The sequence below is a fragment of the Mycobacterium sp. genome (genome assembly GCF_025965855.1).
In the GTDB taxonomy this organism is placed as follows: domain Bacteria; phylum Actinomycetota; class Actinomycetes; order Mycobacteriales; family Mycobacteriaceae; genus Mycobacterium.
Window position 1 is genome coordinate 1 of sequence record NZ_JAOPWB010000039.1, and the last position, 56,480, is coordinate 56,480.

Annotated in this window: 52 protein-coding genes, 3 pseudogenes and 1 riboswitch; of the genes and pseudogenes, 30 read left to right on the forward strand and 25 right to left on the reverse strand. The window is 67.3% G+C overall.

Translation table 11 applies throughout. The features are described 5' to 3' along the window. The 4 genes from JWP83_RS02890 to JWP83_RS02905 form a co-directional block, all read right to left on the reverse strand. Window positions 1-543, reverse strand: a 543-nt coding sequence (locus JWP83_RS02890; RefSeq protein WP_297725597.1) for a transglycosylase family protein, incomplete at its 3' end; no start/stop codon positions are given. Between the two features lie 13 nt (window positions 544-556). Further along, a riboswitch (cyclic di-AMP (ydaO/yuaA leader) is annotated at window positions 557-770 on the reverse strand. 204 nt (window positions 771-974) lie between these two features. Beyond that, window positions 975-1,253: a MoaD/ThiS family protein gene (locus tag JWP83_RS02895; protein ID WP_297725688.1), complete on the reverse strand. Its 279-nt coding sequence runs from the start codon at window positions 1,251-1,253 to the stop codon at window positions 975-977. Window positions 1,254-1,257: 4 nt separating this feature from the next. After that, on the reverse strand, window positions 1,258-2,337 hold the full coding sequence (moaA, locus tag JWP83_RS02900) for a GTP 3',8-cyclase MoaA (protein ID WP_297725599.1): 1,080 nt from the start codon (window positions 2,335-2,337) through the stop codon (window positions 1,258-1,260). Beyond that, window positions 2,334-2,732 carry a YccF domain-containing protein gene (locus JWP83_RS02905; RefSeq protein WP_297725601.1) on the reverse strand — a complete coding sequence of 133 codons (399 nt, stop codon included), beginning with the start codon at window positions 2,730-2,732 and terminating at the stop codon, window positions 2,334-2,336. Before JWP83_RS02905 ends, moaA begins: the two co-directional genes overlap by 4 nt. A 160-nt stretch (window positions 2,733-2,892) precedes the next feature. Here JWP83_RS02905 and JWP83_RS02910 point away from each other — a divergent pair, with 160 nt between their 5' ends. The 3 genes from JWP83_RS02910 (at window position 2,893) to JWP83_RS02920 (ending at window position 6,433) form a co-directional block, all read left to right on the forward strand. Further along, window positions 2,893-3,303 (forward strand): cold-shock protein, encoded by a 411-nt coding sequence (locus tag JWP83_RS02910; RefSeq protein ID WP_297725603.1) that lies wholly within the window; start codon window positions 2,893-2,895, stop codon window positions 3,301-3,303. A gap of 142 nt (window positions 3,304-3,445) precedes the next feature. Next, entirely contained in the window at window positions 3,446-5,398 is a 1,953-nt protein-coding gene (locus tag JWP83_RS02915) for an acyl-CoA dehydrogenase family protein (RefSeq protein ID WP_297725605.1), read from the forward strand. Between the two features lie 30 nt (window positions 5,399-5,428). Then, a complete protein-coding gene (locus JWP83_RS02920) occupies window positions 5,429-6,433 on the forward strand; it encodes a glutathione S-transferase C-terminal domain-containing protein (RefSeq protein WP_297725607.1) in 1,005 nt (334 codons plus the stop codon). Window positions 6,434-6,528: 95 nt separating this feature from the next. Here JWP83_RS02920 and JWP83_RS02925 read toward each other — a convergent pair whose 3' ends face one another. The 3 genes from JWP83_RS02925 to JWP83_RS02935 all read right to left on the reverse strand — a co-directional run bounded on the left by JWP83_RS02925 (window position 6,529) and on the right by JWP83_RS02935 (window position 9,666). Continuing rightward, the gene (locus JWP83_RS02925) at window positions 6,529-7,395 is read right to left on the reverse strand and encodes a DUF559 domain-containing protein (protein ID WP_297725609.1); all 867 of its coding nucleotides are present in this window, start codon (window positions 7,393-7,395) and stop codon (window positions 6,529-6,531) included. A gap of 103 nt (window positions 7,396-7,498) precedes the next feature. Continuing rightward, window positions 7,499-8,002 (reverse strand): DUF2771 domain-containing protein, encoded by a 504-nt coding sequence (locus JWP83_RS02930; RefSeq protein WP_297725611.1) that lies wholly within the window; start codon window positions 8,000-8,002, stop codon window positions 7,499-7,501. Then, window positions 7,999-9,666, reverse strand: a complete 1,668-nt coding sequence (locus JWP83_RS02935) for an MFS transporter (RefSeq protein ID WP_297725690.1) — start codon at window positions 9,664-9,666, stop codon at window positions 7,999-8,001. The genes JWP83_RS02930 and JWP83_RS02935 overlap by 4 nt, the downstream gene beginning before the upstream one ends. Before the next feature lie 118 nt (window positions 9,667-9,784). Here JWP83_RS02935 and JWP83_RS02940 point away from each other — a divergent pair, with 118 nt between their 5' ends. Continuing rightward, window positions 9,785-10,642 (forward strand): DUF3027 domain-containing protein, encoded by an 858-nt coding sequence (locus JWP83_RS02940; protein WP_297725613.1) that lies wholly within the window; start codon window positions 9,785-9,787, stop codon window positions 10,640-10,642. Here the strand turns inward: JWP83_RS02940 and JWP83_RS02945 are convergent. Continuing rightward, window positions 10,639-11,094 (reverse strand): SRPBCC family protein, encoded by a 456-nt coding sequence (locus JWP83_RS02945; protein ID WP_297725615.1) that lies wholly within the window; start codon window positions 11,092-11,094, stop codon window positions 10,639-10,641. The two genes, JWP83_RS02940 and JWP83_RS02945, sit on opposite strands and share 4 nt — an antisense overlap. A gap of 23 nt (window positions 11,095-11,117) precedes the next feature. Next, window positions 11,118-11,393 carry a DUF2530 domain-containing protein gene (locus tag JWP83_RS02950; RefSeq protein WP_297725617.1) on the reverse strand — a complete coding sequence of 92 codons (276 nt, stop codon included), beginning with the start codon at window positions 11,391-11,393 and terminating at the stop codon, window positions 11,118-11,120. Window positions 11,394-11,515: 122 nt separating this feature from the next. Here JWP83_RS02950 and JWP83_RS02955 point away from each other — a divergent pair, with 122 nt between their 5' ends. Genes JWP83_RS02955 through JWP83_RS02965 form a run of 3 tightly spaced genes read left to right on the forward strand, consistent with a single transcriptional unit; the run spans window position 11,516 to window position 13,043 of the window. Further along, a complete protein-coding gene (locus JWP83_RS02955; protein ID WP_297725619.1) occupies window positions 11,516-11,947 on the forward strand; it encodes a MarR family transcriptional regulator in 432 nt (143 codons plus the stop codon). Beyond that, a complete protein-coding gene (locus JWP83_RS02960; RefSeq protein ID WP_297725621.1) occupies window positions 11,944-12,768 on the forward strand; it encodes an RNA methyltransferase in 825 nt (274 codons plus the stop codon). Before JWP83_RS02955 ends, JWP83_RS02960 begins: the two co-directional genes overlap by 4 nt. Beyond that, window positions 12,765-13,043: a DUF2537 domain-containing protein gene (locus tag JWP83_RS02965; RefSeq protein ID WP_297725623.1), complete on the forward strand. Its 279-nt coding sequence runs from the start codon at window positions 12,765-12,767 to the stop codon at window positions 13,041-13,043. The genes JWP83_RS02960 and JWP83_RS02965 overlap by 4 nt, the downstream gene beginning before the upstream one ends. Here the strand turns inward: JWP83_RS02965 and sepH are convergent. Together sepH and serC are read right to left on the reverse strand one after the other, a co-directional pair. Beyond that, window positions 13,040-13,795 carry a septation protein SepH gene (sepH, locus tag JWP83_RS02970; RefSeq protein WP_297725625.1) on the reverse strand — a complete coding sequence of 252 codons (756 nt, stop codon included), beginning with the start codon at window positions 13,793-13,795 and terminating at the stop codon, window positions 13,040-13,042. The genes JWP83_RS02965 and sepH overlap by 4 nt on opposite strands. A gap of 121 nt (window positions 13,796-13,916) precedes the next feature. Further along, on the reverse strand, window positions 13,917-15,035 hold the full coding sequence (gene serC, locus JWP83_RS02975; RefSeq protein ID WP_297725627.1) for a phosphoserine transaminase: 1,119 nt from the start codon (window positions 15,033-15,035) through the stop codon (window positions 13,917-13,919). Window positions 15,036-15,234: 199 nt separating this feature from the next. Between serC and JWP83_RS02980 the strand changes: the two genes are divergently transcribed. Both JWP83_RS02980 and JWP83_RS02985 read left to right on the forward strand, forming a co-directional pair. Continuing rightward, window positions 15,235-16,260: a diiron oxygenase gene (locus tag JWP83_RS02980; protein ID WP_297725629.1), complete on the forward strand. Its 1,026-nt coding sequence runs from the start codon at window positions 15,235-15,237 to the stop codon at window positions 16,258-16,260. An 18-nt stretch (window positions 16,261-16,278) separates the two neighbouring features. After that, window positions 16,279-17,970 (forward strand): FAD-dependent oxidoreductase, encoded by a 1,692-nt coding sequence (locus tag JWP83_RS02985; RefSeq protein WP_297725630.1) that lies wholly within the window; start codon window positions 16,279-16,281, stop codon window positions 17,968-17,970. On the opposite strand, the gene JWP83_RS02990 is transcribed toward JWP83_RS02985, so the two are convergent. Together JWP83_RS02990 and JWP83_RS02995 are read right to left on the reverse strand one after the other, a co-directional pair. Further along, window positions 17,967-18,422, reverse strand: a complete 456-nt coding sequence (locus tag JWP83_RS02990) for a VOC family protein (protein WP_297725632.1) — start codon at window positions 18,420-18,422, stop codon at window positions 17,967-17,969. The two genes, JWP83_RS02985 and JWP83_RS02990, sit on opposite strands and share 4 nt — an antisense overlap. A 241-nt stretch (window positions 18,423-18,663) precedes the next feature. Beyond that, entirely contained in the window at window positions 18,664-19,785 is a 1,122-nt protein-coding gene (locus JWP83_RS02995) for a citrate synthase 2 (RefSeq protein ID WP_297725634.1), read from the reverse strand. Between the two features lie 71 nt (window positions 19,786-19,856). On the opposite strand from JWP83_RS02995, the gene pdxH reads away from it, so the two are divergent. After that, window positions 19,857-20,516, forward strand: a complete 660-nt coding sequence (gene pdxH, locus JWP83_RS03000) for a pyridoxamine 5'-phosphate oxidase (protein WP_297725636.1) — start codon at window positions 19,857-19,859, stop codon at window positions 20,514-20,516. 227 nt (window positions 20,517-20,743) lie between these two features. Then, window positions 20,744-22,039 carry a citrate synthase gene (locus tag JWP83_RS03005; RefSeq protein WP_297725638.1) on the forward strand — a complete coding sequence of 432 codons (1,296 nt, stop codon included), beginning with the start codon at window positions 20,744-20,746 and terminating at the stop codon, window positions 22,037-22,039. Window positions 22,040-22,068: 29 nt separating this feature from the next. On the opposite strand, the gene JWP83_RS03010 is transcribed toward JWP83_RS03005, so the two are convergent. Together JWP83_RS03010 and JWP83_RS03015 are read right to left on the reverse strand one after the other, a co-directional pair. Beyond that, the gene (locus tag JWP83_RS03010) at window positions 22,069-23,649 is read right to left on the reverse strand and encodes an NAD(P)/FAD-dependent oxidoreductase (protein ID WP_297725692.1); all 1,581 of its coding nucleotides are present in this window, start codon (window positions 23,647-23,649) and stop codon (window positions 22,069-22,071) included. Window positions 23,650-23,675: 26 nt separating this feature from the next. Then, window positions 23,676-23,939 carry a DUF2630 family protein gene (locus JWP83_RS03015; protein WP_297725640.1) on the reverse strand — a complete coding sequence of 88 codons (264 nt, stop codon included), beginning with the start codon at window positions 23,937-23,939 and terminating at the stop codon, window positions 23,676-23,678. Between the two features lie 107 nt (window positions 23,940-24,046). Between JWP83_RS03015 and JWP83_RS03020 the strand changes: the two genes are divergently transcribed. The 3 genes and pseudogenes from JWP83_RS03020 to JWP83_RS31130 form a co-directional block, all read left to right on the forward strand. Then, window positions 24,047-25,030: an OmpA family protein gene (locus tag JWP83_RS03020; protein ID WP_297725642.1), complete on the forward strand. Its 984-nt coding sequence runs from the start codon at window positions 24,047-24,049 to the stop codon at window positions 25,028-25,030. Window positions 25,031-25,041: 11 nt separating this feature from the next. Then, a complete protein-coding gene (locus JWP83_RS03025; protein WP_297725644.1) occupies window positions 25,042-25,194 on the forward strand; it encodes a hypothetical protein in 153 nt (50 codons plus the stop codon). A gap of 1,013 nt (window positions 25,195-26,207) precedes the next feature. Further along, window positions 26,208-26,537, forward strand: a pseudogene (locus tag JWP83_RS31130) (hypothetical protein); the annotation flags it as partial. Window positions 26,538-26,635: 98 nt separating this feature from the next. Here JWP83_RS31130 and JWP83_RS03035 read toward each other — a convergent pair. The 3 genes from JWP83_RS03035 to JWP83_RS03045 form a co-directional block, all read right to left on the reverse strand. Further along, window positions 26,636-27,976, reverse strand: coding sequence for a HAMP domain-containing sensor histidine kinase (locus tag JWP83_RS03035; RefSeq protein ID WP_297725648.1), 1,341 nt, complete (start codon window positions 27,974-27,976; stop codon window positions 26,636-26,638). Window positions 27,977-28,002: 26 nt separating this feature from the next. After that, on the reverse strand, window positions 28,003-28,713 hold the full coding sequence (gene prrA / locus JWP83_RS03040; protein WP_297725650.1) for a two-component system response regulator PrrA: 711 nt from the start codon (window positions 28,711-28,713) through the stop codon (window positions 28,003-28,005). 100 nt (window positions 28,714-28,813) lie between these two features. Further along, a complete protein-coding gene (locus tag JWP83_RS03045) occupies window positions 28,814-29,953 on the reverse strand; it encodes an FAD-dependent monooxygenase (protein WP_297725652.1) in 1,140 nt (379 codons plus the stop codon). Window positions 29,954-30,054: 101 nt separating this feature from the next. Between JWP83_RS03045 and JWP83_RS03050 the strand changes: the two genes are divergently transcribed. After that, window positions 30,055-30,621 (forward strand): TetR/AcrR family transcriptional regulator, encoded by a 567-nt coding sequence (locus JWP83_RS03050; RefSeq protein ID WP_297725654.1) that lies wholly within the window; start codon window positions 30,055-30,057, stop codon window positions 30,619-30,621. Between the two features lie 62 nt (window positions 30,622-30,683). Here the strand turns inward: JWP83_RS03050 and JWP83_RS03055 are convergent, their stop codons facing one another. Next, window positions 30,684-32,156: a carboxyl transferase domain-containing protein gene (locus JWP83_RS03055; protein ID WP_297725656.1), complete on the reverse strand. Its 1,473-nt coding sequence runs from the start codon at window positions 32,154-32,156 to the stop codon at window positions 30,684-30,686. A 26-nt stretch (window positions 32,157-32,182) separates the two neighbouring features. On the opposite strand from JWP83_RS03055, the gene JWP83_RS03060 reads away from it, so the two are divergent. Together JWP83_RS03060 and JWP83_RS03065 are read left to right on the forward strand one after the other, a co-directional pair. Further along, a complete protein-coding gene (locus JWP83_RS03060; RefSeq protein WP_297725658.1) occupies window positions 32,183-32,917 on the forward strand; it encodes an enoyl-CoA hydratase in 735 nt (244 codons plus the stop codon). Window positions 32,918-32,922: 5 nt separating this feature from the next. Next, a complete protein-coding gene (locus JWP83_RS03065; protein ID WP_297725660.1) occupies window positions 32,923-34,041 on the forward strand; it encodes an MBL fold metallo-hydrolase in 1,119 nt (372 codons plus the stop codon). Between the two features lie 36 nt (window positions 34,042-34,077). Here the strand turns inward: JWP83_RS03065 and JWP83_RS03070 are convergent, their stop codons facing one another. Next, window positions 34,078-34,569 (reverse strand): hypothetical protein, encoded by a 492-nt coding sequence (locus JWP83_RS03070; RefSeq protein ID WP_297725662.1) that lies wholly within the window; start codon window positions 34,567-34,569, stop codon window positions 34,078-34,080. 247 nt (window positions 34,570-34,816) lie between these two features. On the opposite strand from JWP83_RS03070, the gene JWP83_RS03075 reads away from it, so the two are divergent. The 6 genes and pseudogenes from JWP83_RS03075 (at window position 34,817) to JWP83_RS03100 (ending at window position 40,860) form a co-directional block, all read left to right on the forward strand. Then, window positions 34,817-36,397 carry a serine hydrolase gene (locus tag JWP83_RS03075; protein ID WP_297725664.1) on the forward strand — a complete coding sequence of 527 codons (1,581 nt, stop codon included), beginning with the start codon at window positions 34,817-34,819 and terminating at the stop codon, window positions 36,395-36,397. After that, window positions 36,394-38,792: pseudogene (locus tag JWP83_RS03080) on the forward strand (cation-translocating P-type ATPase). Before JWP83_RS03075 ends, JWP83_RS03080 begins: the two are co-directional and overlap by 4 nt. Before the next feature lie 32 nt (window positions 38,793-38,824). Next, complete coding sequence (locus JWP83_RS03085) at window positions 38,825-39,022, forward strand: antitoxin (RefSeq protein ID WP_297725666.1); 198 nt, start codon at window positions 38,825-38,827, stop codon at window positions 39,020-39,022. Between the two features lie 4 nt (window positions 39,023-39,026). Further along, the gene (locus tag JWP83_RS03090) at window positions 39,027-39,500 is read left to right on the forward strand and encodes an SRPBCC family protein (RefSeq protein ID WP_297725668.1); all 474 of its coding nucleotides are present in this window, start codon (window positions 39,027-39,029) and stop codon (window positions 39,498-39,500) included. Window positions 39,501-39,596: 96 nt separating this feature from the next. Further along, window positions 39,597-40,370: a VOC family protein gene (locus JWP83_RS03095; RefSeq protein WP_297725670.1), complete on the forward strand. Its 774-nt coding sequence runs from the start codon at window positions 39,597-39,599 to the stop codon at window positions 40,368-40,370. A gap of 55 nt (window positions 40,371-40,425) precedes the next feature. Beyond that, window positions 40,426-40,860 carry a hypothetical protein gene (locus JWP83_RS03100; RefSeq protein ID WP_297725672.1) on the forward strand — a complete coding sequence of 145 codons (435 nt, stop codon included), beginning with the start codon at window positions 40,426-40,428 and terminating at the stop codon, window positions 40,858-40,860. A gap of 5 nt (window positions 40,861-40,865) precedes the next feature. Here the strand turns inward: JWP83_RS03100 and JWP83_RS03105 are convergent, their stop codons facing one another. The 4 genes from JWP83_RS03105 to JWP83_RS03120 all read right to left on the reverse strand — a co-directional run bounded on the left by JWP83_RS03105 (window position 40,866) and on the right by JWP83_RS03120 (window position 45,690). Next, window positions 40,866-41,348 carry a VOC family protein gene (locus JWP83_RS03105; RefSeq protein ID WP_297725694.1) on the reverse strand — a complete coding sequence of 161 codons (483 nt, stop codon included), beginning with the start codon at window positions 41,346-41,348 and terminating at the stop codon, window positions 40,866-40,868. A gap of 2 nt (window positions 41,349-41,350) precedes the next feature. Beyond that, window positions 41,351-42,865 carry a carotenoid oxygenase family protein gene (locus JWP83_RS03110; RefSeq protein WP_297725697.1) on the reverse strand — a complete coding sequence of 505 codons (1,515 nt, stop codon included), beginning with the start codon at window positions 42,863-42,865 and terminating at the stop codon, window positions 41,351-41,353. A 2-nt stretch (window positions 42,866-42,867) separates the two neighbouring features. Further along, window positions 42,868-44,103 carry an acetyl-CoA acetyltransferase gene (locus JWP83_RS03115; RefSeq protein ID WP_297725674.1) on the reverse strand — a complete coding sequence of 412 codons (1,236 nt, stop codon included), beginning with the start codon at window positions 44,101-44,103 and terminating at the stop codon, window positions 42,868-42,870. A 240-nt stretch (window positions 44,104-44,343) separates the two neighbouring features. Next, entirely contained in the window at window positions 44,344-45,690 is a 1,347-nt protein-coding gene (locus tag JWP83_RS03120; protein ID WP_367185574.1) for an MFS transporter, read from the reverse strand. 509 nt (window positions 45,691-46,199) lie between these two features. On the opposite strand from JWP83_RS03120, the gene JWP83_RS03125 reads away from it, so the two are divergent. Beyond that, a complete protein-coding gene (locus JWP83_RS03125; RefSeq protein ID WP_297725700.1) occupies window positions 46,200-47,675 on the forward strand; it encodes a DUF4185 domain-containing protein in 1,476 nt (491 codons plus the stop codon). 67 nt (window positions 47,676-47,742) lie between these two features. Further along, window positions 47,743-48,534, forward strand: coding sequence for a DUF732 domain-containing protein (locus JWP83_RS03130; RefSeq protein WP_297725676.1), 792 nt, complete (start codon window positions 47,743-47,745; stop codon window positions 48,532-48,534). 321 nt (window positions 48,535-48,855) lie between these two features. On the opposite strand, the gene JWP83_RS03135 is transcribed toward JWP83_RS03130, so the two are convergent. Continuing rightward, window positions 48,856-50,481: an FAD-dependent monooxygenase gene (locus tag JWP83_RS03135; protein WP_297725678.1), complete on the reverse strand. Its 1,626-nt coding sequence runs from the start codon at window positions 50,479-50,481 to the stop codon at window positions 48,856-48,858. A 106-nt stretch (window positions 50,482-50,587) separates the two neighbouring features. On the opposite strand from JWP83_RS03135, the gene JWP83_RS03140 reads away from it, so the two are divergent. From JWP83_RS03140 to JWP83_RS03155, 5 genes and pseudogenes are all read left to right on the forward strand, one after another. Continuing rightward, window positions 50,588-51,277, forward strand: coding sequence for a TetR/AcrR family transcriptional regulator (locus JWP83_RS03140; protein WP_297725680.1), 690 nt, complete (start codon window positions 50,588-50,590; stop codon window positions 51,275-51,277). A gap of 797 nt (window positions 51,278-52,074) precedes the next feature. Beyond that, window positions 52,075-53,367, forward strand: a complete 1,293-nt coding sequence (locus JWP83_RS03145) for a hypothetical protein (RefSeq protein WP_297725682.1) — start codon at window positions 52,075-52,077, stop codon at window positions 53,365-53,367. After that, window positions 53,364-54,782, forward strand: a pseudogene (locus JWP83_RS31135) (ThiF family adenylyltransferase); the annotation flags it as partial. The gene JWP83_RS03145 and the pseudogene JWP83_RS31135, both read left to right, overlap by 4 nt. Window positions 54,783-55,333: 551 nt before the next feature. After that, window positions 55,334-55,846 carry a Mov34/MPN/PAD-1 family protein gene (locus JWP83_RS31140; protein WP_367185575.1) on the forward strand — a complete coding sequence of 171 codons (513 nt, stop codon included), beginning with the start codon at window positions 55,334-55,336 and terminating at the stop codon, window positions 55,844-55,846. Then, window positions 55,843-56,480 (forward strand): patatin-like phospholipase family protein (locus JWP83_RS03155; RefSeq protein WP_367185573.1); only part of this gene is annotated, 638 nt, incomplete at its 3' end. The genes JWP83_RS31140 and JWP83_RS03155, both read left to right, overlap by 4 nt.

Sequence of the window (56,480 nt, forward strand, 5' to 3'; positions counted from 1 at the left end):
CGACGTCAGCGTCACCGGCGGGGCCGGATCAGCGGGCGGTGCGGGAGGCGGCGGAGGAGCGTCCGGCGGCGGCGCGTCCGCCGCCGGGGGTGCCAGCGGCGGCGGCATCCCGTTGAGCCAGGGCGCATCCAGCGGGGCGTCCATACCCGCCGGTACGGGCGCCGGAGCCTCGCGCGGCGTGGCGCCCGATAGCGGACCGCCACACACGGGCCAGGCGCCACGCCCCTGGGTCGCCAGCACGCGCTCGGCGACCGCGATCTGCTGGTCTTTGGTAGCAAGTTCGGCCGACGGGGCGTACTGGCCACCGCCGTGCGACGCCCAGGTACTCGCGGTGAACTGCACACCGCCGTGGTAGCCGTTGCCGGTGTTGATTCCCCAGTTGCCGCCGGATTCGCAATGGGCTACCTGATCCCATTCGCCGTCGGTGGCCGCGGCCGCCTGGCCGGCCATGGCGATGCTGCCGCCACCAAGTACCGCCCCCGTGAAGGCGATTTTGGCGACGCTAATGCTGGATGTTGTGGGCTTACGGTGACGTCCACTCATACGCGCCGGAATATTCCTCTCTCGTGACGCGCCTACGAGGTCAGCTGTCGGGTTCGGGTTGGAGAGGCTACCCGGCCAATACCGCACTCCACATGGGAGCCGGCGTCGGCTTCACCCCAAGGAGCCGCAAGCGGCTCCAGTCCGATCACGGTGGACCGGTGGGTCCCCCGCCTCCATCCACTTGTCGGTGACCCCGCCTATTGGATGGAGCTCGGCGCGATAGGAGGGGAGGAACGCCGTTCGGTCGATTGACGAACCCTCGGAGACGCTAGCGCGTTCCGTTGGTCTCGTCACGTTGGGAGACACCCGGCGTTTCCCCCACGGCAATCCGCGAAAAGCCCAGGAGCGCCAGGGATTTGCGCAGGTCACAACTCCGATATCGGAGCGTGATTGCGTCGTTATCGTTCCGTTACGTGAGCTATCTCACAGTTTCAGCCGCCGGCGAAGGGAGGCAGAACGTCGATCGTGTCACCGGTCTGTAACGGCGTGGTTTCGTCGCGAACCGCGATGCCGTCGCACAGGTAGGAGCATCGGCTCATCACGGTGGCGAGGCGAGATCCCCGAACGCCGAGGCGCTCGACCAATTCGGCCACCGTGGTGCCCGGACGCACCACCAGCGTCTCCGATTCGGCGCCCGCCGCCGCGCGCGCGGCGGCGAAGTAGCGGACCGTCACCTGGAGTCCCTCCGCTTCGACCGGGGTCTGCCCCATGGGGCTAGCCACCGATCGCGCTCATCGGGCGCGCGGGCTGGATGAAGTCGGGATCGTTGATGCCATGGCCGGCGGGTTTGCCCCACATCGCGGCACGCCACGCCGCCTCGATCGCGTCGTCGCCGGCCCCGCCGCGTAGCAGGCCCCGAAGGTCGGTCTCCTCGGCCGAGAACAGGCAGCTGCGAATTTGGCCATCGGCCGTCAGCCGGGTGCGGTCGCAGGTCGAGCAGAAGGCGTGCGACACCGACGCGATGACACCGAACTTTGCGCTGGGCGTGTCCGGGCCCGTGTCGACCAGCCAGAGCTCGGCCGGGGCCGAACCGCGCGGCGCCGGGTCCGGGCGCAGCCGGAAGTGCGGGCGCAGCACCGCCAGCACTTGGTCCGCGGTCAGCGCGGCGCCGCGGCGCCACCGATGCCCGGCGTCCAGCGGCATCTGCTCGATGACCCGCAATTGATAGCCATGCTCGAGGCAGAACCGCAACAGGCCGACGACATCCTCACGCCCGGTCGCGGGGGCGAGCACGGCGTTGACTTTGACCGGTGTCAGGCCGGCCTGTTTGGCGGCCGCCAAGCCGTCGAGCACGTCGGCGAGCCGGTCCCGGCGGGTGATGGCCGCAAAGTGGTCTGGGTCCACGCTGTCCATCGACACGTTGACCCGATCCAGGCCTGCCTCCGCGAGCGCGGCGGCCCGCCGCGCCAGCCCCACCCCGTTGGTGGTCACCGAGATCTCGGGGCGGGGCCGTAGACCGGCGGCGACGGCGACCACCTCTTCGAGGTGGCGGGACAACAGGGGCTCGCCACCGGTGAACCGCACGCTGGTGACGCCGAGCCGGGTGACGGCGATGTGCATCAGCCTGGCCAGCTCGTCGGGGCGCAGCAATTGCTCCCCGGGGAGCCAGTCGAGGCCCTCGGCCGGCATGCAATAGCTGCAACGCAGATTGCAGCGATCGGTCAGCGACACCCGCAGATCGGTGGCGGCCCGTCCATAGGTGTCCAGCAGCGGGCCGCTGCCGGGAACGTCGCGGGCGACGTCGCCGTCGGTGCGGCTTCGCACCGTCGGTAAGCCCAAGGCGGTCAGGGTCATAAGGTCGCCGGTGCGGGAGCGGAATCGATCGCAACGATGTCTTTACCCAGCGGCATCAGCGACACCGGGATCAACTTGAGGTTGGCCAGCGCCAGCGGAATGCCGATGATCGTGATCGCCATCGCCGCCGCGGTCACCAGATGACCGATCGCCAGCCACAACCCAAATAGCACCACCCAGATGACATTCCCGATCAGGGCGCCGGTCCCGGCGGTCGGCTTGTCGACGATCGTCCGGCCGAACGGCCATAACGCGTAGGAGGCGATGCGCAACGACGCGAAGCCGAAGGGAATGGTGACGATGAGCAGGAAACTGATGAGCGCCGCCAGCAGGTATCCGGCGGCCATCCAGAGGCCGCCGAACACAAGCCAGATGACGTTCAGGATCAGGCGCATGTCTCCTCCAGCGGTAATGCCAGACTACCGAGTGACGGTAACGGGGGTGCTCGTCAGGCGGGCATCCGAGTAGGATCAGAACTCAACATGCGTCCTGCGCAGGCGGGACGCTTCTTGCGTTGCCCATCCTAGTGATCCGTCAGACAAGCAGGTGAGACCAGTGCCGACCGGCAAGGTTAAGTGGTACGACGCCGAAAAGGGGTTTGGCTTCCTGTCGCAGGAGGACGGCGAGGACGTCTACGTCCGCTCGTCCGCGTTGCCCGCCGGGGTCGAGGGGCTCAAAGCGGGACAGCGAGTGGAATTCGGCGTCGCATCCGGCCGGCGCGGACCGCAGGCGTTAAGTCTCAAGCTGATCGATCCGCCGCCCAGCCTTGCCAAGACGCGCCGTGAGGCGGCGCCGGTCGAGCACAAGCACAGCCCCGACGAGCTGCACGGGATGGTCGAGGACATGATCACGCTGCTGGAAAGCGCCGTGCAGCCCGAGTTGCGCAAGGGTCGATACCCGGACCGCAAGACCGCCCGTCGGGTGTCCGAGGTGGTCAAGGCCGTGGCCCAGGAGCTCGACTCCTAGCTGCGTCTAGGTTCTCCACCCGCTTCCGGCCTCTTCCGGCGAGACCGGCGACTACTGGTCACTTTTGTCACGATTCGCCGTAGTATGCGGTCAGAGACTGGGTACCCAAGCCTCGATGTGAGTCGTTAGCGAGGAGGCGGCGATGGCACAGCAAGCGCAGGTCACCGAGGAACAAGCGAGGGCCCTCGCCGAGGAATCCCGCGAAAGCGGTTGGGACAAACCGTCGTTCGCCAAGGGACTGTTTCTCGGTCACTTTCCGTTAGAGCTCATCCACCCGTTTCCGAAGCCATCCGATGCCGACGAGGCGCGCACCCGCGCCTTCCTGGGCAGGCTGCGGGAGTTCCTTGACACCGTCGAGGGCAGCGTCATCGAGCGCGACGCGCAGATCCCCGACGAATACGTGAAGGGCTTGGCCGAACTGGGCTGCTTCGGCATGAAGATACCCACTGAATACGGCGGCCTGGGCATGTCGCAAGTCGCCTACAACCGGGCACTCGTGATGATTTCGTCGGTTCATCCCAGCCTCGGCGCACTATTGTCGGCCCACCAGTCGATCGGCGTACCCGAGCCGCTCAAACTCGCCGGGACCCCCGAACAGAAGCGGAAGTTCTTGCCGCGCTGCGCCGCTGGCGGCGTATCGGCGTTTCTGCTCACCGAACCGGACGTGGGATCGGACCCGGCGCGGCTGGCGTCGACGGCTACACCGGTCGAGGACGGGAAGGCATACGAACTCGAGGGCGTGAAGTTGTGGACCACCAACGGCGTGGTCGCCGAACTGCTGGTGGTCATGGCCCGGGTGCCCAAGGGCGACGGGCACCGCGGCGGGATCAGCGCGTTCGTCGTCGAGGCCGATTCCCCCGGGATCACCGTGGAGCGGCGCAACAAGTTCATGGGGTTGCGCGGCATCGAGAACGGCGTCACCAGGCTGCACCGGGTGCGGGTGCCCGCCGAAAACCTGATCGGCCGGGAAGGCGACGGCCTGAAGATCGCGCTGACCACGCTGAACGCCGGGCGGCTGTCGATTCCCGCGAGCGCGACGGGATCGTCGAAGTGGGCGCTGAAGATTGCCCGCGAATGGTCCGGCGAGCGCGTGCAATGGGGCAAGCCGCTCGCCAAACACGAAGCGGTGGCGAGCAAGATCTCGTTCATCGCCGCGACCACGTACGCGCTTGACGCGGTGCTCGAGCTGTCCGCTCAGATGGCCGACGAAGGCCGCAACGACATCCGGATAGAGGCGGCGCTGGCCAAGTTGTGGTCCAGCGAGATGTCCTGCCTGATCGCCGACGAGCTCTTGCAGATCCGCGGCGGGCGTGGCTATGAGAGCGCGGAGTCGCTGGCCGCGCGCGGGGAGCGCGCGGTGCCGGCCGAGCAGGTGGTGCGCGACCTGCGGATCAACCGCATCTTCGAGGGATCCAGCGAGATCATGCGGCTGCTCATCGCGCGGGAGGCCGTCGACGCCCACCTGAGCGCGGCCGGTGACCTCGCCAAACCCGACACGGGGTTGCGGCAGAAGGCCGCCGCGGCCGTCGGAGCGAGCGGCTTCTACGCAAAGTGGTTGCCACAGTTGGTATTCGGCGAAGGGCAGCGGCCCACCGCGTACAGCGAGTTCGGCCCGTTGGCGTCCCACCTGCGGTTCGTCGAACGCTCCACCCGCAAGCTGGCCCGCAACACCTTCTACGGTATGGCGCGCTGGCAGGCCAGGCTCGAGCAAAGGCAGGGATTCCTGGGGCGCATCGTCGACATCGGCGCGGAGCTGTTCGCGATGTCGGCGGCCTGCGTGCGCGCCGAGGGTCAGCGGGCAGCGGACCCGGCCGTCGGCCGGCAGGCGTACGAGCTGGCCGACACGTTCTGTCAGCAAGCGACCCTGCGGGTCGAGGCCCTGTTCCAGGCGTTGTGGACCAACACCGACAGCAGCGACGTCCGGCTGACCCACGACGTGCTGGAAGGCCGGTACACCTGGCTCGAGGACGGGATCCTCGATCAGTCGGAGGGCACCGGACCGTGGATAGCGCATTGGGAACCGGGGGAGTCGACCGAGACCAACCTGGCCCGCCGGTTCCTGACCGCGGCCCCCTCGACGGAGGCCACACTCTAGGCGCCGACCGCTGGGGGCAGACTTGTCACCATGGCCTCCTATGTCGCCCCTGCGGGCGAATTCACCCGCGACACCAACTACATCAACACCCGCATCACCGCCGACGGACGCGACGGCTACCCGGTAGAGCCCGGCCGGTATCGGCTCATCGTGGCCCGCGCCTGCCCGTGGGCCAACCGCGCGATCATCGTCCGGCGGTTGCTGGGCCTGGAAGGCGCTCTGTCCATTGGGTTTTGCGGACCCACCCACGACAAGCGCAGCTGGACTTTCGACCTGGACCCGGGCGGCGTCGACCCGGTGCTGAAGATCCCGCGGCTGCAGGACGCCTACTTCAAACGCTTCCCCGACTACCCCAAAGGCATCACGGTCCCGGCAATCGTCGACGTACCGACCGGTGCGGTGGTCACCAACGATTTCGCGCAGATGACGCTGGGTCTCTCCACCGAGTGGACCGCCTACCACCGCGACGGCGCTCCCCAGCTATACCCGGAGCCGCTGCGCGCCGAGATCGACGAGGTGAGCAAGAGGGTCTACACCGAGATCAACAACGGCGTCTACCGCTGCGGCTTCGCCGGCTCGCAGCAGGCCTACGAAGCGGCCTACAACCGGCTGTTCACCGCGTTGGATTGGGTGAGCGATCGCCTGGCCAACAAGCGATACCTGGTGGGCGACACCATCACCGAGGCGGACGTGCGGCTGTTCACCACCCTGGCCCGCTTCGACCCCGTCTACCAGGGGCACTTCAAGTGCAATCGAAGCAAACTGTCCGAGATGCCGGTGTTGTGGGCCTATGCGCGTGACCTGTTCCAGACGCCGGGTTTCGGCGATACCGTCGACTTCGTCCAGATCAAGCAGCACTACTACATCGTGCACGCCGACATCAACCCAACCCGCATCGTGCCCAAGGGCCCGGACCTTTCCGGCTGGCTGACCCCACACGGGCGGGAAACCTTGGGCGGCAGGCCTTTCGGGGACGGAAGCCCCCCCGGACCCCCTGTCGAGGGCGAACGAGTGCCGGCCGGCCACGGCGCGTAACGGGCCCACCACAGAACGTCACGGGCCCACCGCCGAACGTCGACTTGATTGCGCGCATCGTGTCGTTTTCGCGCATCAACTCCACGTTCGGGGTGTCATAGCGGGCAACCGGCCGCCAGCAGCGCACTTCGGGTGCGCGCAACCACGACATGGGGTCGGTATCGGAGCAGGTCGGCGCTGACCCGAATGATCCTCCAGCCCCAGGCATCGAGCTCGGCCAATCGATCGATGTCCCGGGTGCGCCGCGCAGGATCGGTCCAATGTTGCGCGCCGTCGAATTCGACGCCGACCTTCCATTCCTCCCAGCCCATATCGATCCGCGCGACGACCGCAGCCCACCCGTCGAGCACCTCTATCTGCGTCTGGGGTCGCGGCAATCCACCGCCGACGAGGACCAGGCGGGTCTTGGTTTCGTACGGCGATTCGGCGCCCGCGTCGGCCAAATGCAGAACCCGCCGCAGCTGAACCAACCCGCGCGCGCCACGATGGCGGTCGGCAATCAGCTCGACGTCGGCTGCCTTCAGCTCGCTTGCATGCATGAGCGCGTCCAGCCGAATCACCGCCGCAGTCAAGCCTTTTCGCCTGCCCAGGTCGAATGCCGTGCGGGCGGGCGTCGTTATGCGAATCCGGTCGCGCACACAGGTCTCGTCGTCGTCCAGGCTGTCGCTGTGCAGAATGATGCCGTGCACCTTGTCGCGGCTGGGCCGGTTCAGCTCGGCCGGCAGCCAGTCGTCGATCCATGCCGCGCGGTGCAACGCCGCAGCCGATAGGCCCGCCACCGTCGCGGTCCGCTCGGACCACAGCCAGGCGGCCACCGCCCGGGTTACGGGCGTCAACCTCTGGCCGCGGCGGATGTAGACGTTGCGATGGACCATCTCGAAATCGGTCCGCAACCGATGCCGGGTGACGGCTTTGGCGGCGAGCGCGTCGGTGCCTCTGAATGGCCAGTCCAGGATCTCCATGGACACACGGTGCAGGTCCGCACTGACATGTTCGGCCCAACGTCGAGTTGTGGTGCAAAATCGTCCCGTTTGACGCAACGACTCGACGCTCGGCGTTGCGAGGTTAAGAGGTCAGGCGCACTGACCATTCCGCGTGCGGAACGGCGCGAATGGTGCTGATGTCGTTGACCTGTCCGTCGTCGACCACCAACGTCAGCAACTGCACGACTATCCCGGTCAGCCGGCCGCGCTGCGGGTCGACCGAGGGAATGGTGACCGCGAGCCGCGAGCCCGGTCGAAACATGGTCGTGGCGGTGTCGGCGGGATCCTCATACACCTGCAGCAGCCGCCAGGGCGCCCGCGCGATGGCCGCGGGGACCGAAAGTTGCACCGGGCAATGCTCGTTGAACGGTAGCTCGCCCTGGGTCTGCGGCGTCTGGCAGTCGTTGAGGTTGAGCACATCGCAGTACAGGTACGGCCCCACCCGGGTCAGGTGCCCGTGCGAGTACGCGCTGATCTCGGGTTGCTGCGGGCCGGTGCGGCGTACGAGCAGCCAGGTTCCGACCCCAGCCCCAACGCACGCCAATACCACCAAGGTCGCGGCGAGCGCGACCACGCCGCGTTTCACTCCGGCACCGCCGCCGGCCTACCGGCGCCACGGCGCATCCCCTCCTGCTCGACCATGACGGGCCGATTGCCGCCCAGGCCGGGGATCAACGAGTCGCCGCGGAAGCTGACCAGGGTCTGGGCCAGGCCGAGGATGAGCAGGGCGCTGACCGCGGTGAAGCCGATCCACAATTCCGTGTACACCAGGACGCCTAGCGCCCCACCCAGCACCCACGCCAGCTGCAGCGTCGATTCCGATCGCCCGAATCCCGATGCCCGCGACTCCTCGGGCAGATCGTGTTGCAAGGAGGCGTCGAGAGAGGCCTTCGCGATCGCGCTGGCCCCCGAGGTGACCAGGGTGGCAATCACGGCCACCATCAGGGTTCCCGCCACGGCGGCCGCCAAGGCGACGGCGCACACCGCCACCGCGCAGCGCACCACCAGCACTGCGGGCCTGCCCAGTTGCAGGCGTGCGCTGGTGAAGTTTCCGGCAAAGTTGCCGATCGCGGCCGCGGCGCCGATCATCCCCAGCATTGCCAGTTGAGCCCACCCGTTGGCTTGATGCGCCTTGGCGACAAACGCCGGGTACAAGAACAGGAAGCCGACCATCACCTTGATGGTGCAATTACCCCATAGCGAGGTGATGATGTTGCGGCCGAACGGTTGTCGAAGCGTTCCGCCGACCTTTTTGACCTCACCGGGCCAGCTTCGCTGCGGTTGGCCGCTGTCGCGTCGGTAGCTCAGGGTGGCCGGGACTTCGCCCGCGGTCACCTCGACCCAGCGCGGGATCCGCATCGACAGCAAAGCACCGGCGATCGTGACGGCGACGACGACGATCAACGCGCCGGGGAGCTTGAAGAGGTGGGTGCAGACGAACTCGACGCCGCCCGCGATGGCCCCGCCGGCGATGGTCCCGCCGAGTAGTCCGAATACCGTGAGCCGGGAATTGACCCGCACCAGGTCGATGGTCGGCGGCATCACCCTCGGTGTCACCGCGCTCCGCAACACGCTGAACGACTTCGACAGCACCATCATCGCCAGCGCGCACGGATAGAGCACCATCGACGGGAAGCTGCCGGCGGCGCCGTCGTAGTTCATGATCAGCAGCACCGCCAGCACGGTGCGCAGCGCGAACGACAGCGCCAGCGCGACGCGCCGGCCGTGCTGGAGCCGGTCCAGCGCCGGGCCGATGAGCGGCGCGATCACCGCGAACGGCGCGATCGTAATCAACAGGTACAGAGCCACTTTGGACTTGCTCTCCCCGCTGGCCGCGGCGAAGAACAAGGTGTTGGCCAGTGCGACGGCCATTGCCGAGTCGACCGCGAAGTTGGCGACCACCGGCCACGTCAGCGCGGTCAGGCCCGACTTGTCGGCGCCGTCGGCGGTGGCGGCCCGCTGCACCATCCAGTACATGCGGGAACCCATTTCACGGCTTCGCAGTGCCGCTGCGCGGGTAACGGTGATGCGTTCGCTGGCGGCGGGACCGCGTGGGGGCGCGGCGCTATTGCGGTCGGGCTCTGGCTGCTCACCCAGTGGCGGGAGATAACGGTTCGCGCTCGGCGACGGCGGCCGACGGCGCGACCGGCGATAGTCGGAGTCGTCGGCCGGGTAGTTGGCCATGCCGGGATGCTGGTTGGCCGAGCCTTTGAGGCCCGAGCGGGTCCGGCGGCCCGGGTTAGAGGCCACCCGGACCCGATCATCACGCCGCCGTCCAGACACAACTCAATTCTGTCCTATGCCGGCAAGCAAACGTGGTGTGGCTCGCCAACCTAGTATTGGAGGCGCATTGCAGAGAGGGGACAGCGTGACCGGACCCACCGAGGAACCCGCCGCGACGACCGTGGCCGAGTGGCCCGACGAGTTGGGAACGCTGCTCACGGGTGCGGCCGACCAGGCCAGGGCCGCCGTGGAGGAGTTCGCCGGCCCGGAGGCCGTCGGTGACTACCTGGGCGTCAACTACGAGGACCCGACCGCCGCGACCCACCGGTTCCTGGCACATTTGCCCGGCTACCAGGGATGGCAGTGGGCAGCCGTCGTCGCCGCCTACCCCGGCGCGGACCACGCCACGATCAGCGAAGTCGTGCTGATCCCCGGTCCGACGGCGTTGCTGGCGCCGGAATGGGTGCCCTGGGAGGAGCGGGTGCGACCGGGGGATCTGGGCCCCGGCGACCTGCTGGCGCCGGCGGTGGAGGACCCTCGACTGGTCCCGAGCTACGCCGCCAGCGGTGACCCGCAGGTCGACGAGACCGCCGCCGAGATCGGGTTGGGCCGGCGCTGGGTGATGGGCGCCTTGGGCCGCTCCGAGGCGGCCGAGCGATGGCACACCGGTGACTACGGTCCCGATACGGCGATGGCTCGCTCGACCAAGCGCGTGTGCCGCGATTGCGGCTTTTTCCTGCCGCTGGCCGGGGCGCTGGGCGCGATGTTCGGGGTGTGCGGCAACGAGCTGTCCGCCGACGGGCATGTCGTCGACAAGCGGTACGGCTGCGGCGCTCATTCGGACACTCCGGCCCCGGCGGGCACGGGCTCGCCCATGTATGACCCCTACGACGACGGCGTTTTCGACGTCGCGGAGAACCCGTCGGCGGCCCAGGCCGAGCCAGCGGAGTCGCCGCCGGAAGCGCCGGAGTCTGCGCCTGACCCCACCGAACCGGGGGACTAACCCGTCTCGGCGGCGGCTTTGATCCTCGCCAGCGAGGTGTTCATGCCCTCGAGCAGCTCGCTCTCGAAGCTCGCGGTCCCACCGAAGAGCGCGTTCACCGACAGGTTCGAGAACGCGGTGACGCCGTTCTCGGCGTGGCGGCTCTCGACCACCCGCGTGCCCTGGCCGTTGGGCTCGAGCTCGTAGCTCCACACGGTGTGGTTGGTGTTCACCCGGAACGCCAGCTTCTTCTCCGGGACGACCTCGACCACCGTGCACGTGGTGGTCCAGAACATGCGCTTGCGGCGGTTGAGGTTAAGGGTGCGGGTGCCCGCGCGAAGCGGGCCCAGGGGCCTCATCCAACGACACTGCGGGCTCCACTGGGGCATCCGCCGGAAATCGGAGATCAGCGCCCACACCTCGGCGGCCGGTGCGTCGATGTCGACTTGCGCTTGCAGTAGCGGGGCGACCATGTGCTTCTCCCGGGTCGGCGAATCTATTTGCGGTCGAGGTAGGTTTCGAGGCCGGTCTGCGCGCCACGCGCGCCGCGGCGGGCGGCGGCGAGCTGCAACACGAAGATGCTCGTGCCGACCAGGCCGACCCCCAGCCCGCCCAGCGTCACCGGGCGCCAACTTTGCAGGGCGGGCACGAGGAACGCGAGGGCCGCGGCGATCAGCCAGCCCAGGAAGCCGACCGCGATGACGGGCCACACCTCGAGCAGTGAGGCCGGCAGCGGCGGCGCCTCGCGGCCCTGGCCGGGTTCGACAGTCATCGCGATCAACATAGCCCCGCGACGAGGAGCATCGGAAGGTGTCCGAGCGCGGGCGATGGACCAAAGTCCGTCGTTGGCCGTTTTGTATCCCGAGTTTCTCGCGTTGCGTGTACCCTCGCGCCATGCCTGACACCGAGGCGCGGCTGGCCAGCGACTTGTCGCTTGCGGTCATGCGGCTGGCCCGCCAACTGCGGTTCCGCAACCCGTCATCGCCGGTGTCGCTGTCCCAGCTGTCGGCGCTGGCCACGCTGGCCAACGAGGGGGCGATGACCCCCGGCGCGCTGGCAATCCGCGAGCGCGTGCGACCGCCGTCGATGACCCGGGTGATCGCCTCGCTGGCCGAGATGGGCCTGGTCGACCGCACCCCGCACCCCGTCGACGGCCGGCAGGTGCTGGTCTCGGTGTCCGCGTCCGGCGCCGAGCTGGTCAAGGCGAACCGTCGCGCTCGCCAGGAGTGGCTGGCCAAGCGGCTGGCGACGCTGGACGGCGACCAACGTGACACCCTGCGCGAGGCCGCCGATCTGATGGTGGTTCTGGTCGATGAAAGCCCGTGACCGACGGCTTGGATGTTCAGGACGTCACCGATCCCGACGACTCCCGCCTCGACGATTTCCGCGACCTCAATAGCGTCGATCGCCGTCCCGATCTGCCGACCGGCAAAGGGCTGGTGATCGCCGAAGGCGTGCTGGTCGTGCAGCGCATGCTGGCGTCCCGTTTCAGCCCGCACGCCCTGCTGGGCACCGACCGCAGGCTGGCCGAACTCAAGGACGATCTGGCCGGCGCCGCGGCGCCGTTCTACCGAACCTCGCCCGAGGTGATGGCGGCGGTGGTCGGCTTCCACCTGAATCGCGGTGTGCTGGCGGCCGCCCGGAGGGTGCCGGAAGCCAGCGTCGTGGAGGTGGTCGAAAGCGCCCGCACGGTCGCGGCGCTGGAGGGTGTCAACGACCACGAGAACCTGGGCTCGATCTTTCGCAACGCGGCGGGGCTGGGGGTGGACGCCGTGGTGTTGGGCGGCGGGTGCGCGGACCCGCTGTACCGCCGCGCCGTGCGGGTGTCCATGGGCCACGCCTTGCTGGTGCCGTACGCGCGGGCATCCGACTGGCCCAACGACCTTATGTTGTTGAAGGAGAGCGGATTTCGGCTCCTGGCGATGACCCCGCAGCGCGAGGCGTCCGCGCTGGCCGAGGCGATGGCCGCGGCGGTGGACGAACGCGTCGCGGTGGTGGTGGGCGCCGAGGGCCCCGGGCTGACGAGGGCCACCCTGCGGCTAAGCGATGTGTGGGTGCGCGTTCCGATGTCACGAGGTACCGACTCGCTCAACGTCGCGACGGCGGCGGCCCTGGCGTTCTACGAGCGGGCTAGGCTCGCGTGGTGAGCGACGAGTCCGTCCCCTGGGCAACGGGTTTGACGGTCTCCGCGTTTGTCGCCGCGGTGACCGGGGTCGCCGTCGTCGTGCTCAGTCTGGGGCTGATCCGGGTGCATCCGCTGTTGGCGGTCGGCCTCAACAGCGTGGCGGCGGGCGGGCTGGCGCCGACGCTGTGGGGTTGGCGGCGCACCTTGGTGCTGCGCTGGTTCGTGCTGGGTGCGGCCGTGGGTGTGGCGGGCGCGTGGGTGACGCTGCTGGCGCTGACGGCGTCGGGCGATGCCTAGCGGTGCGCGCCTGAGCGCACACCGAGCAGCACATCTTCCCAAGCCGGAATGACCGGCTTGCCGCGCCGGGTGTGCACCGGCTGTTCGGGCGGCGTGGGGGGCGCCGGCTTCGCCTCTTCTTCGAATTCGAGGCGGGCGACCCGCGCCAGCGGCCGCAGCGGACGCTCGAAGTTGGGGTCGATCAGCTCACTGGCCGCGTCGTCGATCGCCGTGACCGTTCCGCCGTGGGCGCCGGGAGCGAAGAAGAAGTGCGCGATGTTGTCGGTACGGCCGGCCTTCCAGGCAAGCTGCACGGTCCAGCGGCTGTCCTCGTTGCGCCAGGCGTCCCAGCTGAGCCGGTCGGGTTCGAGGCCGCGCGCCACCAACGCGGCGCTGACGGTCTCCAGCAGGGTCAGCACCGCGGGGCCGTCGGCGAGTATCGGATGCGCCGCCGTTGCCAGCTCCGCGGCGCGAGCGCGTTCCAGCAACACCGGGTGGGCGAACCGGCGGATCCGCACGATATCGGAGCCGGACGCGGCGGCCACCTGCTCGACGGACGCGCCGGCGCGGATTCTGGCCTGAATTTCCTTGGGGCTCAACATGTTGGTGACTTGGATGTCGAGCGGCGGTTGCTCGGGCGGTGGCGACTCGCCGCGGAGGAGGGCCCGGAGTCCGTCGTCGGCCACCAGCTTGAACCGTTCTGTTGGGCCGTCACCCTCGCAGATGACATATTTGCCCTCGTCATCGAGACCAACCACTGTGAGTTCCCGCATGGCTTCTCCTCGCCGGTTCCGCGCCGGTCAGCGACGGACCCGTCAGGTGCGCACTCTAGTGCAGCTAACGCCGGTAACCCGCTCTGACACGCTGGTGGGTTGCAGGCTGATGACCGTCAGGTTAAAGCCGCTCGACCACCCAGTCGACGCACCGGGTGAGGGCGCTGACGTCGTCGGGGTCGACCGCGGGGAACATCGCGACCCGCAGCTGGTTGCGGCCCAGCTTGCGGTAGGGCTCGGTGTCGACGATGCCGTTAGCCCGCAACGTCTTGGCGACGGCCGCGGCGTCGACGTCGTCGGCGAAGTCGATCGTGCCCACCACCTGAGAGCGCAACGCGGGATCGGCGACGAACGGCGTGGTGTAGGGGCGCTCCGCGGCCCACGAGTACAACCGCTGCGAAGAGTCCGCCGTGCGCTTGACCGCCCAGTCGAGCCCGCCGTTGCCCAGCAGCCAGTCCAGCTGTTCGGCCATCAGCGCCAGGGTGCCGATCGCCGGGGTGTTGTACGTCTGGTTCTTCAGGCTGTTGTCCACCGCGATCGGCAGCGACAAGAAGTCCGGAACCCAGCGACCGGACGCGGCGATCGATTCGACGCGGGCCAGCGCGGCGGGGCTCATGACGGCCAGCCACAGCCCGCCGTCGCTGGCGAAGTTCTTCTGGGGCGAGAAGTAGTAGACGTCGGCCTGGGTGATGTCGACCGGCAGACCGCCGGCGCCCGAGGTCGCGTCGATGAGGACCAGCGCGTCGTCCGCGCCGGCGGGCCGGCGGACCGGAACCGCGACACCGGTCGACGTCTCGTTGTGCGCCCACCCGATCGCATCGACCGATGGGTCGGACTGCGGGTCGGGGGCGGTGCCCGCATCTGACTTGATGATGATGGGGTCGCCGACGAACGGGTTCTTGGCGACCGCGGAGGCGAACTTGGAGCTGAACTCGCCGTAGGAAAGGTGGAGTGACCGCTTGTCGATCAGGCCGAAAGCGGCCGCATCCCAGAACGCCGTCGCGCCGCCGTTGCCCAGGATGACCTCATAGCCGTCCGGCAGCGAGAAAAGCTCGGCCACTCCCGACCGGACCCGGCCCACCAGACCCTTGACGGGCGCCTGCCGGTGCGATGTGCCGAACAACGGCGCCGCGGTGGTCGTCAACGCCTTCAATTGTTCGGGCCGGACTTTTGAGGGCCCGGAGCCAAAGCGGCCGTCACGGGGTTTGATGTCGGAGGGGATCTCGAGCTGGTCAGCCATGTCAACCAGCCTAGTGAGCGACCCGAAGGCGGCGACCTCGCGGGCCGTGGTGGGCTGGCGGCATGTGAGCCACGCCACACCAATCGCGTGTCCACTGGTCAGGCCACAGTGCCTCCGAGCGGGCTAGGAAATATCCGGTACCTGCGGTACTGTCTGGACACAGCACGTCCAAATGTAAACCTCGTAGGGGAGGCTTGGAATGGACAGGACGCGAATGGTCAGGCGTTGGCGCCGCAACATGGAAGTCCGCGACGACGCCGACTACGTCAACATGCTTGCCACACTGTCCGAGGGGTCGGTGCGGCGAAACTTCAATCCCTATACCGACATCGATTGGGACTCACCGGAATTCGCGGTCAGGCAGAACGACCCCCGGTGGATCTTGCCGTCGACCGACCCGCTGGGGCGTCATCCCTGGTATCAGGCCCAGTCCGAAGAACGCAAGATCAAGATCGGTATGTGGCGGCAGGCCAACGTCGCCAAGGTGGGCCTGCACTTCGAGTCGATCCTGATCCGCGGCCTGATGAACTACACGTTCTGGGTGCCCAACGGGTCACCGGAATACCGGTACTGCCTGCACGAATCGGTCGAAGAGTGCAACCACACCATGATGTTCCAGGAGATGGTCAACCGCGTCGGCGCCGACGTTCCCGGCATGCCGCGGATGCTGCGCTGGATCTCGCCACTGATTCCGCTCGTCGCCGGTCCGCTGCCGGTGGCGTTCTTCATCGGCGTGCTGGCCGGCGAGGAGCCAATCGACCACACGCAGAAAAACGTGCTGCGCGAAGGCAAGTCACTGCACCCGATCATGGAGCGGGTGATGGCGATTCACGTGGCCGAGGAGGCCCGGCACATCTCGTTCGCGCATGAGTTCCTGCGCAAGCGGCTGCCGGAGTTGACCAAGCGCCAGCGCTTCTGGGCAGCGTTGTACCTGCCGTTGACGATGCGGGCGTTGTGCCAGGCGATCACCGTGCCGCCCAAGTCGTTCTGGCGGGAGTTCGACATCCCGCGCGAGGTCAAGAAGGAACTCTTCTTCCGGTCGCCGGAATCGCGAAAGTGGTTGAGCGACATGTTCGCTGACGTCCGGATGCTCGCTTACGACACCGGCCTGATGGAAACGCGTTCGGCCCGCCTGATGTGGCGGGTCTGCAAAATCAACGGCAAGCCGTCGCGCTACCGCAGCGAGCCGCAGCGCCGGCATCTGGCCGCCGCGCCCGCCGCGTAGCGCTGCACGGGTTTATCCATGCCGCACGTTATTACCCAGTCGTGCTGCAACGACGGGTCCTGTGTTTTCGCATGCCCGGTGAACTGCATTCACCCGACACCGGACGAGCCGGGCTTCGCGACGTCGGAGATGCTCTATATCGATCCGGTGGCCTGCGTGGACTGCGGTGCGTGCGTGAGCGCGTGCCCGGTCGGCGCGATCGCGCCCGACACCCGGCTGGAGCCCGAGCAGCTGCCGTTCGTCGAGATCAACGCCTCCTTCTACCCGGAGCGGCCGGCGGGCGAGAAGCTGCCGCCGACCTCGAAGCTGGCCCCGGTGATTCCGGCCGCCGAGGTGCGCGCTCGCCGTCAGCCGTTGACCGTGGCCATCGTGGGATCGGGTCCTGCGGCGATGTATGCCGCCGACGAACTGCTCACCCAGCATGGGGTGCGGGTCAACGTCTTTGAGAAGCTGCCCACGCCCTACGGCTTGGTGCGCGCCGGGGTGGCGCCCGACCATCAGAACACCAAAAGGGTCACCCGGCTCTTCGAACGGGTATCCAGCCACCGCCACTTCCGGTTCTACCTCAACGTCGAGATCGGCAAGCATCTGAGCCACGCCGATCTGTTGGCCCACCATCACGCCGTGCTGTACGCGGTGGGCGCGCCCGACGATCGCCGGCTGGACATCGACGGCATGGGCTTCCCGGGCACCGGGACCGCCACCGAGTTGGTCGCGTGGATCAATGGGCATCCCGACTTCGCTGATCTGCCAGTCGATCTCGGTCACGAACGCGCGGTGGTCATCGGCAACGGCAATGTCGCCCTCGACGTGGCCCGGGTGCTGACCGCGGATCCCGACGGCCTCGCCCGCACGGACATCTCCGAGCATGCGCTCGAAGCACTCCGACGCTCGGCGGTGCGGGAAGTCGTGATCGCGGCCCGGCGCGGGCCCGCCCATTCGGCGTTCACCTTGCCCGAATTGATCGGTCTCACCGGCACATCCGAGGTTGTGCTCGACGCCGGGGACCACCAACGCGTGGCGAGCGATCTGGCCGCGGCTTGCGACCCGCTGGTCAAGAGCAAGCTGGAGACCTTGAGCAAACTGGGCGACGGTTCGGCGCCGGTGTGGCGCCCACGAATACGGCTGGCCTATCAACTCACGCCCGAGCGCGTGCTGGGTGAGCGGCGCGCGACCGGCGTCCAGTTCTCGGTCACGGGCACCGAGGAGGTGCACCGGCTCGAGGCGGGACTGGTGCTGACGTCGATCGGATACCGCGGCAAGGGGATTCGCGATCTTCCGTTTGACGAATCGGCGGCCGTCGTGCCCAACGACGGTGGTCGCGTCGTCGAACCCGGCTCCGGCCGACCGGTGCCCGGCGCATACGTGGCGGGTTGGATCAAGCGCGGGCCGACGGGGTTCATCGGAACCAACAAGTCCTGCTCGGTTCAAACCGTCCACGCGATGGTGGCCGATTTCAACGCCGGCACGCTGACCGATCCGGTGGCCAAGCCGGAGGCGCTGGGCAAGCTGGTCCGCGCGCGCCAGCCCGACGTCGTCGACTCCGCGGGATGGCGCGCGATCGACGCCGCGGAGATCGTGCGCGGCCACGATGCGCAGCCCCGCAACAAATTCACCGCCATCGCCGACATGCTCGCCGCAGCATCGGCGGCGCCGGCGCCGGCGCCGGCGATGCGACGCCGGCTGCTGGCCCGGCTGCGGGACTTCTAGCCCGCCTGCCCGGACATCGCCGCTTGGACCTCCTCGAAGCTGACCTCGCGCACCGGCTGTCCCATCGACCAGTGGTGGCCGAACGGGTCGGCGACCACGCCGTAGCGGTCTCCCCAGAACTGGTCCGACAACGGAGCCACCACGGTGGCGCCCGCGTCCAGCGCCCGCTGGAACTTGGCGTCGACGTCGGTGACCGTCTGGTGAATCGTCACCGGAGTTCCGCCCAGGGACTTGGGCGTCATCGACTTGCCGCCACACGTTTCCGGGAAGTCGTCGTTGAGCATCACCGTGAAGCCGTTGATGCGCAGCGCGGCGTGGACCAGCCTGCCGTCGGGACCGGGCACGCGGCCGAGCTCCTCGGCGCCAAAAGCCTTGACGTAGAAGTCGATCGCCGCGGCGGCGTCGTCAACCACGAGGTGCGGGGACAGTGCGGGTTCGATGTTGATCGCCATTGTGTTCTCCTTACTGTCGGTGTCGGATGTCAGCCCAGGCGGGGGCTGGCTCACGATTACTGACTCAGCCCGCGACCCAAATTCATCGCGGCCGGACTCATTTAATCGCCGGGCACCGACAACTAGCCCACGCGGGCGTAACGCCTGGGCGAAAAATTGACTCGAAGCTCGCCGTGACGTGTCCCCCGCAAGCGGGTGGGTACCTCCCGCTCGCGCGGGAGAGCCCCCAGCTCGCGCGCAATCAGGCGCTGGTGAGAACTCGGTCCCAACCCTCGACGGATTCCGGGCTGCGCGGGGCAGGTCCCACATAGATGGCCGACGGGCGGACCAGCTTGCCGAGCCGCTTCTGCTCGAGGATATGGGCGCACCATCCCGCGGTGCGCCCGCAGGTGAACATCGCCGGCATCATGTTGGCCGGCACCCGGGCGAAGTCCAGGATGACGGCGGCCCAGAACTCGACGTTGGTCTCGATGGCCCGGTCCTGGCGCCGCTCCCGCAGTTCTGCCAGCGCCGCCTGCTCCAGCGCGACCGCGACCTCGTGGCGCGGGGCGCCCAGCCGCTCCGCGGCCGTCCGTAGCACGCGCGCCCGCGGGTCCTCGGCGCGGTAAACGCGGTGGCCGAATCCCATCAGCTTGTCGCCCCGGTCCAGGATGCCCTTGACCAAGCCGCGGGCGTCGCCGGTGCGCTCGACCTCCTCGAGCATCGGCAGCACCCGGGCCGGCGCACCGCCGTGCAGCGGACCGCTCATCGCCCCGATCGCCCCGGACAACGCCGCGGCCACGTCCGCACCCGTCGAGGCGATCACCCGCGCGGTGAACGTCGAGGCGTTCATGCCGTGCTCGGCGGCCGACACCCAGTAGGCATCGATTGCCTCGACATGCCTGGGATCCGGCTCGCCCTGCCAGCGCGTCATGAAACGCGCTGTGACGGTGGGGCATTCGTCGATGATCCGCTGGGGGACCGCCGGCTGGTAGATGCCGCGCGCGGACTGCGCGACGTAGGACAGGGCCATCACCGACGCCCGGGCCAGCTGATCGCGGGCGGTGGCCTCGTCCGTGTCGAGCAGTGGCTTGTATCCCCAGATGGGTGCCAGCATCGCCAGGCCCGCCTGCACGTCGACCCGCACGTCGCCGGTGTGGATCGGCAGCGGGAACGGCTCGGCGGGCGGCAGCCCGTGGCCGAACCTGCCGTCGACGAGTAGCGCCCACACGTCACCGAATGTGACCTGCTGATCCACCAGATCTTGGATGTCGACGCCGCGGTAGCGCAGCGCGCCGCCGTCTTTATCCGGTTCGGCAATTTCGGTGGTGAAGGCCACCACGCCTTCCAGGCCGGAGACAAAGTTTTCGGGCACAACAGTCATGCGCAAATTCTCGCACCCCACCTACGGGCGGACGCTACCGGCCGGTAGCAACCGCCGGTAGCGTGGGCGCAATGGCAGGACCAGCGGAGGAACACCTGCAGAGGATGCGTGTGGAATACGGGTCCGTCGAGAAGGACGGCAGCCCCGACCTGGACGCGGACTGGTTGGCCGACGGATGGCTTGCCTTGTTTCGCAACTGGATTGAGGATGCCGAACGCGCGGGGTTGGCCGAGCCCAACGCCATGGTGCTGGCCACCGTCGCGGAAGGCAGGCCGGTCAGCCGATCGGTGTTGTGCAAGAGCGCGGACGAGACAGGAATCACTTTTTTCACCAACTACGATTCGGCCAAGGGCTTTGAGCTGGCGGCGACGCCCTACGGATCGGCGACCTTCCCCTGGTACCAACTGGGCCGGCAGGTTCACATCCGCGGCCCGGTGAGCAAGGTCGACCCGCAGGTCACGCAGGACTACTGGTCCAAGCGGCCGCGCGGCTCACAACTGGGTGCGTGGGCGTCGCACCAATCGTGGCCGATCGCGTCGCGGGCGGCGCTGCTCGACCAACTCAACGAGGTCACCGAGCGCTTCGCCGACTCGGAGTGCGTCCCGGTTCCGCCCAACTGGGGCGGATATCTCCTCGCGCCCGAGGTGGTCGAATTCTGGCAGGGGCGGGAAAACCGGGTGCACAACCGGATTCGGGTCATCGGGGCGCGGGTCGAGCGCCTTCAGCCGTGAACACTGCCGTTTGTACGGTCGCGCCGCCCGCCCGAGCAGGGCCGCCCGTCGCAGGTCACCGGGGTATGACGCTCATCACGCCCCGAATTCACCCGAGGCTTGACCGCAGATGTCCGCGAGACCGGCGGAGCCGACCCCGGGCAGGCGCCTCGTCCCGATAACGACTACCTTCAGCTATAAGCACCGACTCAGGGCAGCCATACCAGCCAGAGCGCAAAGGGGTTCTCGTGGCCGACACCAACGACACCGCAACTCTGAAGTACCCGGGGGGCGAGATCGACCTGCAAGTCGTCCACGCCACCGAAGGAGCTGACGGCATCGCGCTTGGCCCGCTGTTGTCCAAGACCGGCTACACGACGTTCGACAACGGCTTCGTCAACACCGCCTCTTGCAAGAGCGCCATCACTTACATCGACGGCGACGCCGGGATTCTGCGCTACCGCGGCTACCCGATCGAGCAGCTCGCCGAGAAGTCGACCTTCATCGAGGTCAGCTACCTGCTCATCTACGGCGAGTTGCCGAACAAGCAGCAGCTGGATGAATTCACCAACCGGATCCAGCGGCACACCATGCTGCACGAGGACCTGAAGCGCTTCTTCGACGGATTCCCGCCCAACGCGCACCCGATGCCCGTGTTGTCCAGCGTGGTCAACGCGTTGAGCTCCTACTATCCCGATGCCCTCGACCCGGTGGACAACGGCCAGGTCGAGCTGTCGACCACCCGCCTGCTGGCGAAGCTGCCCACGATCGCCGCGTACGCCTACAAGAAGTCGATCGGGCAACCGTTCCTCTACCCGGACAACTCGCTGAGTCTGGTGGAGAACTTCCTGCGGATGACGTTCGGATTGCCGGCCGAGCCTTACCACGCCGACCCGGAAATCGTCCGGGCGCTGGACATGCTGTTCATCCTGCACGCCGACCACGAACAGAACTGCTCGACGTCGACGGTTCGGCTGGTGGGCTCGTCGCGGGCCAACCTGTTCACCTCCATCTCCGGCGGCATCAATGCGCTGTGGGGTCCGCTGCACGGCGGCGCCAACCAGGCGGTGCTGGAAATGCTCGAGCAGATCCGCGAGAGCGGCGACGACGTCGGCGAATTTGTCCGCAAGGTGAAGAACCGCGAAGCCGGCGTCAAACTGATGGGCTTCGGTCACCGGGTCTACAAGAACTACGACCCCCGGGCGCGGATCGTCAAGGAACAGGCCGACAAGATCCTGGCCAAGCTCGGCGGCGACGACGACCTGCTGAGCATCGCCAAGCATCTCGAAGATGCGGCGCTCACCGACGACTACTTCGTCGAGCGCAAGCTTTATCCCAACGTCGACTTCTACACGGGCCTGATCTACCGGGCCCTCGGGTTCCCGACCCGGATGTTCACCGTGCTGTTCGCGTTGGGCCGGCTGCCCGGCTGGATCGCGCACTGGCGTGAGATGCACGACGAGGGCGACAGCAAGATCGGCCGCCCGCGCCAGATCTACACCGGGTACACCGAGCGCGACTACGCAACCATCAACGACCGCTAGCTTTCTGGCCGAGCAGACGCAAAAGCACCCTAAACGGGTGTCTTCGGGGGGCTTTTGCGTCTGCTCGCGAGGGTAGCCAGCACGGCCATCGCGGCGTTGTGGCCGCCGATGCCCGACACCGCCCCCCCGCGGCGGGCGCCCGAGCCGCACAACATGATTCGTTCGTGGGCCGTCGCCACGCCCCACTGCCGCGCGGGGGTGTCCAGCGGGTCGTCGTCGTCGGCGAACGGCCACGCCAGCCCGCCGTGGAAGATGTTGCCTGCGGTCATGCCCAGCGTGCGGTGCAGGTCCAGGGTGGTCGTCGTCTCGATGCAGGGGCAACCGCGCGCGTCGCTCATCAAAACATCCTGAATCGATTCGGCCAGAACGGAATTCAGCGAAGCCAGCACCGAATCGGTCAGCCGGTCACGCAGTGCGCCGGAGTAAGTGCCGTCGAACAGCGAGTGCGGGGTGTGCAGGCCGAACACCGTCATCGTGTGTGCACCGGAAGCACGCAGGCCGGCCGACAAAATGCTCGGGTCAGTCAGCGAATGGCAATAGGCCTCGCACGGCAGCGGATTCGGGATCTGCCCGGCGGCCGCGCGTGAATATGCGCTGTCCAGCTGGGTCCAGGTCTCGTTGACGTGGAACGTCCCCGCGAACGCCTCTTCGGGTGTGACGGCGGCGTCGCGCAACCGAGGCAGCCGCCGCAGCACCATGTTCACCTTGACCTGGGCGCCCTGGGCCGGCGCCGCCGGTCGTTCGCCGAGCAGACCGGCGAGGACCGTCGGTGTCACCCCCGCCAGAACGAACCGCCCCCGCACCACGTGCTCGTCGTCGTCGCGGCGGTAGCGCACCCGGCCGTCCGGTTCGACACCGAAAACGTCTGCGCCGGTGATTATTTCGGCGCCATGGCCGGATGCCGCCGCCGCCAGTGCCGCGGTCAGCGAGCCCATCCCGCCGACGGGAACGTCCCAGTCTCCGGTGCCGCCGCCGAGCACGTGATACAGGAAGCAGACGTTCTGGCGCAGCGACGGGTCGTCGAGGCGAGCGAACGTACCGATCAGCGCGTCGGTCGCGATCACCCCGCGCACCAGGTCATTGCCGACCGCGTCGGCGATGGCGTGGCCGATCGGCTCGTCGATCATTGCGCGCCACGCCGCCGCCGCGCGGGGATCGGCGTCGGTGATGTACCGGCGGGCCCGCTCGCGGCTGCGCAGCGGCTCGAGCAGCGTCGGCCAGAGCCGCTGTGTGACCAGCAGGCAGCGTTGGTAGAACGCGGCGAAACGGGGCTCGTCTTCGGCGGCGCCGATGGCCGCGAACTGGCCGGGGCGCCCGATGAGCAGCCCGCTCCGACCCTCGGTAGCGGGGTCGGGCGTGTACGACGAGAATCGCCGACCGGCCAAACGCACGCTCACGCCCAGGTCGTCGACGATGCGGGCCGGCAGCAGGCTGACCAGGTAGGAGTACCGCGACAGCCGAACCCCGACGCCGTCGAATGCCTGCACGGAAACCGCGGCCCCGCCGACCCCCGCCAGCCGTTCCAGCAACCGCACCCGGAGGCCGGCCCTGGCCAGGTAGCCGGCCGCAACCAGCCCGTTGTGGCCCCCGCCTACGACTACGGCGTCGATGGCGTCGACCTCCGCCGAGGTCACGCTCAGCCCAGGTAGTCCTCGACCTGGTCGGGCGGGCGCACCTGCGCCTCGCGGGGGTCGCCGCCGGTTTCGCGCAGCGCCCGGCGCTGCCGCAGCAGGTCCCAGCACTGGTCGAGCTCGACCTCCACCCGGCGCAGGCGATCGTGCTCCTCCGACGTGGTGATCTCGCCGTGCTGCAGCTGCGCCCGCAGGGTCTTCTCCTCGGCGACCAGCTTGCGGATACGTGCCAGGGTTTCGCTGTCGGTCGGTCTGTTGCCGTTGGCCATGGCTCCAGTGTGCCCGACTTGACAGGTGTTGCGGCGCCGACTCGGTAGGCTGCATATCGCCTGCACGAAGGAGACGTGTTGGGAGCGAAGTGAGGGGAGGGGCAAAAGTGGGGGTAGGCGCGGGTTTGCGGCAGTCGGCCGCAAGCACCGACTCGGCGCGGGCTCCGGAGATTCACCGGCCCTCGGCCGGCGCAACCTGGCTGATCGGCCTGGCGGTAATTCCGTTGCTGATAGCGGCGATCGGCTACGGTGCGTTCGAGCAACCGCGATCCGCCAACGGGCCGGCCGGCCCGTTGCCGGCGCTGGGGTCGTCGAGCACGTCTGCCACTCCTAAGTTGTCCTTGGCGCCGCTGTCAATTACCCGCAACGGCAACGACTTCACGCTCAGCGGTGATTTTCCCGACGACTCCGCCAAAGCGGCATTGCTGAAGGCGCTCAACGGCTCACTGCCGCCGGGCGTCAACGTCATCGACCAAATCCATATCAATCCCAATATCGATGCGCTCGATTTCTCAAAGGCTGGACCGATTTTCAAGGACAGCGCCTCGATTCCCGATTTCAGTCTCGCGGTCAGCGTGGACACCATCACCTTGGCGGGCACCGCAGCGTCGCAAGACCAAAAGAACACCGTGAGCCAGGACGCGGTGCGCACCTGGTCCACTCTGAATGTCGTTGACAAGTTTGTGGTTAACGGTCCGGTTCTTCCGCCAGCGCCGCCTGCCGCCGGCCAGTGCACCGACCTGCAATCGGCGATCAATGCCGTCGCGGGCGGCCCGATTGCGTTCGGGAACGACGGGTTTAGCCTGACCCCGGCCGACAACCAGATTCTGATTCAGGTGTCCGGCAGGCTCAAGGCATGTCCGACCGCGCACGCGATGATCAACGGCTTCAGCGACAATTCCGGCACCGAGGCAATCAACATCGCGTTGAGCAGCCAGCGCGCCCAACGGGTGGCCGACTTCCTGGTTGCTAATGGTGTCGCGGGCGCTGTGCTGGTCGTCAAGGGTCTCGGTTCGGTCAATCCCGTCGCCGCCAATGACACGGCCGAGGGTCGCGCCAAGAATCGCCGCGTCGAAATCGTTGTGAGCTAAGGAGATCCAGCATGGATTTCGTGATCCAGTGGTTGTGGTACCTGCTCGCTTTCCTGGCGGGCTCGGCCGTTGCCCGCGTGATCGCCAACATCTTGAACAAGCGCGTCATCGTTGAGGAAGTCCCCGCCGTTTCGAACGGCCCTGGGATGGGCGACGAGCGATGAGCGACGTCCACTGGTGGCTCTTCGCCCTGTCGTTCGTGATGGGGTTGGTGTTGACGCTCGCGCTGACCGTGCGCCCCGTCAAACGTCAAGTCCCAGTGGGGACCCCGAGCGGCTCGGGGCCTGCCGCGGACAACGAGCCCGAGCCACCCGTGATCGCCGTCAAGCAAGAGATCCCGACCACGAAGATTCCGGTCGCGGAAGAGTCGCCGACGACGACTATTCCCGTCGAGCAAGAGTTTGAGGAGACGGAGATTCCGGTCGCGGAAGGGTCGCCGGCGACGACGATCCCCGTCGAGCAAGAGTCGCCGGCGACGACGATTCCCGTCGAGCAAGGGTCGGAGGCGACGGAGCTTCCGGTCGAGCAGGAGTCGCCGGCGACCACGACTCCGGCCGCGGAAGAGTCGGCCAAGACCCGGACGTCGTTCCTCAGGAGAATCCCGCCAAAGAGGGCGCCGACTGCCAAAGAGCCGCCGACGGCCATGATCCCGGTCGACCAAGAGCCGCCGACAACCATGATCCCCGTCGAGCCGGAGCCTGAGGTGGCGGGGAGGTTCGTCGAGCAAGCGTCGCCGGCGGCGGAGATTCCGGTCGACCAAGAGCTGCCGACGGCGATGATCCCGGTCGAGCCGGAGTCTGAGGTGGCGGGGAGGTTCGTCGAGCAAGCGTCGCCGGCGGCGGAGATTCCCGTCGACCAAGAGCTGCCGACGGAGATTCCCGTCGACCAAGAGCCGCCGACAACCGTGATCCCCGTCGAGCCAGAGCCTGAGACGACGGAGATTCCCGTCGCTCACGAGTCGCCGACTCCTCCGGCGGAAGCGCCTCCCAAGACCGGGCTGTCGTTCCTCAGGAGATTCCTGCCAAAGAGGGCGCCGACCACCAATGAGTCGCCGACGGCCAAGCAACCGGCCGCGAAAAGGGTCCCCCCGAAGAAGGCGCGCCCGGCCGCTAAGGGGTCACCAACGAAACAGATTCCGGGCGGAAAAAAGTTGCCGCCGCGAAAGGTTCCGCCGGGCAAGAGGTCTCCCGGTGCCAAGGCACGGCCGGCGAAGAAGGCCCCGGCCGCCAAGCAGTCGCCGATGAAGAAGATGCCGGGCGCGCAAGAGTCACCCACCAAGAACATCCCCGTCTTGCCATATGAGCCCTACGGCCCGGGCTCCGCTCGCGCCACCCCGGATGGCGGCGGCCCGGCGGGATGGCTGGTGAAGGGCCGCTCGGATACCCGGCTCTTCTACACCCCCGACGATCCGACCTACGACCCGACCGTCGCGCAGGTGTGGTTCAAGGACGAGGCATCCGCCGTGCGGGCGTGTTTCACACCGTGGCGCAAGAGTTCGAGGAAGTAACCCGCAGCCGAACGTCGAGTTGTTGCGCCGAACGGCGTGATTTCGCGCAACGACTCGACGTTGGGCGCCAAGAATTCTCGACGTTGGGCGCCAAGAATTTAGGTGGGGGCGGGGATACGCAGCAGTAGCCGCGCGCCGCCCAGCGGGCTGTCTTCCAGCGAGGCCGTTCCGCGGTGCAGGTGGGCCTGCTGGGCCACCAACGCCAAGCCCAGGCCCGACCCCGAATGCGAGGCCGTCGACCCACGGGAGAACCGCTCGAACACCACCTGGCGCTCGGCCTCCGGAACCCCGCTGCCGTTGTCGTCGACGGCGATTTCTACCCCGGCTCGCGAGCTGACCGCCGACAGCTGGACCCGGGTGGCGCCGCCGTGTTTGACCGCGTTGGCGATCGCGTTGTCGACCGCGAGGCGCAACCCGGCCGGCAATCCCACGATGATGCAGGTCGGCGAGGGCACTAGCGAGACATCGAGCTCGGGGTAGACCCGCATGGCGTCATGCGCCGCGCGGTCGAGCAACTCGGTGATGTCGACCGGCACGTGATCGTCCGACGTCGACAGTTCGCCCTGGGCCAGCCGCTCCAGCGCGCTCAGGGTGGCCTCGATCCGCCACTGGGTGCGGATGACGTCGCTGAGCACTTCCTTGCGTTGGTCGTCGGGCAGATCCAGGGTGGACAGCACCTCGAGGTTGGTGCGCATCGCCGTCAGCGGGGTGCGCAGCTCGTGGGAGGACACCGTCGCGAAGTCGCGAGCCGAGGCGAGCGCCTCCTTGGTCCGGATCTGCTCGTCCCAGATGCGCTGCAGCATCCCGCGCATCGCCTCGGCGATCTCGACGGCTTCGCTGGCGCCGTGCACTTCGACCCGCGGCGCCTCGTCTCCCGCGTCGATCAATTGGGTCTGCTGAGCGAGCTGTTTGAACGGGCGCACCGCGAACGCGGCCAGCAGCCACGCGAACACCGCCGCCGCGCCGATGGCGAACCCGCAGATCAGCATAACCCGGCGATGAAGGTTGTTGGTCTCGGCGATGGTGGCGTCATACGTCGCGCCCACGGCCAGTGACGTCGGCACCGGCCCCGGAATCTCCACTGTTCGCACCCGGTAGCGCACGCCCCGGACATAGGTGTCGGCGTAGTCGACGTCCAGCTTCGGCAGCGTGACGTCGGAATTCGACTTGACCAGGTCGCCGCGGCGGATCGTCATGATCACGTCACGGTCGTTGGGCGAACGCGGGATTTCGTCGGGACCGCGCGGCAGGAAGGGGATCGCGAAACCCGCGGCCTCGTCGAGCCGGCGGTCCAGCCGCTCCTTGCGGTCATTGGTGATCCCAACCCAGACGACGGTGCCGACGATGAGCACCGGAATCGCGGCGCCGATGGCCGTCGCGAGCACTACCCGGGTCCGCAGCGAGGGCGTACGGGCGAAAATTCGGGACAGGATGTTCATGGCTGAGTCATCTGTTCACTGCATGGCTACTGCATTCGCAGCACGAACCCGACTCCGCGGACGGTGTGCAGCAGCCGGGGACCGCCGTTGGCCTCCAGCTTGCGACGCAGGTACCCGATGAACACGTCGACGACGTTGGTGTCGGCGGCGAAGTCGTAGCCCCATACCAGCTCCAGCAGCTGCGCGCGGGACAGCACCGCGGTCTTGTGCTCGGCCAGCACCGCGAGCAGGTCGAACTCCCGCTTGGTCAGGTCGACGTCGACGCCGTTGACCCGAGCACGCCGGCCGGGGATGTCCACCTCCAGCGGCCCGACCGTGATGGTTTCGGAGGAAGAGGTCGCGGTGGAGCCGCGGCGGCGCAGCAGCGCCTTCACCCGCGCGACCAGCTCGGCCAGCACGAACGGCTTGACCAGGTAATCGTCGGCGCCGGCCTCCAGCCCCGCCACCCGGTCGTCGACCGAGCTGCGGGCGCTGAGCACACAGACCGGCACGTCGTTGTCCATGGCTCGCAGCGCCGTGACGACGCTGACGCCGTCCAGCACGGGCATGTTGATGTCGAGCACGATCGCGTCCGGGCGCGTCTCGGTGGCGCTGCGCAGGGCCTCGGCGCCGTCGACCGCCGTCGACACCTCGAATCCGGACAGGCGCAGGCCACGTTCCAGCGAGGCGAGTACGTCGGCGTCGTCGTCAACGACCAATACTCGAGGCGAGGTCCCACCAGTGTCCATGCCGCCCATTTTGCCGGATTCTTGCCTGTGGCGGTGGGAGGCGCGACTTGGGCGCCAGCAGACGCAAAAGCCCCCTAAATCGGTCCCGGTTAGGGCGTTTTGCGTCTGCTCACCGGCGGTCCAGGCCGCTGAGCTGGACCGCCAGCTGCCGTCGCACGGCAGGAACGCGCGCGGCCAGGCGCACCGCGGAGTTGCGGACCGGGCGTACCGGGCGCGGCAGGGTCGCCATCCGGGTCAGCCGTCCGGTCAGTTTCAGCACCTGCTCGGCCCAGCGGCGCTGGGCGGTGGCGTAGGCGTCCAACGCGGTGTCGGGGCCACCGTGCAGAACTTCGGTGAGCGCGCCGGCCAGTGAGATCGCATCGGTGATACCAAGATTCATGCCCTGTCCGCCGGCGGGGCTGTGCACGTGGGCGGCGTCACCGGCCAGCAGCAGCCGGCCCGCCCGGTAGCGGTCGGCGACGCGGTGGTGGATACGGAACCGTGTTGCCCACAGCAGCTCGGTAACCGCCATCTCGCCGGGTCCGAACCCGCGGCTGTCCAGCAGCGCCTGCACGAATTCCGCCGACGGCACCTTCGGTGCGTTCGCGGCCGGTGCGACGATGCGGAAGATGTCCCCGGGCAGCGGCGCCACCACGGTCAGGCCTTCCGGGGCGTAGAACAGGATCACCTCGTCGCGGGGTGCGGCACCGGCAAGCCTGACGTCGGCGAGCGCGAAGGATTCGGCGAACTCGCTTCCGGCAAAGCCGATTCCGGCCTGCTCACGGACCGTGCTGTGCATGCCGTCGGCCCCGACGACATAGCGGGCCCGGATGGTCTCGCCATCGTCGAAGGTGGCCGTGACGCCGTCGGCGTCCTGGGCGAGGCGGCTGAGCGTCTTGGGCCTGAGCACGGCACCGCCCAGTTCGTGCAGTCGCTCCAGCAGCAGCCGTTCGGTGTCGGCTTGGGAGAGCATCAAGCTGTACGGATACTTCGTCGGCAGGTCGCTGAAGGCGATGGCGATGAGTACCTGTCGGCCCTCTCGCATGGTGAATCGCGGCGCGATCAGCCCCGCCTTGACCATCCGCTGGGCCACGTCGAGGTCTTCGAGCACCTGCAGCGTGCGGGCGTTCACCACGGCCGCACGGGTGGTGTTCTGGCCCTCCGCCAAGGCGTCCACCAGTACCGCGCGAACCCCGCGGGCGATCAGGGAAGCAGCTAGTGCGAGGCCGGTGGGGCCGGCGCCCACTACCAGGACGTCGGTGTCGTTCATGGTTGGCTCCTCTCTCGATTTTAGTCAACGCTTGTTGGCATAGCTTCATGCTGGCGCGCCGAACGCCTCATGTCAACAGTTGTTGGCCTACAATTGTTGACATGAGGAGATCTTCGGAGCAGACCAAAGCCGCGATCCTGGCGGCCGCTCGCGACCGGTTCGGCGCGTCCGGTTTCCAGGCGGCCACGATCCGGGCCATCGCCGCAGACGCCGGGGTGGACCCCGCGATGGTGATGCGGTACTACGGCAGCAAGGACAAGCTGTTCGCCGCGGTGGCGGACTTCGACCTGAGGTTTCCCGAATTTGCGGCGAGTGACCGCACGAAAGTCGGGAGGTCGGTGGTTCGGCACTTTCTCGAACGCTGGGAGGGCGACGAGGCGCTGGTCATCCTGTTGCGGTCCAGCGCCACCAACGGCGAAGCCGCGCAACGGATGCACGAAATTTTCGGGGCCCAACTACAGCCGCTGGTCGCCACGCTGGTGCCGGCCGGGGAATCCGGATTGCGCGCGGGCCTGATCGCTACCCAGATCTTGGGTATGGCGTTGTGCCGCTTCGTGTTACGGCTACCGCCGGTCGTCGCGATGACCCAAGACGAGATCGTCCATTGGCTGGGACCGACGATCCAGCGCTATCTCGGGCTGCCCGACGACGCCGCCGCCGAGACATAAACCATTGCGATGTTCCGCGGCGTGTCGTGTGTGCGGTTTAAGTGTCGAGGGGGCAAAGGGATTCAGGGCAGGCCGATGCGCCGGTATCGCCGCAAGCGAGCGGCCAGCCGCTCGGCGGGGGGTATTTCGCGCAGCGCGTGTACCTCGGCCGCTATGGCGCGCGACAGTCGCTGAGAAAACTCGGCCGGCTCGTTGGCGGCGTCGGCGTGCTCGGGCACGATGGCGTCGATGATCCCGGACGCGAGCAGATCGGCCGACCGAATGCCTTGGGCACCAGCGAGTTCGGGGGCGTGGGCGGTGTCGCGGAAGACAATCGCGCTCGCGCCCTCCGGCGGCAGCGGCGCCAGCCAGCCGTGCAGCGCGGCCAGCACCCGGTCGGCGGGAACCATCGCCAGCGCCGGTCCGCCGCTGCCCTGGCCCAAGAGCACCGACACCGTCGGCGTCTCCAGCGTGACGAGCTCGGCCAGGCACTGGGCGATCTGGCCGGCCAGCCCGCCCTCCTCGGCCTCGGCCGACAGCGCAGGGCCGGCGGCGTCGATGAGCAACACCAACGGCAACCGCAGCTCGGCGGCCAGCGCCATGCCGCGCCGGGCCTCGCGCAGCGATGCCGGCCCGACGGACCCCCCGGCATCTCGCTGCTGGCCGAGGACCACCGCGGGCTGGCCGTTGAAGCGGGCCAGCGCCAACAGCGTGGTCGCCGCCTCCCCACGGCCGGTACCGGACAGCAGCACGCAGTCGGTGGCGCCGTGCCGCAGCAGATGACCGACACCGGGCCGGTCCGGCCGTCGCGACGCCACGACTGAGTCCCACGCCGGCACGTCGGGCGTCGGTTCGGGCGGCTCCGGCGCGGGCAGCGGGTCTGGGGGATCGGCGATCACCCTCAGCGCGCGATCCAGCGTCCGGCGCAGCTCGTCGAGCGCCACCACGCCGTCGATCACCCCGTGCCGCTGCAAGTTCTCCGCGGTTTGGATGCCGGCCGGGAACGGTTCGCCGTAGAGCAGCTGGTACACGCGAGGCCCGAGGAAGCCGATCAGGGCGCCCGGCTCGGCGACGGTGATGTGGCCCAGCGAGCCCCACGAAGCGAACACCCCGCCGGTGGTCGGGTGGCGCAAGTAGACCAGGTAGGGCAGGTGCGCACGCTTGTGGAGCGTGACGGCCGCGGCGATCTTCACCATCTGCAGAAACGCGACCGTGCCCTCCTGCATGCGGGTGCCGCCCGAACTCGGTGAGGCCAGCAGGGGCAGCCGCTCGGCGGTGGCCCGTTCCACGGCGGCGGTGATTCGTTCGGCCGCGGCCACGCCGATCGAGCCGCCGAGGAAGTCGAACTCGCACACCACCACCGCGACGCGGCGCCCGAAGATGCGCCCCTCGCCGGTCAGCACCGCTTCGTCGCGGCCGGTGGCGGCCCGGGCGTCGGCAAGCTCGCGCGCATAGGACTCGGACACCGGTACGGCCATCGGATCGCTGTCCCAGCTGACGAAGGAGCCCTGGTCGAGGACGGCATCCCGCAGTTGTTCGGTCGTGATACGAGTCACCGAGCAAGGCTATATAGGCTGGATGAATGATCGGCGTGACCCAGACCGAAGCCGTTATGACCATCGAGCTGCAGCGTCCCGAGCGCCGCAATGCCCTGAATTCCCAGCTTGTCGACGAGCTGCGGGAGGCCATCCAGAAGGCCGGCGACGACGGGTCTACCCGCGCAATCGTGGTGACCGGCCAGGGCACCGTGTTCTGCGCCGGCGCGGATCTGAGCGGGGACGCCTTCGCCGCCGACTATCCCGACCGGCTCATCGAGCTGCACAAGGTCATGGACGCGGCCCCGATACCGGTGATCGGGGCGATCAACGGCCCCGCCATCGGCGCCGGCCTGCAGCTGGCCATGCAATGCGATCTGCGGGTCGCAGCAGCGGACGCGTTCTTTCAGTTTCCGACGTCGAAATACGGCCTGGCCCTTGACAACTGGAGCATCCGCCGGCTGTCTTCGTTGGTCGGTCACGGACGGGCCCGCGCGATGCTACTGACCGCGGAGAAGCTCACCGCCGAGGTGGCGCTGCAGACCGGAATGGTCAACCGCATCGGGACGCTGGCCGACGCGCAGGCCTGGGCCGCCGAAGTCACGGGCCTGGCGCCGCTGGCAATACAGCACGCCAAGCGGGTGCTCAACGACGACGGCTCCTTCGAAGAGGCCTGGCCGGAACACAAGGAGCTCTTCGACAGAGCCTGGTCCAGCCAGGACGTCGTCGAAGCGCAGGTTGCGCGCATCGAGAAGCGGCCACCGAAGTTCCAGGGAGCCTGACACTCATGCCGCGGGGGACGCTACGACTGGCAGCTGGCACGGCCTCGCTGGCGGTCGGCAGTTGGTTGTTGCGTGCGCTGCACGGCGCCCCGGCCGCCCTCGGTGCGTCGCCCGCGTCGATCCGCGCGGTGGCGGAGGGCTCACCCAACTTTTCCGACGGCGTATTCGTCAACCTCGACCCCGCGTCGATCTACAAGATGGATCGCGAGGAACTGCGGCTCATCGTGTGGGAGCTCCTGGGTAACCGCGGCGGCAGCCGCCCGAGGGCACCGATCCCGTTGGCCGCGCCGGAAATCTTCGACGGTGACCCGGCCCTGCTGGCCGTCAGCTGGTTCGGTCACTCGACGGCGCTGCTGGAAATCGACGGCTACCGCGTGCTCACCGATCCCGTCTGGAGCAATCGATGCTCGCCGTCGGACACCGTCGGACCCCAGCGGCTGCATCCGCCGCCGGTGCAACTGGACGGTCTGCCCGCCGTCGACGCGGTGGTGATCAGCCACGACCACTACGACCACCTAGACATCGACACCGTCATGGCGCTGGCGCACACTCAGCGGGCCCCGTTCTTCGTGCCGCTCGGGGTCGGCGCTCACCTGCGCGCGTGGGGAGTTCCCGAGCACCGCATCGTCGAACTCGACTGGCATCAGGGCGCCAAGCTCGACGAGCTCACCGTGATTTGCATGCCGGCGCGGCACTTTTCGGGCCGGTTTATGGATCGGAATACGACGCTGTGGGCGTCGTGGGCGTTCATTGGTCCGAGTCATCGGGCCTATTTCGGCGGCGACACCGGCTACACCAAGAGCTTCACGCAGATCGGGGCCGACCATGGTCCGTTCGACCTGACCCTGCTGCCCATCGGCGCCTACAACACCGCATGGCCGGACATCCACATGAACCCCGAGGAGGCGGTTCGCGCGCATCTGGACGTCACCGACTCGGGATCGGGACTGCTGGTACCCATCCACTGGGGGACCTTCCGGCTGGCCCCCCACCCGTGGGCCGAGCCCGTCGAGCGCCTACTGGCGGCGGCGACTCCCGCCCGCGTCGATGTGGCGGTGCCGGTGCCCGGCCAGCGCATCGATCCCGCCACGCCCCGGAGGTTCAACCCGTGGTGGCGGCTCTGACCCGCTAGCCGTCGGGCTGGCCGCGCTGATATACCGTCACCCGATCGTGTTGGCCCCACCATTGAACCGGCTGACGGGCATCAACTTCGGTCCAGTGGTATCGAGTATCCGGTGCATCTGATCGTCGCCGGTGGCGCCGCCGTGGGCGTCGCCGACGTAGATGACGCGATTCCCCTTGTAGGCCATCAAGATGCGCGCGCCGACATCCTGGCCATGGGGTGGCCACGAGAGGAACAGCGTCCGGCCGGGGTGCAGCGCCACGCCTTCGGCGCAGTCCTTCGCGCGGGCCCCGACGTGCAGGTCGTTGCCGTGCCAGCCATTCGTAGCCAGCTCCGCGCCAGGGTTCAGGTCGTAGCAGACGACGTCGACGCCCAGCTGCGCGAGCAGGTAGCCCCAATAGCCCGTGCCGGCGATCGGATCGACCAGGGCGCCGCGAGCGTGCCCGGCAACGAAGGCCACGGTATCGGGGTCCGGAATGGTCCAGCAGTACTTCCTGACGAGCAGCTGCCGGTTCGGCGTGCGCGCCATGCTTTCTTCTACGCTTCGGTCCAAACGGAACTCACCGACAACCGGGTTGCCCTGGAAACTGTCGGCCTCGATGCAATCCCTAACGGCCTGCCAGTAGGGATTGTCGATGTCTAAATCATCCGTGTCGAAGCCCTTTCGTTGCGCGCTCTTGGGATAAATGTGGCGCTGCGTCGTGTCCGCGGGGGATCCGGGATGTTAAATCGATTGTCGTCCGGCGGACATTGTTGTCACGCTAAAGTGTGCGGCCATGGCGAAACGCGCGGCATCGGCCGCGGTGGTGGCGTTGCTCGCGTTGACTGGATGTGAGCCCGCCCAGCCGGCATCTAGCCCACCGCCCGCGCGGTCCGACGCGCCGCCCGATGAGGTGTCGGGCCTGGCGATCCCGGCCGGCCGCGTCGACGAGGCCGTAGCGAAGGTCGACAGCCTGGTCGGCGACCTGATGAAGAGCACCGGCATCCCCGGGATGGCCGTGGCCATAGTGCACGGCGGAAAGACCATATACGCCAGGGGCTTCGGGGTCAGAAACGCAAGCAAAGGCGACGCGCAGGACAACAAGGTCGACGTCGACACCGTCTTTCAGTTGGCGTCGGTGTCCAAATCGGTCGGCGCCACCGTGGTGGCACATGAAGTGACCGGCGGCGTCATCACCTGGGACACGCCCGTGGTGTCCAGGCTGCCGTGGTTCGCTCTGAAAGACCCCTATGTCACCAGCCATGTGACGATCGCCGACCTGTACTCGCATCGTTCCGGGCTGCCCGACCACGCGGGTGACAAGCTGGAAGACCTGGGCCACGACCGCCGGCAGGTGCTCGAACGCCTGAAGTACCTGCCGCTGGCGCCCTTCCGAAACAGCTATGCGTACACCAACTTCGGAGTGACCGCCGCCGCCGAGGCGGTCGCGACCGCGGCGGGCAAGCCATGGGAGGACCTGTCCGACGACGTGCTCTACCGCCCGCTGGGAATGACGGCCACGAGTTCGCGCTTCGCCGACTTCGTCGCGAGGCCCGACCATGCCGTCAACCACGTCAAGGTCGGCGAGAAATGGGAACCGCGCTTCCAGCGCGATCCGGATCCGCAGTCGGCCGCGGGCGGGGTGAGTTCGTCGGTCAACGACATGGCGCGCTGGCTGATCATGTTGCTGGGCAACGGAACCTACAACGGCCAGCGCATCGCGGCGCCGGAAGCGCTGCTGCCCGCCACCACCGCGCAGGTCATCTCGGTCCCGGCGAAGACGCCGAAGGCGCGTTCCGGCTTCTACGGCTACGGTTTCAACGTGTCGGTGACCTCGTCGGGGCGCACCCAGTACAGCCATTCCGGCGCCTTCTCGCTGGGGGAAGCGACAAACTTCGTGGTGCTGCCGTCCGAGGACGTGGGCATCATCGCCCTCACCAACGCCGCACCCATCGGCGTACCGGAGACGCTGACCGCCGAATTCATGGATCTGGTGCAGTACGGCCAGATTCGCGAAAACTGGGCCGAGCTGTACAAGCAGGCGATCGGGTGGATGAACAATCCGGAGGGTTCGCTGCTCGGCAAGCAGCCCCCGGCCAGCCCCGCTCCGGCGCGACCGCTGAGCGACTACGCCGGGGTCTACACCAGCGACTACTGGGGCCCGGCCGTCGTGAGCGAACGCGACGGCGCCCTGCAGCTGTCGCTGGGGCCGCAAAATCAGACGTTCCCGCTGACGCACTGGGACGGTGACACGTTCACCTTCACCGTGACGGACGAAAACGCCCCGCCCGGAACCATTTCCAAGGCCGTCTTCTCAGGCAACACGCTCAACCTGGAGTACTTCGACTCCGACAAGCTGGGAACCTTCACCCGATGAGCGTGGGCCTCACCGATGCCGAGGTGGCACAGCGGGTAGCCGAGGGCAAGAGCAACGCCGTTCCGCAACGCGCAACCCGCAGCATCGCGGCCATCGTCCGGGCCAACGTCTTCACCCGGATCAATGCGATCCTTGGCGTCCTGCTGATGATCGTGCTGGCGACGGGCTCGCTGATCAACGGGCTGTTCGGCCTGCTGATCATCGCCAACAGCGTCATCGGCATGGTGCAGGAGATCCGGGCCAAGCAGACGCTGGACAAGCTTGCGATCGTCGGGCAGGCGAAACCGTTGGTGCGCCGGCAATCCGGGACCACAACGCTGATGCCGAGCGAGGTCGTGCTCGACGACATCATCGAGCTCGGCCCGGGGGATCAGGTCGTCGTCGACGGTGAGGTCGTGGAGGAGGAGAACCTCGAGATCGATGAATCGCTGCTGACCGGCGAGGCGGACCCGATCACCAAGGCCCCGGGCGACGCGGTGATGTCCGGCAGCTTCGTCGTCAGCGGCATCGGTGCCTATCGCGCGACCAAGGTGGGCCCGCAGGCCTACGCCGCCCAGCTCGCCGAGGAGGCAAGCAAGTTCAGCCTGGTGAAATCCGAACTGCGCAATGGGGTTAACCGGATCTTGCAGTTCGTCACCTACCTGATGGTGCCGGCCGGTCTGCTGACGATCTACACCCAGTTCTTCACCACGCACGCCGGCTGGCGGCAGTCGGTGCTGCGGACGGTGGGCGCGCTGGTTCCGATGGTGCCCGAAGGCCTCGTCCTGCTGACGTCGGTCGCGTTCGCGGTCGGGGTCATCCGGCTCGGTCAGCGCCAATGCCTGGTGCAGGAACTCCCCGCCATCGAGGGACTGGCGCGGGTCGACGTGGTTTGCGCCGACAAGACCGGCACCCTGACCGAAAGCGGTATGCGGGTTGCCGAGGTCGTCGAGGTTGGGGCGGTGGCCGCGCGATCCGAACCGGTCGCCGACGCGCTGGCCTCGCTGGCCGCGGCCGACGAGCGCCCCAACGCGAGCATGCGGGCGATCGCGGAAACCTATGACCGGCCACCGGGGTGGACCCCAACCGCGACTGCGCCTTTCAAATCGGCCACCAAGTGGAGCGGCGTGACCTTCGGCGATCACGGCGACTGGGTTATCGGCGCGCCCGACGTGCTGCTGGATCCGGCTTCGGAGGCCGCCGAGCGGGCGGAGGGGATCGGGGCCCAAGGGTTGCGGGTGCTGCTGTTGGGTCGCGGGGAGGTGGCCGTTGATCACCCCGACGCGCCGGGCCGGGTCACCCCAATCGCGTTGGTGGTGCTCGAGCAGAAGGTGCGGCCCGATGCCCGCGAGACGCTGGATTACTTCGCGGCCCAGGGTGTCTCGGTCAAGGTAATCTCGGGCGACAACGCGGTGTCGGTCGGTGCCGTCGCCGGCAAGCTCGGGCTGCGCGGCGACACGATGGATGCGCGTCAACTGCCCACGGACCCGGCCGAATTGGCCGACACGCTGGACGGCTACACCACCTTCGGGCGGGTGCGGCCCGACCAAAAGAGTGCGATCGTGCATGCGCTGCAATCACACGGTCACAGCGTTGCCATGACCGGTGACGGCGTCAACGACGTGCTGGCACTCAAGGACGCCGACATCGGCGTCGCGATGGGCGCCGGCAGTCCGGCGTCGCGCGCGGTGGCGCAGATTGTCTTGCTGGACAATAGGTTTGCCACGCTGCCGTATGTCGTGGGCGAGGGCCGGCGGGTGATTGGCAACATCGAGCGGGTCGCCAGCCTGTTTTTGACCAAGACGGTGTACTCGGTGCTGCTTGCGCTGTTTGTGGGCATTGAATGCCTGCTCTCCAAGCCCCTCAAGGCCGACCCGCTGGTGTACCCGTTCCAGCCGATCCACGTCACCATCGCGGCGTGGTTCACCATCGGGATTCCGTCGTTCATCCTGTCGCTGCACCCAACAACGAACGCGCTTACCCGGGCTTCGTGCGCCGGGTGTTGTCGTCGGCGCTGCCGTCCGGACTTGTCGTCGGTGTGGCGACGTTCGCCTCCTACCTGGTGGCCTACCACGGGCGTCACGCCACGTTCCGGCAGCAGGACCAGGCGTCGACGGCGGCGCTGATCACGTTGCTGGTGACCGCGCTGTGGGTGCTCGCGGTGGCCGCGCGGCCCTACCAATGGTGGCGGGTGGCGCTGGTGGTTTTCTCCGGCCTGGCCTATGTGGTGATCTTCAGCATCCCGCTTGCGCAGGAGAAATTCCTGCTCGACCCGTCGAACCCGGTGGTGACGTCGGCCGCGCTGGGGATCGGCGTGGTGGGCGCCGCCGCGATCGAGGCGATGTGGTGGATCCGGGCCAGGATGCTGGGCGTGCAGCCGAGGTTGTGGCGGGAGCCGGCGACGGCCGCCAAGTAGGATTCCGGGGGATCCTCGGGGAAGGGGCGAAGATGCGATTCCTGGATAAGGCGAAGGACCTGTTGTCGCAGAACGCCGACAAGGTCGAGATGGCGATAGACAAGGCCGGCGAATTCGTCGACGACAAGACGCAGGGCAAGTACTCCGACACCATCCACAAGGTGCAGGAGGAGGCCAAGAAGGCGGCTGATTCCGCCGCCGCTGGGGTCGAAGACGACCAGCAGAACTAGGCGCATGGCGAAACTCTCCGGATCGATCGACGTACCGCTGCCCCCCGAGGTGGCCTGGAAGCACGCCTCCGACCTGTCGCGGTACAAGGATTGGCTGACCATCCACCGGGTATGGCGCAGCACGTTGCCCGACGACATCGAAAAGGGAACGGTCGTCGAGTCGATCGTCGAGGTCAAGGGTATGTACAACCGGATCAGGTGGACGGTCGTGCGCTACAAGCCACCGGAGGGCATGACGCTCAACGGCGATGGCGTCGGCGGCGTCAAGGTGAAGCTGATGGCCAAGGTGCGGCCCGCGGACGAGGGTTCCACCGTCGGTTTCGACGTGCACCTCGGTGGCCCGGCGCTGTTCGGGCCGATCGGCATGATCGTTGCCGCCGCGCTGCGAAGCGACATCAAACAATCGCTGCAGAACTTCGTCAGGGTCTTCACCGCCCCCGACCCCGGCACGAACGGAGACGGCGGCGTCCGTCGCTGATCACCCCGGCGATGACTTTTCGGGTCGGCGCCAGTCGATATGTGTGAACCCCGATACGGGGCCAGGACCGCACGACACACAAGAAGGGGGGCCATCGTGCCCATCCGTGACGGCGCGCCGCTGGGCGCTCCCTGCTGGATCGATTTGACGACGTCGGACGTCGACCGCGCCCAGGACTTCTACGGCACGGTATTCGGCTGGACTTTCGAGTCCGCCGGACCCGAATACGGCGGATACATCAACGCCACCAAGGACGGCCACCGCGTCGCCGGCCTGATGGCCAACCGGCCCGAGTTTGGATCACCGGACAACTGGGCCACCTACTTCCACACCGCCGACATCAACGCGACCATGTCGGCGGTGACCGCGGCGGGCGGCGCGGCCTGCATGGGGCCGATGGAGGTGCCCGGCAAGGGCTACATGGGCCTGGCGACCGACCCGTCGAATGCGTTCTTCGGGCTATGGCAGCCGTTGGAGCACCGGGGCTTCGAGGTGATCGGGGAGGCCGGCTCCCCGGTGTGGCATCAGCTGACCACGCGCGACTTCCCCGCCGCGGTCGACTTCTACCGCGAGGTGTTCGGGTGGCGCACCGAGCAGGTTTCCGACACGGACGAATTCCGCTACACCACAGCGTGGTTCGGCGACCAACAGTTGCTCGGCGTGATGGACGGCTCCAGCTGCCTGCCCGAGGGCGTCCCGTCGAATTGGACGATTTTCTTCGGCGCCGAGGATGTCGACAAGACGCTGCGCGTGATCGCCGACAACGGCGGCGCCGTGGTGCAGGCGGCCGAGGACACTCCCTACGGCCGGTTGGCCGCGGCCACCGACCCGACGGGCGTCATCTTCAACCTGTCGTCGCTTCAGAGCTAGCGAGGCCGGGCGTTGGTCACACCGGCGCAGGGGAGAGTCAGCTAATCTCCCAACCATGACTCGCCGCCTGCGCCCTGGTTGGCTGGTGGCGTTCTTCGCACTGCTCATCTCGGCCAGCGCCTGGATGCCGTGGCTGACGACGGCCGTCAACGGTGGGGGTTGGGCCAACGCCATCGGCGGGACCCACGGCAACTTGGTACTGCCGAGGGGCTTTGGTGCGGGACAGCTCATCGTGTTGCTCGCCTCGACGCTGCTGGTGGCCGGGGCGATGGTGGGCCGTGGCCTGTCGGTGAAGATCGCTTCGATTGCCGCGCTGGTCATTTCGCTGCTCATCGTGGGGCTCACGGTGTGGTACTACAAGCTCAACGTCAACCCGCCGGTGTCGGCCGAATACGGGCTCTACGTCGGTGCCGTCGGCGCGGCCTTCGCTCTGGCGTGCTCCCTCATGGCGGTGATCGCGGCGTTGGCTTCCGGACGATCGGGCCGCTGAGGGTTTCACCCCGGCGGGAACTCGTGCTTGCCCGACTTGGCACTGCCCTCGGGCTCGTTGACGCCGAACACGAAGGGCGCGAACACGACTTCGCGTCCGTCCGGGTCGCGATAGGTGACCGCGCCGTTTGCCTCCCAATACGGGTGCTGCTGCACCGGCGCCCGGCCCGCCGCCTCAAGGCGCGCGATGGCGGCCTGCTGAGCCTCCCGGCCGGGGAAGTACAGGCACAGCTGTTCGTGGGGATCAACTGCGACGGGCTCAACCGACTCGACGATTTCCAGCGTCAGGTTCCAGCTTGGGAGGCCGAAGATGGCGCCGTTGCTGCCGTAGCTGGCCTCAAACGTTTCGAAGAGCGGCAGCCCCACCAGCTCGCGGTAAAACCGCACTGTCTCTTCGAAGTTCGACGAGCGTCGAGCAAAGCGGATGGCGCCAACCGGGGCCAAGTGCGGGGGCCAGTGCGTTGCCCGATGGCTGGGTCCGGTCCAGATCGTCACAGCCCGACCCCGCTTGCCGCCGACTCCGCGGTGTGCCAGCGCCGCAGCTGATCGCCGGGTGCCCACGTCGAATGCGTGCCGCTGGAAATGCGTTCCGGCAATTGGAGTTTGCACACCGGGCCGTCACCGATCCGGGCGGCGTCGAACACCACGCAGTAGGAGGCGTCGGCGTTCATATCGGTGGTCAGGGTGACCAGGTAGCCGTCATCCTCACCGGTCGAAGCGACCCGCGGCGCCATCGCGGCCTCGCTTCCGTAGACACCGTCGCCGAAGGAGATGCCCTCCTGATTCCCGGTGAGCACGTCGTGTTTGACCAGGCCGTCGAACAGGAACCAGCCCGGTTTGCCGGTCGCGGCGTAGGTGTACCGGTAGCCGCTCGCGGCGTAGCCGGAGTTGATCGTCCCGAACTCGGTGATCGATTCCGAGAGTTGCTCTTCCTTCACCGCGCCGGTGACCAGGTTGAACCGCCACCGGTGCAGCCGGGCCTGCAGGCGATCCAGCGCCAGGAATCGAAAGAGCTTGTCCCACTTGGTTCCCCCGGTGTCAAGCGGTTGGGGATCGTCTTCGAAGAAGCCGTCGAGGACGATCTCGTCACCGTCCTCGTAGGCGTTGACGAAGTGCAGCACGAAGGTCGGGTCCGCCTCGAACCATCGGATGTCGCCGGTGGAGCCCCGGCGTGGGAGCACGGCGAAGCGCGACGGAATGTCGGGATAGAAGCGCGGCAGGTGCACGTCGTGCTCGAGCAGGCGCGGATCCCAGAACAACGGGAAATCGTTCAGCATCACGTAGTTTTCGGTGAACGCCATGTCGTGCGGCAGCCGTGGTCCCGGCAGCGGGATGTCCACGTAGTGAACCAATTCGTCGCTCTCGTCGACCACGCCGTAGCGCATGTACGGCGCTTGCTTGCTGTAGTTGAAGAACAGGAGCTCGCCGGTTTTGTTGTCGACCTTGGAATGCGCCGACACACCCCAGTCGGTGGGGAAGCGCCCGTTCCAGCTCTCTTTGCCGATCGTGTCGGCCGAGTACGGGTCGACCCGGTACAGGTCGCCGCACTGGTAGAAACTGGTCAGCGCGATTCCCCGGTGCACGATCACGTCGGTGCTCGACGCGTCCTTCATCCGGGTACGAGCGCCCCAGCCGTCCTCCCGTTTGGCCAGTTGCACTGCTTCGGCCAAACCCGGCCACAGCGGCTCGCCGGCCTCGTTCTCCGCCCGGAAACCATCCGTGCGGACAAAGCGGTTGCGGTAGAAGGCTTTTCCGTCGCGGAAGCCGACCGCGTGCAGCATGCCGTCGCCGTCGAACGGGTGGTAGGTCTTCAGCGCCGGGTGCAGCGGGTTCTCGGTGTTGCGCAGGTAGACGCCGTCCAGGTCACGGGGGATTTCACCGTCCACGGCGGTGAGGTCGTCGGCGTCCCATTCCGTCGTCTGCGGCCGCCATGGGCCGGTCCGGTAGGGGTGGTCGTCGTCTTCGGGCAGGGTCGACAGGAACTTGCCGACGATCTCAACGTCCATAGTCACGAACCCCTGGTTGCGCTCACCACGAAGCTGACGGTGGTGGCGGTGCTGCCACCGAAGTTCAGGGTGCCGAAGGCCTTCGCGTCGTCGACCTGGTAGTCGCCGGCCGCGCCGCTGACCTGCTTGGCCGCATCGAGCAGCATCCGCACCCCGGACGCCCCCACGGGGTGGCCGCCGCCGATCAGTCCGCCGCTGGGGTTGATGGGCAGGCGTCCGCCGATCTCGATCTCGCCGTTTTCGATGGCCTTCCACGACTCGCCGGGGCCGGTCAGCCCGATGTGGTCGATGGCCAGGTACTCGCTGGGGGTGAAGCAGTCGTGCACCTCGAACCCGTCGAGGTCGTCGAGGGTCAGCCGGGCGCGGCGCAGGGCATCGAGGACCGCCGCCCGCACGTGGGGCAGCACGTGAGTTTCCAGGGGATTGTCGGCGGCCCGGCGCAATTTCTGTTGCAGACCCAGCCCGACGGTTCGGTGCCCCCAGCCATCGATGTGGCCGATCGGGCGCACGTCCGGGTGGTCGCGCAGGTATCTGTCGTTGACCAAAACCACTCCAGCGCCGCCGTCGGTCATCTGGCTGCAGTCGAATCGGCGCAACCGGCCCTCGGTGATCGGGTTGGTGGTGTCGTCGTCCGTGATCGGGTCGGGAACCGTCCACCCGCGCGTTTGGGCGTGGGGGTTGCGCCGCGCGTTGGCGAAGTTGAGCTGCGCGATGGCGCGCAGATGCGTGTCGTCCAAGCCGTAGCGCCGGTCGTACTCGTCGGCAATCTCGGCGAACATCGACGGCCACAGGTAGCGAGCGCCCGCTCCTTCGTGTCCGGTCCAGGCGGCGGCGCCGAGATGCTGGGCGGCCGTATCGCCCGGCACCGTCTTCTCCAGCTCGATACCCATCACCAGTGCGGTGTCGTAGGCGCCCGAGCGCAAATCGGCCATCGCCGCCAGCGCCGCCACGCTGCCCGACGCGCAGGCGGCCTCGTGCCGCGAGGCCGGGGTGTCCCAGAGCTCTTCGCAAACCGTCGCCGGCATCGCACCGAGGTGGCCCTGGCTGGCGAACATCTCGCCGAAGGCATTGCCGACGTGCACGACGCCGATTTCTGCCGCACCGACCTTGGCCGCGGCGAGCGCGCCCTCGACGACCTCAGCGGTCAACGCAGCAAGGTCGCGACCCTCCCTGGTGAGGTTGCGGGCGAAATCGCTTTGGTAGCCCCCGAGTATCCACACCCCTGTCGAGCCATCCATATGCGGCACGCTACTCCTGGGCGGTTCGGCCGACTGGCCAACAGGGCGGCCCCGTCGGCTCTCGGGCTGAACCGACGGGACCTAGACGGGCGCGAAGGCCGGCCGACGCGCACGCCTCTTTTGGAACATTGCCGCCAAGCGCGGTCGACAAACATGTTGAACGAACCTTGTGGCCAACGCCCGGAAACGGGTATTTACGTGCGGCTACTCGTCTTTTCGCTGTTGGAGACGAGATTAGGGCTAAATGGCGCCCTCGACGAGCTCCGTCGGCTCCGGTCCGTCCGGCTCCCGTGCGGGCACGGTCGGTCGCTTCTGGAGAGCCTGAGCATCGGCGAGGTCGACGGCCGCCAAGTCGATGCCCTTGGTCTCGCGGGCGGCCACGGCGGCCACGGCGCTCACCGCCGCGGTGGCCGCCAGGTACCAGGAAATGGGCACGGAGGATTTGTATGTCTGGAGCAGGCGAACGGCGATGATCGGTGCCAGCGAGCCGGCGACGATCGAGGTGACCTGATAGCCGAGCGACACGCCCGAATAACGCATCCGGGTGGGGAACATCTCCGCCATGGCCGCCGGCTGGACCGCGTACATGAGTCCGTGGAACACCAGACCGATGATGACCGCCGCCAGGATGATGGCGTTGCGGCCGCTGTCCATCATCGGGAAGGCGAAGAACCCCCACGTGCACGCGCAGACCGCGCCGACGAAATAGATTGGGCGCCTGCCGATCCGGTCACTGAGCCGTCCGGCCAGCGGGATGACCACGAAGTGCACGGCGTGCGCGACCAGCAGCCACGACAGGATCGCCTTGGTGTTGGCGTGCACCTGCACTTTGAGGTAGGTGATGGAGAAGGTGACCACGAGGTAGTACATGGTGTTCTCGCCGAAGCGCAAGCCCATGGCGGTGAAAACGCCACGCGGGTAACGTTTTAAAACCTCGACAGCACCCAACTGCCTGGCCTTGGAGCGGCCAACTTCCTGCTGTGCTTCAAGGAAAATGGGTGCATCTGTCACCTTGGTGCGGATGTAGTAGCCGATCAGAACGACGACCGCGGACAACCAGAAGGCGACGCGCCAGCCCCAGCTCAGGAACTCCGCATCCGATAGCGTCCATGTGAGACCCAGCAGCACGACGGTGGCCAGCATGTTGCCTCCCGGCACGGCCGCCTGCGGCCAGCTCGCCCAGAAGCCGCGGCTGTCCTTCGGGCTGTGCTCGGCGACGAGCAGGACCGCGCCGCCCCACTCGCCGCCGACGGCGAAGCCCTGGATGAAGCGCAGCACCACCAACAGCGCGGGCGCCCAGTAACCGACCTGGGCGAAGGTGGGCAGGCAGCCCATGAGCACGGTCGCGGCGCCCACCAGCAGCAGGCTGACCTGCAGCAGCTTCTTGCGCCCGTACCGGTCCCCCAATTGCCCGAAGACGAGGCCGCCGAGCGGGCGGGCGGCGAAGCCGACGGCGTAGGTCACGAACGAAGCGAGGATCGCATCGAGCTCGTTGCCGCCGCGCGGAAAGAACACCTTGCTGAACACCAGCGTGGCCGCCGTGCCGTAGAGAAAGAATTCATACCATTCGACGACGGTGCCGGCCATGGATGCGGCGACCACTCGGCGAAGAAATCCCCGGCTTTGGAATGGGTCCGGCTGCAACTGATTACGGACGCTCACCGGATGTCCTCCTTGGTGTGCTGGCGGATTGGAGCGTACCGCTCTTTGGCCGGCTTTGCCCGTGGCCTCAGCATTCCCAGAAGCCACGGGATTCGGGGGATATGCCAATGTGTCCGCCTCAGCGCGACAACCGAGCGGCCCAAGCGCCATGGGAGCGGGTGGTTGTGTGGGCATTGGGCCGGCGGGGCCGCGACCTCAGCAATTCGCACGGTTTCGGACCCCAGGCGATGCGCGATCAGCGCCGTTCGCCCGTCCTTGAGGCGGAACCGATGCGTTGCGACACGGTCACGGATGCATACCTATCCGCAGATCACTGGTCACAGGAGCCCCTTGAATCACTATCGTCACATGAGCCAACTGCGGACGTCAAGCGACGGCCTGCTCCCGGGAAAGGTGTGACATTGACGGCGATTCCCCGGATCCTGTCGCTATCGATGGCGTCGGCGACCGCCATCGGTTTCTTCGTTGCGATCGGCCCCGCGCCGTCGGCGAACGCCACCCCTTGCAGCGCGCCGGAAGGCAACATCGACCCCCCGGCGGCGCCCCCGCCGATGCCCGCACCGCAGCCTGTCGTCCAACCACCGACCGGGCGTAGGCCCACCCATGCGAATGACCAGGCGCCATTGCCCAAGTTGGGTCCGCTGATCTCGTCGTTACTCAAGCCGGGAGCGGGGGGCCAGCGATACTCCGCGCCGATACAACCCCAAGCGGGGGTCGTTCCGCCGCCGGGGCCCAATCCGCCCGCGCCGGGCGTCCCGCAGCTACCGCCGAATGCGACGCAGCTACAGCCGAACGCGGCCCCGGTTCAGCCGCAACCGGCCCCGCAGCCGGCGGCGCAGCCCGCGCCCCCGCCTCCCGCCAATATCGCGGGGGCACCGACATCGCTGGTCGACTGGGTGACCGGACCGGATGGCCCGAACAAGACCCTCCAACGTTTCAGCATTTCCGGGACCGACCTCGGGATCGCCTGGGACAACGGCGATCCCGCCAACCGTCAGGTCCTCATGGCGTTCGGTGACACGTTCGGCTATTGCAAAGTCCGCGGCCAGCAATGGCGCTACAACGTGCTGTTCCGCAGCTCGGACCGCGACCTGTCCCACGGCATCCACATCGCCGAAGGCGTACCCAACGACCGATACTCCGGCTCACCGGTGTGGGCGACCGGCCTTTCCAAGCAGGTCGTCAACACCATCCACAAGGCGCCGCACGAGACGGGCATCATTCCGACCGCCGCGTTCTCGCTCGGGCGAACCCAGTACATGAGCTACATGTCCATCAGGCAGTGGGGCCGCGACGGGGAATGGCAGACGAACTACTCGGCAATCGCGAGATCCGTTGACAACGGCCAGAACTGGGGGATTTTCCCCAGCACCGTTCGCACCGCCTCGGCGGATGCCATACCGGGAGTCGGGTTCACGCCGGGGAATGAGAATTTCCAGATGGGCGCGTTCATGAAGGGTAACGACGGTTACCTCTATCAGTTCGGGACCCCCTCGGGGCGCAGCGGTGCGGCATTCCTGTCGCGCGTTCCCCCGAATCAGCTTCCGGACCTGAGCAAATACCAGTACTGGAACGGCGACCAAGGCGGGCGTTGGGTCCCGGCCAACCCGGGGGCGGCGACGCCGCTTTGGCCCGGTCCGGTCGGCGAAATGTCTGCCCAGTACAACAGCTACCTCAAGCAGTACCTGGTCCTGTACACCAACGGTGGCAGCAACGACGTCGTCGCGCGGACCGCGCCGACCCCGCAAGGACCGTGGAGTGGGGAGCAACCGCTAGTGTCGTCGTTCCAGATGCCCGGCGGCATCTATGCGCCGATGATCCATCCGTGGTCGTCGGGGAGGGACCTGTACTTCAACCTGTCGCTATGGTCGGCGTACGACGTGATGCTGATGCACACCGTGCTGCCATAAGCGCACGCGTGTTGTCAGTGGTCGCCGGGACTTGTGACGACGTCGCCAGACCCTCAGACTGATTGATATGCGCGATCGCGAGACGATCGACCAAGAGTTGCGGCTCATCGCTCTTGGGCGCCAATCGGTGCGTGAGCAGGGTGGTCGGCCGTCGTCCCGGGAGGTCGACGCGCTGCTCGACGAGCGCCTGGGCCATCGCGCGGAGGCGTCCGAAACCGAGGCGGTTCCGGCGCGTGCGACCCAGGTGGTCGTCGACACGTTGTCGCGGCGCGACATCAGGCCTTCCCGACGTAAGGGTGTGCTGCGCCACTTCGGGCCCCTCGCGGCGTTGCCGTTATCTCTGCTGGCCGTCGGCGCTGTGTTAGCGGTCATGTTCGGGATGCACAAATCGGACCCACCGCCGCCGGCGGTAGTCCCGCCGCCGGCGGTGGTCCCGCCGCCGTCGGTTGCGCGACCCAGCCCGGCTGCGCCGGCAGCACACGCTCCGCCGCTTGAGATCGTCGACAGGGCGTTCATCGGCGCGTTGAAACAGGATGGCGTGCCCGTTCCGAGCAACGAATACGTGACGACCCATGGGCACGCAGTCTGCGATTTCCTAACGCAACAACCCAATTTCGCAGAGGCCGTCCGCTTCGTGCAGGGGTCGACGATTTGGGACGCCAATCAAAGCGCCAGTTTCGCCGCCGGTGCCGTCGTCTCGTACTGCCCTCAGTACCAACCTTCAAGCTCGGACGAGCCGCAGCCGGGTTTCCAGGACGCGCTCTCCGGTCTGCAGGCCATCGAACGTGACCTGAAGGGCATCCAAGGTGATCTGCAAGGCATCGGAGACGGCCTGCCGGCCCTCCCGGGCCACCAGTAATACGCGCCAAGCGGCCTAGGACGGATGCTCGGCCACGGTTAACTCCCGCATCCAGGGATGTCAAGAATCAGCCGAAGTAAGTGTATGTGCAGATCGGGGCGCGCAGTCGCGACTCAATGCGGAATACGGCGTCTCCCGTATGCGCGACTGCGACGGACGGGACGCCCACGACCGGCCGAAGCCCTTAGTCTTAAAAACGCCGACGCTGCGCTGCCTTCGGCTCCAGAGAACGTCTTGCATCTGAAATCGACTGCAGCACAAAGAAATTCGGAGATAAACACGACTGGTGTTGTAGAATGAGTGCCTTGACAATGGTCTTGGTTACGCGCCGCGGACACGCGCGATAACCGCGGCGGGGTCGGCGACGGTGGGGCCGCTCCAGGCGATGTGCAGATCGGGCCGCACGAGGACCAGGCGGCGGCGATACAGCTGGCGTAACCGTGGATCGTCGAGGACGAGGTGGCGCACCGGCATTCCGACCAGTTCGGCTTCGTCCAGGAGCAGTTTGGCGTCGCTGGGTCCGGAGACGGCGTCGACGAGGGTGTAACCGTCGCCGAACTGGTCGAACAATGTTTCGCCTTCGCCAACAACGACATTCGGCGCGCGGTGGCCTGGCCGCACCGTGGGCACGAAAGTGCGCCGATCCCATGGCGGTGCGTTGCCATCGGTGGCGCACACAATCGGTGAGCCGTCGTAGCGGACGTCGAGTTCGATTCCCAGGCTGATGTTTTCGGCGTTGTTGCTGGTGAGGAATTCTGCGATGGCGGCGCGATGCGCGCGCCCGTCGTCGCTGTCCTGGTCGATGAGGTTCGGGTCGACCATGTCGCGGGACTGCAAATGGACTAAGACGTTCTCCACCGACGCGCTGCGGTTGCGGCCTCCGATCGGACGGCGCTCGGCCTCATAACTGGTGAGGAGGCCTGGTCCGCCCCATCCGTGCAGCAAGCCGGCGAGCTTCCAGCTGACGTTGAACGCGTCGCCCAGCCCGGTATTCATTCCGTAACCGCCGGTCGGGATCATCGTGTGGGCCGAATCACCGGCGAGCAGGATTCGATCCCGGCCGTATCGGTCCGCGAGTAGCGCGTTGGGCCGCCACACGCTCGACGCCAGGATCTCATCGATCAAGATCGGGCGTCCAAGCGCGCGGGCGACGAACTCATGGGGATCACCGATCGGATCGGGATCGTCGACGAGCCCCAAATCTTGGTGCAGTGTCCACGTGTCGACCTCGTCCTGTGCGATGAGGATCGCTCCGCCTGTGGTGAACAGGTGCCAAAACTGGCCGAGCGCGTGCAGATTGGTCAGATCGCTGGAACGAAAGTGCACCAACGCGAACTCGGTAATGTCCTTGGCGCCCTCCATCGCAATCCCCAGCTCGCTGCGGACCCGGCTCGACGCGCCGTCACACCCGACCAGATAACTGGCACGGATCTTCAGTGCTTCACCGGTGTCGCCCACGACGGTGGCTTCCACCACGTCGCCGTTTTGAGCGCAAGTCTGCAGCTGCCACCCCTGTCGAACGTCGATCAACGGATCACGTCGGCAGCGGTCCATCATCACCGCTTCGAAGATCGCCTGCGAGCAGCGTTGCCATGGCTGACCCGGCCGGGTCCCGTCGGGCGCGCCCCGAAGTGTCGCCCACTGCTCGTCGACCGAGGGCAAGGCCCAGCGGGTAACCTCCGGGCCGTCCAGCCCGGGCGTGAAGATCACGTCGAACGAATGCTGCGGCGCCACCCCCACGCGACGCAACTCGGCGTCGACACCCAACCGCCGTAGCAACTCCATGCTGGCCCCGTTGGTGACGTCCATCTTCGGGAAGCGAGTCGTGTGCGTGTTGCGTTCGACAAGAACGCAATTGATGCCGTACCCGGACAGCAAGCTGGCAAGGATGAGACCGGTAGGTCCTCCACCGGCAACAAGGACGGGGGTGTCGAATGTGTGTGTCATCGCGTCAACGACTCCTGTGACTGGCGAACCGTTGATGAGCACACTATGAGCTTAATTGATGGATGTCAATATAAATGTTGACACTTGGTCTGGTATACCTTGTCGGGTGGTCTCGAAACCGACAGCACAGGGGCGTCGTGGTCGCCCGAAGGCCGCTGACTCGACGCCGCAGCAGGACATCCTCGAAACCGCCCTTGTGGCGTTCGCGACATATGGATACGACGGCGTCTCGGTGCGGACGCTCAACCGAGGCCTCGGGGTCAGTCACAATCTGATCTATCAGCGCCTCGGCAGCAAAGACGATCTCTGGCGGGCCTCGGTCGATTTCGGCTTCAGCCCGCTCCTGCGCATCATGCAGGGGATTTTCGATCCAACCCTGACCGAGCCGCTGGAACAGCTACGCCTGGCGATCCGTAATTACGTCGTGTTCTCCGCCAACCACCCCGAGTTGGTTGCGTTGATGAACATCGAAGCCCGCCAGGACACCGACCGGCTTGCCTACATCTACGACAACTACATCCAACCCGCCTTGACGGGCGTCGGGCGGCTCCTGGTGTACCTCGCCGAGCGGAAGACGATTCGTCCGATCGCGTTGCGGGACTTCCACTTTCTGGTCGCGCACGGTGCGGCCGCGATCTACAGCCTCGTGCCGCTCGCGACCTTGTTCGACCCGGCGAACCCGTGCGACCCCGCCGCCATCGAAGAACACGCCCGGCTGGTGTCGGATCTGGTCGTCGAGGGTCTGCGGTTGGAAACCAAATCAGCCGAGGTAACTGTCAAGCATCCGCCGAAGTAACTGTCAAGCATCAGCCGAGGTCATACACCCCCGGCGGTGCCCCCGGCAGGATTCGCACCTGCGACACCGGCTTTAGGAGAACCTGCAAGCCAGACTGGTTGAGACGTCGAAATGGCGTCTGAGCTGGCCATATAGAGCCATCGCACACCAAGCGAGACCATCGCGTGTCGCGGATTCACCGACCAAACACCGACCATAGGAAGGCGTTGGCCATCCGTTCTAGAGCTGCTCGGTGACGGGGTCCGGTCTGACGGCGCGGCGACGAACCGGGCTGTGCTTTTGCACCGCCTTTCGGACGCGGCGCCGACGTGCCGCACCCCAATGGATATCAGCAGTTATCCATGAAATGCGCCAGCGCGTCGCGCCATTGCCGGCGACAGCGCCGGGGAGCGGAGGTACGGGCACATTGCCGATGGATAACAGCGGTTATCCATGATCCGCGTGGCGTACCGGGTCGGTCACGGACACAGCATGCCCGGCCCTGAGGTCGCAGTCACCGCAGTTATTCGAAGCGGCTCGTCTGGCAGGCGAACGCAATGGGCTCGCCATCGAGCTCGCTCACGGTCGCGGCACCGAAGCACCGCGTATCGATCGGTGAATCGCGGTGACGCGCATTCCGTCACCCTATTGCTGATCGAGCGTCGTGGTGGCGGCTGTGTTCGCTCAGAGCTGAGCAACCGGGCGTCCGACACGCCTTCGCCCGAGACCGATTGTCGGGGGTCGGGCGTAACGTCTGAATGTTCTGCGATGTGTGCCGCGTAAGCGGCGGCGCGGCTTCGGCCGAGGAAGGAAGATCGGTGTCTGCCGAGGATACTTTGCCTGCCCGGGGGGCGGTGTTCTGGCCCGTCGGTACGGGCGACAGCACAACGATTGTCGTCGACGAGACGGTCGTGCTGCAGATCGACCTGCACGACATGGACAAGGCCGACGACGAGGACAATCCCGAACTCGCCGTCGTTGACCGGCTCGTCGCCGCACTGCCAGTCGTCGACGGCGAGCCGTACCTTTCGACGTTCGCGTTGACGCATGCCGACAAGGACCACTGCCTCGGTTTCGCCGACCTGCTGTCCAAGGTGCACATCGGGGAGCTGTGGTCCACGCCACGGCTGTGGCGCGAATACAACGACGCTGATGCTGAGGACCCGTGCGAGGACGCGATCGCGTTCCGCGAGGAGTCCGAGCGCCGCATCACCGCTACGAAAGCCGCCCTCAAAGCCGGCCAGGAACCGACGAGCGGTGACCGGATCGTGGTCATCGGACACGACGAGGACCACGGTCAGCACCCGTACGAAGAGCTGCCCGACCAATACAAGTCCTATCCCGGGCAGACGTTGACGGTCCTTGACGGACACGAATGCGCGGGACGGTTCGAGGCGTTCTTCCACGCCCCGTTCGGCGATGACTGCGCGGCCCCGCGCAACGAGACCTCGCTGGCCATGCAGGTGACGCTGACCGACGACTCCGGCGTTGATGGCAAGGTGTTGCTATTCGGAGACCTCGCCCACGACACGATCATGAAGGTCTTCGACTACAGCGAGTACCACCACCGGCAGCAGTATCTGGAGTGGGACCTGCTGCTGGCATCGCATCACTGCTCGAAACGGGTGATGTACAAGCCGGGTGACGACGGCAACGACGTGCTCCAGATGGACGTCCTCAACGCGTTGGAGCGAAACTCGCGCGACGGGGCAGTGATCGTCTGCAGCAGCGCCACCATTCCGACCGCCGACGTCGCCGGCGCCAACCCCCCGCACCGCAAGGCAGCCGACCGCTACAGCGAGATCGCCGATGAGGTCATCTGCACCATGGCCTGGAGCGACGCGGCCGCCCCCTCACCCGTGGTCTTCGGTGTGGACGCCGGCGGCGGAGCAGTCGTACCCCAGCCGTCGGTCGAATCGGCCGCGCGTTCGGCGCACGTCGGCGCGGGAGCCCGGCTGGCGGCGATCACCGCGGCCGCAGTGACGGTGGCGAAATCCCTTCCCTCCCACAGTCCCGACACCTCCACCGGCCCGGATCGGATCCGGGCGGCGATCACCGCCGATCGCGGCGGCGACAAGGCACCTGACACCCCGGTGGGCTTCGGCCGTTGACAGAGCTGGCTGTTCGGCAGATCCAAGAGATCGCCGGCGTCAGCATGGGCGCCGTCGAGTTCATCGAGTCACGTCAGGAAGCCGCCGGCCTCGTTGTCGACATCTCGCTGGACACGCGGCGCATCACGACCCGCGGCGCTGGCATCAAGGTCCGCAACCGTGAGCGCTTTCAGCTCGTGATACCCGAGACCTACCCGTACCGGCCCCCGTCAGTATGGGTGTCGCACCGGCGGTGGGCCGGCCGCCCGCACGTCCAGTGGGGACGCTTCCTGTGCCTGTACGCGGCACCAGCGGTGGAGTGGAACCCTGCCGAAGGGATGCGCGGCCTGATCGATCTGCTCGTCACCTGGCTGACGCGTGCCGCCGAGGGCACCCTGGACCCTGACGATCAACCGCTGCACCCGCCGGTGACCTACACCTCCACCGCCACCGGACGAGTCATAGTCCATCCCGATGTCGCCGATCTCGTCCCATGGGGCGACACGGTCACACCAGGGCGGACGCGCCTGCTGTATGCATGGTGCCAGCGCAACGGCAACCGGATCGACATTCGAGAATGGCTGATCCCTGATGAGGCCTACGACCGTGTGCTGGACGCCGACTTCAACCCGGTCGACGTCGCAGGGCGTCCCCACTTCGTCGCGCCGCTGATTGTGGTGAGTGACGAATTGTCCATGGAGTACCCGGACAACGCCGCGGCGCTGGTCGGCAGCCTGGAGGATTTCGGGTTCCCCCGCGACGCCGTGTTGCGCGCGATCGCCAGCGCCAGAACCTTCAACGGCGCGATCGCCAGCTTCGCCGCAACCGACAGCGACGCGCCGGTCGTGGTGCTGCTGGGCACGCCGGCCCGCCGCGTCGCGGGAACCCGACGGTTGACCCACCTCACCGCGTGGAAACTCGACGACCTCGGGTCTCAGATCAGCGAGCTGGTTCGCGGCATACACCGCTATGACGACGAACTCGCAGAAGAAGTGCGGTCACTGGCCAACAAGTGGATCAACATCGCCGAGGTGGATTGGATGGCGGTGTACGAGAACCGGCCCGAGGTCACCAACCGTCGCGACGCGGCGTCCTCGGCGGCCTGGTTGCAGGGGAAGCGCGTCCTCGTGCTGGGATGTGGCGCACTGGGCGCGCCCATCGCCGAGCACTGCGTCCGGGCCGGCGTCAGTGCGCTCACGGTGGTCGACGACGGCACCGTCAAACCCGGCATCCTGGTGCGCCAGCCCTACTATGACGCCGACATCAGCCACGCCAAGGCTCGCCGGCTGGCCGACCGGCTCAGCGAGATCCGCCCGGACCTGAAGGTACAAGCGCTCGCCCGCAACGCCTTTCGCCTCTTCACCGGAGAACTGCAGGGTCCACCGGACTACGACCTCATCGTGGATGCATCGGCGAATACAGGCGTGCGCGCCGCGATCGAGAGTGCCCGCGCTGCATGCCGCGACGACTGGCCACCGCTGATCACCGGGCTCTTCGGCCACGACGCGCAGCGAGGCCTGGGCGTCCTATCTCGACCCGGTTCAACGGGTGGCGCACATGACATCCTGCGCAGGATCGCCATCGACGCCCGCGGCCATGCGTGCGCGACATGGCGTGACGTTGCCGACGACTTCTTCCCCGATCCTGCGCGCACGCAGATGTTCTTCCCCGAACCCGGATGTTCCGCACCCACTTTCACCGGTTCGGCGATCCAGACGGAAGCGCTGGCGTCAGCGCTGCTCTGGTCGTTGATCACGGAATTGGCCGACGAACTCACCGCCGAGCCGATGGAAGCCGCGGCGATCCGTTTGGCCGGCATTGGCGCTTCCGATGCTCGTGCGAGCCGGCTGAGCTGGCCCAACGACCATGTGCAGCGAGATCTCAACGGGCGCTACGAAGTTCGCGTGTCAGCGCGAGCACTGGCGGAGATGCGAGCCGAGACATGCAGGGGGCCCGAACGCGGGGACCGCAGGTCGAGACGGGCGGCATGCTCCTGGGAGCATTCGACGACGCGGTCGGCTGCGTCTACATCGACGCGACGTCGGGGCCGTCGCCCGACAGTGTCCTGTCGGCCGCGCATTTCGATCACGGCACGGTCGGTACTCAAGAGCTCGTCGCGCACCATCAGAAGCGCACCGCCCATCGCGTTGGCTTCGTCGGAATGTGGCACACCCACCCGTACGGGCAAGCCTACCCAAGCCCCACCGACGAGGCCGGAATCGGTTGGATCGTGTCGCCCGACGGCGCCGGTCGACGTGCGCTCATGCTCATCCTCGGCGGGACGGGCGAGCGCTGGAACGCCTGGCGCGAACAAGGCGACACGCCAGAGATCTACCTGCGGGTCGTTGACCGTCACGACGCCATTCAGCCTGCCATCAGACGGGCGGGGTCACCGGTCGTCCTGCCCACCGGCAGCTTTCCAGGCGGCTTCTACCACCCTGATCCCGGCTCGCCACCTCAATCAGCCTGGTGGCGCAGACTTTTCGGCGGAAAATCATGAGCGGCCTGCCGCGTATCGGCCTCGCGGTCTCGGGTGGCGGCTTCCGCGCCACCGCGTTCGGCTTGGGGTGCCTACGCGCGTTGCGCGACCTCGATTTGCTTCAATCTGTCCGCGTCGTCTCGGGTATCAGCGGCGGAAGCCTGTTAGCAGCCATGTGGGCGTACGGCCCGAGTGACTTCACCGAATTCGACGCATCCGTGGCAAGCATGCTTGGCACCAATCTGCAGTGCGAATTAGCCAGGAGAACCTTCACCCCGGCGGCGATCACCCGCAATCTCACCAGTCTCGCGGTCTCGGCGACCACGGGCCGGCCGCGCAGACACAACCGCACCGACAGCCTGGTTGCCGCCCTTAGCGCTCGAGAGTTCGGCCAGCGGACCATGAGCGAGGTGACGCACCCTGGCCTGGCCACCGTGATATCGGCGACCGACATGGCGTCGGGCAACGCCGTGCGCTTCGGCAGCGCAGCCAGTTCATGTTCTGCATACGGCGAAATCACCAATCCCGTAACGGTCGCCGAAGCCGTCGCCGCATCCGCTGCGTTCCCGGTACTGCTGCCCGCTCTGTGCCGCGACTTCCAATTCCGTGACAGCGCAGGCGCTCTCACCACCAGGACTGTGACGATGACCGACGG

Excerpts from the sequence above, each read along its gene's own strand:
- JWP83_RS02980 (WP_297725629.1), top strand. The coding sequence starts at position 15,235 with ATGGACAGGACGCGAATGGTCAGGCGTTGGCGCCGCAACATGGAAGTC.
- JWP83_RS03065 (WP_297725660.1), top strand. The coding sequence starts at position 32,923 with ATGCCGCGGGGGACGCTACGACTGGCAGCTGGCACGGCCTCGCTGGCG.
- JWP83_RS02895 (WP_297725688.1), bottom strand. The coding sequence starts at position 1,253 with ATGGGGCAGACCCCGGTCGAAGCGGAGGGACTCCAGGTGACGGTCCGC.
- pdxH (WP_297725636.1), top strand. The coding sequence starts at position 19,857 with ATGGCAGGACCAGCGGAGGAACACCTGCAGAGGATGCGTGTGGAATAC.
- JWP83_RS03130 (WP_297725676.1), top strand. The coding sequence starts at position 47,743 with ATGCGCGATCGCGAGACGATCGACCAAGAGTTGCGGCTCATCGCTCTT.
- JWP83_RS03050 (WP_297725654.1), top strand. The coding sequence starts at position 30,055 with ATGAGGAGATCTTCGGAGCAGACCAAAGCCGCGATCCTGGCGGCCGCT.
- sepH (WP_297725625.1), bottom strand. The coding sequence starts at position 13,795 with ATGCGGGAACTCACAGTGGTTGGTCTCGATGACGAGGGCAAATATGTC.
- JWP83_RS03075 (WP_297725664.1), top strand. The coding sequence starts at position 34,817 with ATGGCGAAACGCGCGGCATCGGCCGCGGTGGTGGCGTTGCTCGCGTTG.
- JWP83_RS03035 (WP_297725648.1), bottom strand. The coding sequence starts at position 27,976 with ATGAACATCCTGTCCCGAATTTTCGCCCGTACGCCCTCGCTGCGGACC.
- JWP83_RS02950 (WP_297725617.1), bottom strand. The coding sequence starts at position 11,393 with ATGACTGTCGAACCCGGCCAGGGCCGCGAGGCGCCGCCGCTGCCGGCC.
- JWP83_RS03100 (WP_297725672.1), top strand. The coding sequence starts at position 40,426 with ATGACTCGCCGCCTGCGCCCTGGTTGGCTGGTGGCGTTCTTCGCACTG.
- JWP83_RS03120 (WP_367185574.1), bottom strand. The coding sequence starts at position 45,690 with ATGGCCGGCACCGTCGTCGAATGGTATGAATTCTTTCTCTACGGCACG.
- JWP83_RS03015 (WP_297725640.1), bottom strand. The coding sequence starts at position 23,939 with ATGGCCAACGGCAACAGACCGACCGACAGCGAAACCCTGGCACGTATC.
- JWP83_RS02990 (WP_297725632.1), bottom strand. The coding sequence starts at position 18,422 with ATGGCGATCAACATCGAACCCGCACTGTCCCCGCACCTCGTGGTTGAC.
- JWP83_RS03045 (WP_297725652.1), bottom strand. The coding sequence starts at position 29,953 with ATGAACGACACCGACGTCCTGGTAGTGGGCGCCGGCCCCACCGGCCTC.
- JWP83_RS02945 (WP_297725615.1), bottom strand. The coding sequence starts at position 11,094 with ATGGTCGCCCCGCTACTGCAAGCGCAAGTCGACATCGACGCACCGGCC.
- JWP83_RS03025 (WP_297725644.1), top strand. The coding sequence starts at position 25,042 with ATGGATTTCGTGATCCAGTGGTTGTGGTACCTGCTCGCTTTCCTGGCG.
- JWP83_RS03135 (WP_297725678.1), bottom strand. The coding sequence starts at position 50,481 with ATGACACACACATTCGACACCCCCGTCCTTGTTGCCGGTGGAGGACCT.
- JWP83_RS03125 (WP_297725700.1), top strand. The coding sequence starts at position 46,200 with ATGGCGTCGGCGACCGCCATCGGTTTCTTCGTTGCGATCGGCCCCGCG.
- serC (WP_297725627.1), bottom strand. The coding sequence starts at position 15,035 with ATGGCTGACCAGCTCGAGATCCCCTCCGACATCAAACCCCGTGACGGC.
- JWP83_RS03070 (WP_297725662.1), bottom strand. The coding sequence starts at position 34,569 with ATGGCGCGCACGCCGAACCGGCAGCTGCTCGTCAGGAAGTACTGCTGG.
- JWP83_RS02915 (WP_297725605.1), top strand. The coding sequence starts at position 3,446 with ATGGCACAGCAAGCGCAGGTCACCGAGGAACAAGCGAGGGCCCTCGCC.
- JWP83_RS03085 (WP_297725666.1), top strand. The coding sequence starts at position 38,825 with ATGCGATTCCTGGATAAGGCGAAGGACCTGTTGTCGCAGAACGCCGAC.
- JWP83_RS02920 (WP_297725607.1), top strand. The coding sequence starts at position 5,429 with ATGGCCTCCTATGTCGCCCCTGCGGGCGAATTCACCCGCGACACCAAC.
- JWP83_RS03090 (WP_297725668.1), top strand. The coding sequence starts at position 39,027 with ATGGCGAAACTCTCCGGATCGATCGACGTACCGCTGCCCCCCGAGGTG.
- JWP83_RS03115 (WP_297725674.1), bottom strand. The coding sequence starts at position 44,103 with ATGGATGGCTCGACAGGGGTGTGGATACTCGGGGGCTACCAAAGCGAT.
- JWP83_RS03060 (WP_297725658.1), top strand. The coding sequence starts at position 32,183 with ATGATCGGCGTGACCCAGACCGAAGCCGTTATGACCATCGAGCTGCAG.
- JWP83_RS03110 (WP_297725697.1), bottom strand. The coding sequence starts at position 42,865 with ATGGACGTTGAGATCGTCGGCAAGTTCCTGTCGACCCTGCCCGAAGAC.
- JWP83_RS02995 (WP_297725634.1), bottom strand. The coding sequence starts at position 19,785 with ATGACTGTTGTGCCCGAAAACTTTGTCTCCGGCCTGGAAGGCGTGGTG.
- prrA (WP_297725650.1), bottom strand. The coding sequence starts at position 28,713 with ATGGGCGGCATGGACACTGGTGGGACCTCGCCTCGAGTATTGGTCGTT.
- moaA (WP_297725599.1), bottom strand. The coding sequence starts at position 2,337 with ATGACCCTGACCGCCTTGGGCTTACCGACGGTGCGAAGCCGCACCGAC.
- JWP83_RS02905 (WP_297725601.1), bottom strand. The coding sequence starts at position 2,732 with ATGCGCCTGATCCTGAACGTCATCTGGCTTGTGTTCGGCGGCCTCTGG.
- JWP83_RS02955 (WP_297725619.1), top strand. The coding sequence starts at position 11,516 with ATGCCTGACACCGAGGCGCGGCTGGCCAGCGACTTGTCGCTTGCGGTC.
- JWP83_RS31140 (WP_367185575.1), top strand. The coding sequence starts at position 55,334 with ATGCTCCTGGGAGCATTCGACGACGCGGTCGGCTGCGTCTACATCGAC.
- JWP83_RS02985 (WP_297725630.1), top strand. The coding sequence starts at position 16,279 with ATGCCGCACGTTATTACCCAGTCGTGCTGCAACGACGGGTCCTGTGTT.
- JWP83_RS02925 (WP_297725609.1), bottom strand. The coding sequence starts at position 7,395 with ATGGAGATCCTGGACTGGCCATTCAGAGGCACCGACGCGCTCGCCGCC.